This is a genomic window from Gordonia jinghuaiqii, from assembly GCF_014041935.1.
GTDB classification, from domain to species: Bacteria; Actinomycetota; Actinomycetes; order Mycobacteriales; family Mycobacteriaceae; genus Gordonia; species Gordonia jinghuaiqii.
This window is the reverse complement of the sequence record NZ_CP059491.1, coordinates 3,225,200-3,282,870: the sequence shown is the minus strand read 5'-3', so window position 1 is coordinate 3,282,870 and position 57,671 is coordinate 3,225,200. Positions and strand designations below refer to the sequence as shown.

Below are 57,671 nucleotides of genomic sequence, written 5' to 3'. Positions count from 1 at the left end.
ACCCGCGAGGGAATCGCCTTCGTCGACGACTCCAAGGCCACCAATCCGCACGCCGCGCAGGCCGCGATCTCGGCGTTCGGCCGGGTGGTGCTCATCGCGGGAGGCCTGCTCAAGGGCGCCTCGCTCGACGACATGCTCGTGGCGGTGGGCGACCGGCTCGCCGGCGTGGTCGCCATCGGCCGAGATCGATCGCTGGTTGTCGAGGCGATCGCGCGACACGCCCCAGAAGTCCCAACAGTCACAGTATTCACAGGGGACGATGGCACGGTGAACGCGCATCGCCCGGGACTGCCCGCTCCCGACTCCCCGCTCGCAAGCCCTGACCGGCTCCCCGACACCTACCGCACCTCCGACACCTCGGAGTCGCCGACCGCCGTCCCGGACAAGCAGGCCGGCGTCGCGGAAACGGAACGGGCGACTGCCGTCGCGGTCATGGACCGGGCCGTCGAGGAGGCCTGGGCGCTCGCCACGACCTCAGACCCGACGCCCGACGCGGTACTCCTCGCGCCCGCCGCGGCGTCGCTGGACATGTTCGCCGGATACGGCAGGCGAGGCGACGCCTTCGCCGACGCCGCGCACCGGATCGCCGGTTCGACCACCGCCGGACGTTGAGCCGCGTGGGCAGCGACAGCGCGGCCGGCGAGACCGCGGTGCAGGACGGCACCGCAGTGCAGGACGACACCGCGGCGCAGGACGAGGCCGCGGCGCAGGACGAGGCCGCCGGGGCGGTCCCCGACGCCGACCGGGCACGGTCCCGCGGTGAACGTGGCACCGGGGCCCGGTCCGGATCGAAGAACGCCGGGTCGAAGAACACCGGGTCGAAGCAGGCGGGATCGGGTACAGCGGGGAAGGGCAGGGCAGCCACGGGCGGCCGGTCTGCGAGCGCCACGGCGACCGCATCGATCCCGGCCATGGTCATCGACGCGGTCCGGGGACTGCTCGCCCGACCCCTGGCGTCCTACCAGCTGATCCTCACGATGTCGTTCCTGCTCACCGCGTTCGGCCTGGTGATGGTGCTGTCGGCGTCGTCGGTGGAGGGATATTCCAAGGAGGGGTCGGCCTACGGTCTCTTCGCGACGCAGGTGATCTTCGCGCTGCTCGGCCTGGTGGTCTTCTATCTGATGCTGCGCGTGCCGGTGCGGCTGCTGAGGCGGTTCGCCGCACCGTCGATGGTCGTCGCGGTGATCCTGCTGGCACTGGTCCTGATCCCCGGCGTCGGCACGCTCAGCCAGGGTGCGCGCCGCTGGTTCGTCATCTACGGACTGTCGGTGCAGCCGTCGGAGCTGGTGAAGGTGGCGTTGTGTATCTGGGGTGCGCATCTGCTGGCGTCGCGACGCCGTGACCACGCCTCCCTGCGCGAACTACTGGTCCCGCTCGTCCCGGTCGCGATGCTGGTGTGCCTGCTCATCATCCTCGAACCGAACCTGTCGACCACGATCACGATCGCGATCATCGTCGGCGCGGTGCTGTGGTTCGCGGGGCTGCCGATCAAGGTCTTCCTGGCCTTCGCGGTGTCGGGTATCGTCCTCGCGGTCATCCTCGCGCTCGCGGAGGGCTACCGCTCACAGCGCGTGATGAGCTTCCTCGGCAACGTCGACGACCCGCAGGGAGCGGGTTATCAGGCGCGGCAGGCAACCTTCGCGCTGGCCAACGGCGGGGTGTTCGGTGTGGGACTCGGGCAGTCGAGCGCCAAATGGAACTACCTGCCCAACGCCCACAACGACTTCATCTTCGCGATCATCGGCGAGGAACTCGGCCTGCTCGGCGGGCTGATGGTGGTGTTCCTGTTCGTCATCCTGGCCTACATCGGCTTCAGGATCGCGCACCGGTCCAGCGACCCGTTCCTGCGCCTCATGTCCGCCACCATCACCGTCCTCATCACCGCGCAGGCCTTCATCAATATCGGCTATGTGATCGGCCTGCTGCCCGTTACCGGTATCCAGCTGCCGCTGATCTCCGCGGGCGGCACATCGACGCTGACCGTCCTGGCGATGCTGGGCCTGCTGGCCAACGCCGCCAGACACGAACCGGAGGCCGTCGCCGCGCTCACGGCCGGCTCACCGACCCGGGTCGCGCGGTGGCTGCGCCTCCCGACGCCGGTCGGCTACCGGCAGTCACGTGCGGAGTCGTTGCGCGACCGTCTCCACCAGAAGCGCTCATCGGGTGTTCGCGGCGCGGGCCGTGCTGTCGGCCGGCCGGGGCCGGGCGGCCGCCGGCCCGCCACCGGACGACGCCAGCCGAGTGGGCCGGCACCGTCGGCCGCCGCCGGTCGCAGCCGAGGACGTTTCTCGATGCCGTGGAAGCGCGCGAAGCGCGGTCCCGAACCGGTTCGTGACGAACGACGCACCACCGACCGCGGTCGTGCCCGACCTGCGCCGTCGGCGCGTTCCGGCGTCGACTACCGTGGCGGGTATCCAGGGCAGGCCGGTGCCCGGCGTTCGGCGTCGCCGGGATGGCGGGCGGGCACACATCAACCGCGGAACGCGCCGCGTACCGACCCCGCGCGCGGGCGGCCGGCGCCGCGCCGTTCGGGACGCCGGTGAGGCGACAGACGTGGACACGGGTTGGAAATGGAGTGACGACACCGGTGAGTTCGGCTGCAGCACAATCTGATACGACCGGGCGCCCGAACGGGCGCCCGTTGTCGGTGGTCGTGGCCGGGGGCGGTACGGCCGGGCACATCGAACCCGCGCTCGCCGTGGCCGACGCCGTCAGCCGCATCGACCCGACCGCCCGCATCACCGCGCTCGGCACCACACGCGGACTCGAGGTCACCCTCGTCCCCGAACGTGGCTACGACCTCCGCCTGATTCCTCCGGTCCCGCTCCCACGCAAACCAGGAGCCGACCTGGCCAAGACACCGGGCCGGCTGATCGGCTCGGTGCTCGCGACCCGCAAGGTGCTCGACGAGGTCGGCGCCGACGTGGTGATCGGGTTCGGCGGTTACGTCTCCGTGCCCGCGTACCTGGCCTCCCAGATGCATCTGCGCGGACGCAGGCGGGTGCCCATCGTGATCCACGAGGCCAATGCCTCCGCCGGTATCGCCAACAAGGTCGGTGCCCGTTTCGCCAATCGCGTGCTGGCCGCCGTCGAGGGTTCCGGACTCGACGCGACGGTCGTGGGCATCCCCGTCCGCGGCGTGCTCGCCGAACTCGACCGCCCGGCGCTGCGGGCCAAGGCGCGACACTACTTCGGCCTCGACGACGACGCCCCGACCCTGCTCGTCTTCGGGGGATCGCAAGGCGCCCAACGGCTCAACGATGCCGTCTCGGGTGCGGCGGAGGCATTGGGCAAGGCCGGGATCGGTGTCCTGCATGCGTACGGACCCAAGAACTCGATCGACCCCGCCGTCGTCGACGGTGCTCCGCCCTACCGTGCCGTCGGCTACCTCAAGCGGATGGACCTGGCCTACGCGGCCGCCGATCTGGTGATGTGCCGCTCGGGTGCGATGACCGTCGCCGAGGTGTCGGCGACGGGACTGCCCGCGATCTACGTGCCGTTACCGCACGGCAACGGTGAGCAGCGCCTCAACGCACTGCCCGTCGTCGAGGCCGGCGGGGGACTGCTCGTCGACGATGCGACTGTCAGCGCCGAGTGGGTGGCACGTGAGGTCCCCGCGCTCCTGGGAGACGCGGAGCGGTTGAACCAGATGTCCGCGGCCGCCGCGGGAACCGGTCACCGTGACGCGGCCGCGGCCGTGGCGACCGCGGCCCTCGACCTCGCGCGGGACTTCCGGGCCGGGCGTCGGCGCCGTCGGGGGCGCAAGGCGCAGCATGCGGCGACCGCGGCCCCGGATCAGGAACAATGAGCATGGACATGTCCGGAATTCGACATCGTTGCGGGAGGTGACGGCATGAGTGAGGACACCGCATCCCAACCAGTCGTCGACGGGCTGCCCCCGGAACTGCGCCGCGTCCACATGGTCGGCATCGGCGGTGCCGGGATGTCGGGCCTCGCTCGGATCCTGCTGGCCCGCGGTGGCCAGGTGTCGGGTTCGGACGCCAAGAACAGTCGCGCCATCCTCGAACTCCGCACGCGGGGCGCGCGGGTCCAGGTCGGTCACGACCCGTCGGCGCTCGACCAGATCCCCGGCGGACCGTCGGTGGTCGTGACCACCCACGCCGCGATCCCGAAGACCAACCCCGAACTCGTCGCCGCCCGCTCGCGAGGGATTCCGGTGCTGCTGCGCCCGCGGGTCCTCGCGCAGCTGATGGTCGGCCAGCGCAGTCTGCTCATCGCCGGCACGCACGGCAAGACCTCGACGACGTCGATGGCCGTCGTCGCCCTGCAACACGCAGGCTCCGATCCGTCGTTCGCGATCGGCGGGGAACTGAACGAGTCGGGAACCAACGCCCATCACGGCGGTGATCCGCTCTTCGTCGCCGAGGCCGACGAGAGCGACGGCTCGCTGCTCGAATACACCCCCGATGTGGTCGTGGTGACCAACATCGACGCCGACCATCTCGATTTCTTCGGGTCCATCGAGGCCTACGTCGAGGTCTTCGACAGGTTCACCGCCCGCATCACCGCCGGCGGGTCACTGATCGTGTGCCTCGACGACCCCGGCTCGGCAGCCCTGGCCGGGCGCGTCGCCGGTCCGCTCGCCGAGCGCGGGGTCACCGTCCTCGGCTACGGCCGGGGGACACACGCCGGCCTCGCACCGACCGTGCCCAATGTCGCGACACTGTCGTCCTGGGAGCCACGCGGAGCCGGGGGAGTCGCCGCCGTCCGTTTCGACGCGCCCATCCGTCCCGGCCCCGCCGATCGTCAACTCGTCCTGCCGTTGCCGGGAGAACACATGGCGCTCAACGCCATCGCCGCGGTGATCGGCGCCGTCCGGGTCAGCGGGCCCACCGAACCGAGCGCCGCCGAGTTCGACGGTGTCCTCGCAGGCATCGGCGCGTTCGGGGGAGTGCACCGGCGCTTCGAGTTCCGCGGGCATCGAGGCGGGGTGGAGGTCATCGACGACTACGCCCATCACCCGACCGAGGTGCGCGCGGTCCTGTCCGCGGCCCAGGAGATGATGTCGGCACGTGGCCCCCGGCGCGGTCGCGTCATCGCCGTGTTCCAGCCCCACCTGTATTCGCGCACCGCGGAGTTCGCCGACGAGTTCGCCGCGGCCCTCGACCTCGCCGACGCCGTCGTCGTCGCCGATGTCTACGGCGCCAGGGAGGCGCCGATCCCCGGGGTGAGCGGACGGACCATCGCCGACAAGCTGACCGTGCCGTCGCTGTTCGCCCCGGACCTGTCCCGCCTGGCAGGCCAGGTCGCCGGACTCGCCCGGTCCGGCGACATCGTGCTGACCCTCGGCGCGGGTGACATCACGATGCAGGGACCCGAGATCCTCGAGGCGCTCGCCGACGGACGGTCGACCGACGAACCCGACGGCCGGGACGCCGCGGCGTCCGGTGAGCCGGGTGACGTGACGGGGCGGGTGTCGTGATCCGGTGGCCGGCACGGCGCCGGTCCCGGCTGGTCCTCGGCACCGTGATGGTCGTCGCCGCCGGTGTGGGTCTGGTCCTCATCGCCTATCTGACGCCGCTGATGTCGGTGCGCAGCACCGATGTTCGCGACAACGGGGCGGTCGCGGCCGACGAGATCCGGCGGGTCGCCGGCGTGGCCTCGGGTACGCCGCTGCTCCAGGTGGACACCCGCGCGGTGGCGCAGCGGGTGGCGGGCATCCCGTCGATCGAGTCGGCTCGGGTCCAGCGGTCCTATCCGTCCTCGCTCACCATCACCGTCGTCGAGCGGGTGCCGGTGGTGATCGTCAACAGCGGCGACAAGGTCCACGTCCTCGACCGTTCCGGCGTCGCATTCCTCGACTACGACCGCGCCCAGGGCGTCCCGCCGGAGGTGCTCGAGCTGCCCGTGCTCGACACCCCCAATCCCGGTCCGGCCGACCCCACCACCAAGGAGACCATCACCGCGGTCGCGGGTCTGCCCGAATCGCTGGCGCGACAGGTCATCCGGGTGACGGCGACCTCGCCGGTCGACATCGAGTTCACCCTGTCGGGAAAGCGCACGGTGGTCTGGGGCGACAGTGACCACGGCGCGGAGAAGGCCCGGACGTTGACGCACCTGCTCACCCGCAAGGCCACGATGTACAACGTCTCGAGCCCCGAGTTCCCCGCCTACCGCTGACGCGGCCTACCGGTGCCGGGGCCTACCGCTGACGCGGCCCACCGGTGACGAGCGGACCGTATCGGAACCCCGATCGGCGTCCAGAACCCTTGAAAAGCTGAGAAATCCACCCGAATTCGAGGCGACTTGCCGACACGCCGAGGGCGGATCTGGATACCTGGGCCCTCGATGCCTAGCGTCATGTCCACAACCAACTACTTGACATAACTCTAAATCTATGGTTCAGGTTTAGGGTTTTGGCACCCGACACATCGGAACGACCATCACCAGATCGACCCACACAAGGAAGGCGAGCGCATGACGCCACCGCACAACTACCTGGCCGTCATCAAGGTCGTCGGCATCGGCGGTGGCGGCGTGAATGCCGTCAACCGGATGATCGAGCAGGGACTCAAGGGAGTCGAGTTCATCGCGATCAACACCGACGCGCAGGCGTTGCTGATGAGCGACGCCGACGTCAAGCTCGACGTCGGCCGTGACTCGACTCGTGGTCTCGGTGCGGGCGCCGATCCAGAGGTCGGCCGCCGGGCCGCCGAGGATGCCCGCGACGAGATCGAGGAACTCCTCAAGGGCGCCGACATGGTGTTCGTGACCGCCGGTGAGGGTGGTGGCACCGGTACCGGTGGCGCTCCCGTCGTCGCGCAGATCGCGCGCAAGCTCGGCGCACTGACCGTCGGGGTCGTGACCCGGCCCTTCTCCTTCGAGGGCAGACGCCGCGGCGGACAGGCCGAGGCGGGCATCTCCGCGCTGCGCGAGTCCTGCGACACCCTGATCGTCATCCCCAACGACCGGCTCCTGCAGCTCGGCGACGCCCAGGTGACCCTCATGGACGCGTTCCGCAGCGCCGACGAGGTGCTCCTCAACGGTGTTCAGGGCATCACCGACCTGATCACCACCCCCGGTCTGATCAATGTCGACTTCGCCGACGTCAAGGGCGTCATGAGCGACGCGGGCAGCGCCCTGATGGGCATCGGTTCGGCCCGCGGCGAGGAGCGCGCCCGCAAGGCCGCCGAGTCCGCGATCAACTCGCCGCTGCTCGAGGCGTCGATGGAAGGCGCACGAGGTGTGCTGATCTCGATCGCCGGTGGCAGTGACCTCGGTCTGTTCGAGATCCACAACGCGGCCACGCAGGTCCAGGAGGCCGCGCACGAGGACGCCAACATCATCTTCGGCACGGTGATCGACGACAACCTCGGCGACGAGGTCCGGGTCACGGTCATCGCGGCCGGATTCGACGGTGGCACACCCAAGAAGCGTTCCGAGCAGCCCGCCGCGGCGGCGGGCGGTCGTGCCGCTGTCGGACAGGGCCGGGCCGGTGCGGTCTCGTCGCCGTCGAAGAACGATCCGCTCTTCGGTGACATGCCCAAGGGTGCAGGCGATCCGTTCGAGGGCGAGCGGGAGCCGGAGCCCCCCCGCCGCAACTCGGTTCGTCTCGATGACGACGACGTGGACGTGCCGTCGTTCATGAAGCGCTGAGCCCGCACATGCGGGTGCGTCGTGTGATCACCACCCGTGCCGGCGGGGTCTCCGTGCCGCCGTATGACTCGTTCAATCTCGGCGACCATGTCGGCGACGACCCGGACGCGGTGGCCGCGAACAGAATTCGGCTGGCCGAGCAGATCGGCCTCGATGCGGGCGCGGTGGTGTGGATGGAACAGATCCACGGCCGTACGGTCACCGTCGTCGACGGCCCGGTCACCGAGCTGGTGCAGGCCACCGACGCCCTGGTGACGACCACGCCGGGGCTCGCGCTGGCCGTGCTGTCCGCCGACTGTGTGCCGGTCCTCCTGAGCGACGACGAGGCCGGGGTCATCGCCGGTGTCCACGCCGGCCGAGTGGGTGCGCGCATCGGTATCGTGCCCGCGACGCTGCGCGTGATGGTGGAACTCGGGGCGCGGATCGAGTCGATCGGCGCCTTCCTGGGGCCGGCCGCGAGCGGCGACCGCTACGAGGTGCCGCTGGCGATGCAGGCCGACGTCGAGAAGCATCTGCCGGGCAGTGCCGTCCGCACCAAGAAGGGCACCGCAGGCCTGGATCTGCGCGCCGGTCTGCGGCGTCAGCTGCTCGACGCGGGCGTTGCAGGCGTCGCGGTGGACCCGCGCTGCACGATCTCGGATCTGAGTCTCTTCAGCCACCGCCGGGGCGCGCCCACGGGACGCCTGGCGTCGGTCATCTGGATGGAACCCATCGACGACGATGCGGATCGGGCCGACGACCCTCCGCACGGGAAGTGACCTCCGCACGGTGAAGGATGGGGGCATGACCGAGTTCTCTGGTGACCCACGCACCGCCGAACTGGCCGAACGGCTCGAGGCGGTGCGTCGTCGGCTCGACGCGGCGGTCGCGGCCGCGAACCGGCCCGCGGGGTCGTGTGAGCTGCTGGTGGTGACCAAGTTCTTTCCCGCCGACGACGTGTGCCGGTTACTGGGGTTGGGGGAGCGGGCGTTCGGGGAGTCGCGCGAGCCCGAGGCGGGCCGCAAGGTCGCCGAGGTGCGCGCGGAATGGACCCCGGCCGATCCCGCCGACGCCCCGGTCTTCGACATGATCGGCAGCGTGCAGTCCAAGAAGGCCGGTTCGGTCGCCCGCTGGGCGCGGGCCGTGCACTCGGTGGACCGCCCCAAGGTCGTCGACGCCCTCGGCCGCGCCGCTGCATCAGCGCTCGACGAGGGCCACCGCACCGACCCGCTGGGGGTGCTGCTGCAGGTGAGCCTCGACGGCGACCCGCTACGGGGCGGCGTCGTGGAGGAGGACCTCCTCGCTCTCGCCGAGCGGGTGTCGGCAGCCGACGCACTGCGTCTTCGCGGACTGATGGTGATCGCACCGCTGGAAGGCGAGCGGGAGCACTGGATGGCCGAGGCCGCCCGTATCCACCGCGCGTTCGTCGAACGGTTCGCCGACGCCGTCGAACTGTCCGCGGGCATGTCCGGCGACATGGAGGTCGCCGTCGCGGCCGGGTCGACATGCGTGCGTGTCGGAACCGCGATCATGGGAGATCGGCCGCTAGTCTCGCAGTAGTCACATGGGTAACACCAGAACCAAGTGACCCAACAAACGCAAATAGCTCAGTGACATCAGATGCACCATCCGGCACGGCTGCACACCGGCGTCGCACGACAGAGAGGCCGCTCATGACCACGATGCAGAAGTTCAAGGCTTACTTCGGCATGGTGCCGCCCAGCGAGTACGAGGACGACTACCTCGAGGAGTCGGTCCCGCCGCTGCGTGCGCAGTCGCGTGAGCGGGCCTACCGCGACGACTACTACGGCGACGCCTCCTACGATCCCGGCTACGAGCCCTCGTTCCGCGACACCGGGTACCGCGACGAGATGGCCTACGACGACCGTCATTTCGACGGTGGATACGAACTGGCCCCCGAGTACGCCTACGCGGGTCCCCGTCCGTCGCAGGAGGCGCCGATGCGCGCCGCCGCACGTCTCGAGCCGCTGCAGCGTGCGTCCTCGGCGGGCCTGCGGGCAGCGTCCGCGCCCCGCCCGATGGGTGCCGACCCCCGCGTCGAACTCGAGCGCGTCTTCGCCGACAGCCCGCTGCAGAAGATCACCACACTGCGCCCGTCGGATTACGGCGAGGCGCGCACGATCGGTGAGCGCTTCCGTGACGGCAACCCGGTCATCATGGACCTCGTCGACATGAGCAACGACGACGCCAAGCGTCTCGTCGACTTCGCCGCGGGGCTCGCCTTCGCGCTGCGCGGTTCCTTCGACAAGGTCGCCACCAAGGTGTTCCTGCTGTCGCCCGCCGACGTCGACGTGTCGCCGGAGGATCGTCGCAAGATCGCCGAGACCGGCTTCTACAACCACGCCTGACACGCGGTGGGATACCTCGGTTCGCCCTCGGCTGCGATGTTCAGGCACTCTTGACTCGTGGCTGCGATTCTGTTGGGCGTCTTGTATTACGTCTTGTTGATTTTCTGGTTGCTTCTCCTCGGGCGGCTCGTCGTCGAACTGGTGCGGACCTTCGCCCGTGAGTGGCGGCCCACCGGGGTCGCGGTGGTCGTGATCGAGACCGTGTTCACGGTGACCGATCCGCCGATCAAGTTGCTGCGGCGCATCCTCCCGCCGATCCCGCTCGGCCCGGTCCGGCTCGATCTGTCCCTGATGATCGTGATGCTCGTCGTCATCATCGGCATGAACGTGGTCGGCGGACTCCGCGCCGATGCGCTGGCCGATTCGGTGGCCGTCGCCCGGCTGGCCCTCTGATCCCGACTCCTCGACACCCGGCCCCGGGTATCCGGCGGCCCCCGGCCTCGCGACCACGTCTGTGGGTCGCGAGGCCTTCTGCGTGTGCGGGTACCTTGCGGTACCGCGATGGTCTACCGTTGGATGTCATCTTCGGATGACCGTTCCATTGCAACAGCGCATCGGCGAGATGCGACCAACGGTTCGCGTGTGACAGGATTGGACGCCAGTTACAATTTTTGACTGGTATGAATAGTTAGTGACAACCTGGATCGGTCGAACGACTCACCGTCGGGAGATGCGGGTTGGACGGCCCGCCAACTGAACACCCGCCAACTGAACACAAAGCTCACCACAGACACGAGGGGAACCGACATGCGGCTGACTCCAGCTGATGTGCACAACGTCGCGTTCAGCAAACCGCCTATCGGTAAGCGCGGTTACAACGAGGATGAGGTCGATCAGTTCCTCGACTTCGTCGAGGCTGAGCTCGCGCGTTTGATCGAAGAAAACTCCGACCTCAAGCAGCGCGTCGAGGAGCTCGAATCCGAGCTCGCCGACGCCCGCTCCGGCGCAGGCTCTGCCGCGCCCGACGAGCGCACCCAGATGTTCGCCAAGCCCGCAGCCCAGGAGCACGTCGCACCCACTCCTGCGCCCGCCCCGCAGGCCGGCAACGACGATTCGAACGTTCGTGCCGCACGCGTCCTCGCGCTCGCACAGGACACCGCCGACCGCCTCACCGGCAGCGCCCGCGCCGACGCCGACGCGATGCTGTCCGACGCGCAGCACCGTGCCGACAGCCTCGTCTCGGATGCCCAGACCAAGTCCGACGCCATGCTCGCCGACGCCCGTCAGCGTTCGGAAGCCATCCTGGCCGACGCGCAGACCCGGTCGGAAGCCCAGCTCCGCCAGGCGCAGGAGCGTGCGGATGCGCTCCAGAGCGATGCCGAGCGCAAGCACAGCGAGATCATGGGCACGATCAACCAGCAGCGCGGTGTCCTCGAAGGCCGGATCGAACAGCTCAAGACGTTCGAACGTGAGTACCGCACCCGCCTGAAGACCTACCTGGAATCTCAGCTCGAAGAGCTCCAGCAGCGTGGTAGCGCGGCACCTGTCGAAGGCGGCCGGCCCGACCAGTCGTTCTCGACCGATCCGGGCAGTGGCGGGTTCAGCAGCTACTCGCCGAGCTGACCCGGGCAGATCCTTGCACACTAGGCTGGTGATGTGCTGACCTTGGCCCTGGCCGCGACCCTCATCGGGTTCGTGCTGCTCATCCTCGGTCTGATCACCGGGACCGTCTGGCTGGCCGTCGCCTGTATCGTCATCTGTCTGATCGGCCTCGCCTTTCTCCTGGTGGACGTGTTCTCCGGACGTCGCAACGACGCGGGCCGATCGCTCGAGGACATGGTCCCCGGCGCCGGGCGGGACGACGAGTCCGGTGCCGAGCCCGACGACCACGCCGCCGACTCCGTCCGCGGTGACCGGTCGCAGCAGGAGGCCGACGAGACCCGTCGGCACTCCGTGGCGGGTGAACCGGCCGTCGAACCCCGGCGGGATGGGTCACGCGACGCCGAGGCGACCTACGAGCCCCCGTCGTTCGAGCCCGGGATGGCCGCGCCGACCGGTTCGGACACCCCGAGTCGTCCCGCGCCCGAGCGGCGCGAGGGCAACCTCGAGGACTATCTGCGCTCCGTCGGCGCCGACGACGTGCCGCGCCCTTCCACGCCAGGGCCCCGCGCACCCTATGGTGCGCCTGGCCCCCAACCGCCCGGCGCACAGCAATTCGGGGCCCAGCAGTTCGGAACCCAGCAGTTCGGTACGCAGCCGCAAGATCCCCGACAATCAGGCGCCCGGCATGGCGGTCCGCAACCGCCGCGACCGGTGCAGCCACGCCCGCAGCAGTGGTCCCCCCCGCAGTCCGGGCCGCAGCAGTCCGGGCCGCAGCAGTCCGCACCGCAACTGCCGTCCCCCCAGCAATCGGGCCAGGACTGGGGACAACCGCCGCTCACCGAACGGCCGCGGAACTCCCGGCCCGGCGATCCGCCGTCGGCGCCTCGCGACCCGGAGGGCACACCCGCCGACACCGACGCTGCCGGCCGACCGGAGAACCCCTCGTCCGGCAGGCGTCGCGCGGCGAAGTTCGATCCTCTCGACCCGAACTGGCATCCGCCGGCCGACTGACCGACTGACCGACCTGCGATCGGGGGCACTCCGGGACAACCCGTTGGCTTGTCCGGGAGTGCGCTCGCTACACTGGTCCTCGCGTAGATCCGGCCATCACCGGGGAGCACCCGGAAGAACAGAGCACCCGCCACGTCCGCTCCTCTCAGAGCCGACACCCGCCGGTGCTCTCAGTAGAACCGGGCGGGCGCGGCCCGTCACAGCCGCAGGATCGAACGGCGCAGGCCGTCGCGATTCGATGAGTGGCGTCGGATTCTTCCGGCGCAAGCGGGGTGGTACCGCGCAGACCTCCGGTGTGCGTCCCCGTGCCGAGGAGAGACATCACCAGGCACGAGGAGACGAGCCGTGAGCGACGCGACCGACACCGGACGGGTGTATCCGAAGGTCGACATGACCGGGGGCACCGGGCGTAGCGCCCCTGACTTCCCGTCTGTCGAGCAACATGTCCTGCAGTACTGGGAGTCCGATTCGACTTTCGCCGCGTCGATCGCCAATCGCGCCGACGCCGAGGAGTTCGTCTTCTACGACGGTCCTCCCTTCGCCAACGGCCTCCCGCACTACGGCCATCTGCTGACCGGGTACGTCAAGGATGTGGTACCGCGGTACCAGACCATGCTGGGCAAGAAGGTCGATCGTCGATTCGGCTGGGACACACACGGTCTGCCCGCCGAACTCGAGGCCGAACGCCAGCTCGGGATCACCGACAAGTCGGAGATCGAGAAGATGGGCATGGAGAAGTTCAACGAGTACTGCCGCGACTCGGTGCTCCGCTACACCGGTGAGTGGCGCGAGTACGTGACCCGCCAGGCGCGCTGGGTCGACTTCGACAACGACTACAAGACGCTCGACCTCGACTTCATGGAGTCGGTGATGTGGGCGTTCAAGGCGCTCTACGACAAAGGCCTGATCTACCAGGGCTACCGCGTGCTGCCCTACAGCTGGTACGAGCAGACGCCGTTGTCGAACCAGGAGTCCAAGCTCGACGACGCCTACCGCATGCGGCAGGACCCGGCGGTCACCGTCACGATGCCGCTGAAGGTGCCCGACGGCCCGCTCGCCTCGCTCGACGGTGTCAACGCCCTGATCTGGACGACGACGCCGTGGACGCTGCCGTCGAACCTCGCGATCGCGGTGAACCCCGACGTCACCTACGTTCACGTCAAGGCCGCCGACGGCCAGGAGTACCTCCTCGCCGAGGCTCTCCTCGGCGCCTACTCCAAGGAGATCGCCGACCCAGAGGTTGTCGGCACGTACCGCGGTGCGGACCTGGCCGATCTGTCCTACTCACCGCCGTTCGACTTCTTCGCCGGACATCCGAATTCGCATCGGGTACTGTTGGGCGACTACGTGACCACCGACAGCGGCACCGGAATCGTCCACCTCGCACCGGCTTTCGGCGAAGAGGACATGGATCTCGCGACGGCCAACGGCATCGAGGTGGTCCAGCCGCTCGACCCCGGCGGCCGTTTCACCTCGCAGGTGCCGCCGTACGAGGGGCAGATGGTCTTCGACGCCAACCCGGTGATCATCAAGGACCTCAAGGCAACCGGCCGGATCCTGCGTCACGAGACCATCGAGCACTCCTACCCGCACTCGTGGCGATCGGGACAGCCGCTGATCTACATGGCCGTGCCGTCGTGGTTCGTCGCCGTGACCCAGTTCCGTGACCGCATGGTGGAGCTCAACAAGCAGATCACCTGGGTGCCCGAACACATCCGCGACGGACAGTTCGGCAAGTGGCTGGAGGGTGCCCGCGACTGGAACATCAGCCGTAACCGCTATTGGGGTGCGCCGCTTCCGGTCTGGATCTCCGACGATCCGGAACATCCGCGCATCGACGTCTACGGTTCGCTCGACGAGCTCGAGCGTGACTTCGGGGTACGCCCGGACAATCTGCACCGCCCGTACATCGACGAACTCACCCGCCCCAATCCCGATGACCCGAGCGGGAATTCGACAATGCGCCGGGTTCCCGAGGTGCTCGACTGCTGGTTCGAGTCGGGATCGATGCCCTACGCGCAGGTGCATTACCCGTTCGAGAACCAGGACTGGTTCGACGGCAGTGACCCGGCCGGCGGCGACTCGGCGGGCGAACCGGCGCACAATCCGGGTGACTTCATCGTCGAGTACAACGGTCAGACGCGCGGCTGGTTCTACACCATGCATGTGCTGGCCACGGCCCTCTTCGATCGTCCGGCGTTCAAAACCGTTGCCGCGCACGGCATCGTTCTGGGCGACGATGGTCAGAAGATGTCGAAGTCCAAGCGCAACTACCCCGATGTCAACGAGGTCTTCGACCGCGACGGGTCCGACGCCATGCGATGGTTCCTGATGGCGTCGCCGATCCTGCGTGGCGGAAACCTCGTGGTCACCGAACGCGGCATCCGCGAAGGTGTCCGGCAGGCGCTGCTGCCGCTGTGGAACGCATACAGCTTCCTGCAGCTCTACGCCGAGCGTCCGGCGACCTGGCGGACCGATTCCACCAACGTGCTGGACCGCTACATCCTGGCCAAGCTGGCGACCACCCGCGACTCGATGACCGAGTCGCTCGACGTCTACGACATCGCCGGCGCCTGTGATGCGTTCCGTGAGTTCGTCGAATCGCTGACCAACTGGTACGTGCGGCGTTCGCGAGCACGGTTCTGGGCGGGGCAGGACGATGACTCCGACGCCTTCGACACCCTGTACACGGTCCTCGAGGTCGCGTGCCGTCTGGCGTCCCCGCTGCTGCCGCTGGCGACCGAGGCCATCTGGCGCGGTCTCACCGGCGAGCGTTCGGTGCATCTGACGGACTGGCCGACCGCGGACGAGCTGCCCGCCGACGCCGACCTGGTGAGCGCGATGGATCAGGTCCAGGCGGTGTGCTCGACGGCGTCGAGCGTCCGCAAGGCCAACAAGCTGCGCGTCCGTCTGCCATTGCAGGGCCTCACCGTCGCGTCGGCGACGGCCGCGGACCTCGAGCCGTTCGTCGACCTGGTGAAAGACGAGATGAACGTCAAGTCGGTCACCCTGGCGACCGACGCCAGCCAGTACGGGCGCTACGAGATCGTCGTCAACGCGCGTGCGGCCGGGCCGCGCCTCGGCAAGGACGTGCAGCGGGCGATCAAGGCAGTGAAGTCGGGCAACTGGTCGGTGCAGACCGGCGCCGACGGCACCGAGGTCGTCGTGGCCGACGGCATCGAGCTGCACGACGGCGAGTTCACCCGCCGCCTGGTCGCCGTCGAGCCGGATTCCACCGCCGAGCTGCCCGGCGGCGCCGGACTCGTGGTGCTCGACACCACCGTCACTCCCGAGCTCGAGGCGGAGGGCTGGGCGAAGGACCGCGTGCGTGAGCTGCAGGATGCGCGACGCAACCTGGGGCTCGACGTGTCCGACCGGATCACGGTGCGCCTGGTGGTTCCCGCCGAACGCCTCGACTGGGCGCAGACACACGCCGGGTTGATCGCCGGTGAGGTGCTCGCGGTGCAGTTCGACGTCACCGCCGACGGGGGCCCGGCCGCCATCGAGCTCGGTGACGGCGTGACCGCCGACGTCGCGAAGGCGGGCTAGCACCGGAATCGGGGGCGTTGTCACACCTGCGCGTCCGCCGGTGTCTTGAGGTAGACCCTCGAGACACCGGCGGAAGGACCAGTGATGACCACCCGAGACACCACAACCCCAGACACCACAACACCAGACACCACCCCCCGACACACGACTTCTCAGAACACGACACACCGCGACCCGCGGAGCGTCCACGTGATCGTCCTCGGCGCCGGATATGCCGGTGCGATGGCAGCCAACCGGCTCCGGAGCAACCCGCACATCCACGTGACCGTGGTCAACCCGCAGCCGTTCTTCGTCCAACGCATCCGGCTGCACCAGTGGGCGGCGCGGACCGGGCAGCCGCAGGTGGGATTCGATCATCTGCTCGCCGACGGGATCCGCATCGTCGTCGACTCCGCGACCCGGATCGACGCGCCGGCCCGTCGCGTGCACCTGGCGGCGGGGACCTCTCTCGACTACGACCATCTGATCGTCGCGGTCGGAACCAGGCATGCGGTGTCGGTGATCCCCGGCGCTGCGGACCACGGCTTTCCGGTCGCGGACTGGGATGCGGCGCAACGTCTGCGCCGACACCTCGGGAGAACACCGGCCGGTGAGTCGGTCACGGTGGTCGGCGGCGGGCTCACCGGCGTCGAACTCGCCGCCGAGCTGGCCGAACGGGGCCGCCCGGTCCGCCTGGTCTGCGGCGGCACCATCGCCGGGTCGGTCGGGAACCGCGCACGACGCGCCACCCTGGCCCAGCTCGGCCGGGTCGGGGTCGAGGTGTTCGAACACGGCCGGGTCGTCGACATCACCTCGGCGACGGTGACCGTGGCCGACGCCGGGGAGTCCCGGGTGCTGCCCAGCGCGATCACCATCCTCGCCACCGGGTTCGAGGCGCCCGCGCTCGCGGCCGACAGCGGCCTGACCACCGACGCCATCGGCAGGTTGCGCACCGACCGCATGCTGACCAGCGTCGACGACGACCGGATCGTCGGTGCGGGTGATGCAATCGCGGTCGACGGTCTGCCCGTGCGGATGAGTTGCCAAGCGGCGCAACCGCTGGGCGCGCAGGCTGCCGACGTGGTCCTCGCACGTGTCGCCGGGGAACCGGTGGCGCAGGCCGACCAGGCATTCGTCGCCCAGTGCACGTCGATCGGTCGCCGGGCGGCGACGCTGCAGTTCACCCGCCGCGACGATTCGCCTGCCCCCGTCGTGGTGACCGGCCGTCTCGCGGCTCTGGCCAAGGAGGTGGTGTGCCGCGGTACGGTGTGGAACATCCGCCGCGAGTCGAAGAAGCCCGGTGCCTTCCGGTGGATGCGGGGTGGCGGGCCAGCCGCGGCGCAGGGTTCTGCGCCAGATGTGGCGACCTCCCCTCCCGCAAGTGCCGACCGGGACCTGACCCGCCGATGAGAGGCCGCACAGCGATGACCGGCGCCGAGCCCGACCGGCAAGCCGCACGCTTTGCCGAGCTCCGGCCGCTGCTGTTCACCGTCGCCTACGAGATCCTCGGCTCGGCGGCAGACGCCGACGACGTCCTCCAGGACAGCTACCTGCGATGGGCCGAGGTGGCGGCCGACGACGTCGCCGACACCAAGTCCTACCTCGCCAAAGTGGTCACCCGGCAGGCGCTCAATGCGCTGCGGTCCAGGTCGCGGCGGCGGGAGGACTATGTGGGCCCGTGGCTGCCCGAACCGATCCTCCTCGACGTGCGCGAGCCCGTCGACGATCTGGTTCTGGCCGAATCGGTCTCGATGGCGATGCTGATCGTGCTGGAATCACTCGGCCCCGATGAGCGAGCCGTGTTCGTCCTGCGTGAGGTGTTCGGGTTCTCCCACGACGAGATCGGCGACATGGTGTCGAAACCGGCGGCGACGGTGCGGCAGATCGCCCACCGCGCGCGGTCCCACGTCGAGTCGCGCCGCTGTCGTTTCGAGCCGGCGGACCACGCACGCGCCACCGCGGTGGCCGACGCGTTTCTCGCCGCTGCGCGATCTGGCGAGGTGGAGCCGCTGATGGCGATGCTGTCGCCCGATGTCGTGTTCACCGCGGACAGCGGCGGCAAGGCGACTGCCGTGCGCCGACCGGTCAGCGGTGCGCTCAAGGTGGCCCGGCTGCTGATGGGTTTCGGACGCCTCGGGGGCACGCTCGAGGATTACCGCGCGGAGATCGCCGTGTTCAACAACGAACCCGGACTGGCGGTCTACTTCGACGGGCGGCTGCAGGGCGCCTTCACCTTCCACATCGTCGACGGCACCATCGGGCACATCTACGCGATGCGCAATCCCGACAAGCTGACCGCCGTGGAACGGTCGCGGTCCATCACACGCTGAGTGCGATCGGATCGCGCGCTGATCGCCGCGGTGAGTCGACCCGTGGGGATCGGACCCGGGTACGTGTTCAGGCGAACAGGGTGCCGAGCGTCAGGTTGATCTGGAAGTCGAACAGGGCGTCGGTGTGCTCGAAGGTGTCCACTCCGTACTGGCCGAAGGTCTCCAGGCTGATCGCGCCGATCAGTACCGCCCACAGGGTGGTGGCCGCGGCCAGTACGGCGGCCGGTGTGTCGAGGCCGAACTCGTCGCGGATCGCGGCCATGTCGGCACTGACTTCGGTTGTGGGCGTGGGGAGATCGGTGCGGAGGAGGCCGTCGTCGTACGCGGCGCCGCACTCGCGCAGGAGCAGCGCGGGAATGCGGGTTCCGGGTTCGATGGTCTGGTCGCCGGGTGCGGTGTACCCGGGGACGGGGCTGCCGAACAGGAGCGCCCACCTCGCGCGATCGGCCAGTGCCCAGGACCTCGCGGCTGCGGCTGCGGCGCGGAGGCGCTCCCGCCGGCGCGAGGGTTCGATCGTGTCGACGGCCGCGTCGATCGCGTCGGAGATGTCGGTGTAGGCCTCGACCACGAGCAGGGTCAGCAGGTCGTCCCGGCTGGGCACGTACCGATAGACGGCCGAGGAGACGACGCCCAGGTCGCGGGCGATGGCACGCAGTGAGAGCCCGGCCGCGCCGTAGGTCGTGAGGTGTTCGCGGCCGAGTCGCCGGATCTCGTCGGTCATCATCGCGCGGTTCTCGGCGCGACTTCGCGGAGGGGCCATGCGCCGATCCTCTCACATTCGAGAGCGGTGCTCTTGATTTAGTCGGGCAAGCGGCGCACACTGGGTTTCGAGAGCGCCGCTCTCGAAAAATCCGACTCGAGAGAGCGCAGCGAATCATGGCCACCACCCACTATCGGGCCCCACGGGGCATCGACAACGTCTTCAACCGCGCCGTCCGCCGGCTCGCAGATTCCGGGGTGAACCTGGCGGGGGCCCAGACCCTCACCGTCGCCGGGCGACGCACCGGCGAGCCGCAGCGTGTGCCGGTGAACGTGCTGCGAACCGACAGCGGGGAGTATCTGGTCTCGCCGCGCGGCAACACGCAGTGGGTCCGCAATGCACGGGTGGCCGACACGGTCGAACTCCGGCGCGGCCGACGCCGCAGTGTCGTCGCCCTGACCGAGGTCGATCCCGCTCTGCGGCCGCCGATCATCCGGCAGTACCTGCGCTCATGGGGCTGGGAGGTCGGCCGGTTCCTGCCCGAGGGGATGGGCACCGCGGCCTCGGACGCCGAGATCGCCGCCCATGCGAGTCAGATCCCGGTCTTCGCCGTCACCCCGGCTCGGTAGGATCGGCCGCTCACTAGACTCGGACGGGTGCTGCGCCCCGAGTCCGAACCGACACCCGTAAACGGTTCGTCGGCACCGGGGGAGGCCGAGCGCGGATCGCGCTGGGTGATGCACCTGGACATGGACGCCTTCTTCGCCTCCGTCGAACAACTCACGCGACCCACGTTGCGTGGGCGGCCTGTTCTCGTCGGCGGTTCGGGTGGCCGCGGCGTGGTGGCCGGTGCGAGCTATGAGGCGCGGGTGTTCGGCGCCGGGTCGGCGATGCCCATGCATCAGGCCCGCCGGTTGATCGGCCCCAGCGGCGTCGTCGTCCCGCCGCGCGGATCGGTCTACAGCAAAGTAAGCAAGAGGGTGTTCACCCTTGTGCGAGAAGCGGTCCCGGTCATCGAGACGTTGTCCTTCGACGAGGCCTTCGCCGAACCGGCCGAACTGGCCGGCGCGACCGTGGCGCAGGCCCGTGAGTTCGCCGAGACGTTGCGCGCGCGAATCCGGTCCGAGGTGGGCCTCGCCGCCTCCGTGGGGCTGGGCAGCGGCAAACAGCTCGCCAAGATCGCCTCGGGCATGGCCAAACCCGATGGCGTAATGGTGATCCCGCCGTCGGGTGAACTCGAGTTCCTCCATGCGCTGCCGGTCCGGAAGCTGTGGGGTATCGGCCCGGTGTCGGGAGATCGGTTGGCGCGCCTGGGAATCGTGACGATCGGCGACCTCGCCGCGATGTCACCGATCGAGGTGGCCTCGGTCCTCGGTGCCACGGTCGGACCGGCCCTGCACCGGCTCGCACACGGCATCGACGACCGGCCGGTCGCCGAACGGGCCTCGGCCAAGCAGATCAGCGCCGAGTCGACCTTCGCCGAGGACATCGTCGAGCTCGACGAACTGCGCCGCGCCATCCGGAAGGCCGCGACGGATGCGCATCGTCGCCTTCTCTCCGACGGCCGCGGCGCGCGGACCGTCGTGCTGAAACTCAAACGATCCGACATGTCGATCCTGACGCGGTCGGCGACCACCGCCGCCGCGACGACCGACTTCGACGACCTCGAACGCGCCGCTCAGAGACTTGCGCTCGATCCACGCACGGTCGGAGCCATTCGTCTTGTGGGCGTGGGTTATTCGGGACTCACCGCCGTGCAGCAGTACGCCCTGTTCGACGACCTCGACGCGGCAGGCCGCGATCCGGGGGAGCAGACCACACACCACGACACCGCGGCCAGGGACACCGCGGCCGGGGACACCGCGGCCGGGGACACCGCGACAGGGACCGCCTCGACCGGGACCATCACGACCGGCACGGACGTCGTCGAGGTGTCCGAGACGGTCGAGGACTCCGCCGCCGACGCCGCGACCGGTGAACCCCCGCGCTTCTCTCCCGGGGGGAGCGCGCTGCCCGCGGGCCGTTTCGGGCCCGGCGCGGACGTCACCCATCCCGAGCACGGTCACGGCTGGGTCCAGGGCAGCGGGCACGGTGTGGTGACCGTCCGGTTCGAGACCCGCACCACCGGACCGGGCCGCACCCGCACCTTCGCCGTCGACGATCCCGCCCTGCGGCCGGCCGACCCGCTCGACAGCCTGGACTGGGACCTCGCCGCCGACGACTGACTGTCTGCCGAACGTCGAACGGTCGAAAGACGCTCAGTCCGTTCGTGTGCCGGGCTGTGCGAAGAAGCCGGCGATCTCGGCGCAGTCGCATCCGGCCGTCAGCAGGGCGATCAACGCCATCCGGGCCTGAGGTGCGCGCAGCCACGGCGACACGATCGCACCCGCACGATGCAGATCGACGGCGCCACCGCCGCCACCGTAAGTGGTCGACACCTCGCCGTAGGGCACGCGACTCGTGACCACCACTGTGACACCGTGCTGTACGGCGAGGGCGACCTCGGCGGTGATGTCCGGGTGGGTGTTGCCCGAACCGGTCGCGGCCAGCACCAGACCGGCCGCGTTCTGCGCGACAGCCGCGGCGATCAGCCCCGGCGACACACCCGGATACAGGGCGAAGGTGTCGACCCGGGCGGTGCGGCCCACCGGGATCGGTTCGGCCAGGACGCGTCGTGGCAGATCGGGCGAGACACAGTCGAATGCCGCCGGATCGGTCGTCGAGACCTTGAACAACCCACGCGCGGACAACACCCGCCCGCCCGCCACCACGAGCACCCCGCGCCCGCGCGACGCGGGATCGGCGATCGTCGCGAGTGCCGCCGCGAGGTTTGCCGGGCCGTCGCTGTCGGGTGCGTCGGCGGGTCGTTGGGCGCCGGTGAACACCACCGGCCGGTCGTCGACGGCGTAGAGGTCGGCCAGGAACGAGGTCTCCTCCATCGTGTCGGTGCCATGGGTGACCACCACTCCGGCGACGGTCGGATCGGTGAGCGCGTCGGCGATCGCCCGCACGACGGCGAACTGATCGGCCACCGTCATCGCCGAGGAGTCCACCGACATCAGGTCGACGCTGCGGATCACCGCGTCCGACCGCGGTGTGGTCGACAACAGTTGCGCGGCTCCGAGTGCGGGTACGGCGCCGTCATCGGTCGTCTGCGCGGCGATCGTGCCACCGGTGCTGATCAGGACGGTGGTCGGCGGCCCGCCGATAGGGGTGTCGGCCATGATGTCCAAGACTCACCGGAACCGGCGGGCCTCGTCAAGCGTTGGGGGATTGGTCCAGCGGTGGGGGACTGGTCAAGCGTGTGGGGAGGCGCGCGGTGCCACGGCCGGGAGCGTGCCGATCGGTGCCAGGGCCGGAGCCCCCGTCGTTTGGCATAGTGGTGGAGGCTGTCGCCGGTTTACCGGCGGCCAGGTTCGTCATCGAGGTGGGAGAGCGCTGACCGCGCGCCCCACCGCCCATGAACACAGTGAGGGAGATCGTTGAAGTATCGGAAGTTTCTAGGCGCGACCATGATCGCGGCGGCATTGATGACCACGGTTGCCGCCTGCGGCGGTGACGACAGCGACGCGCCGCCTGCGCCCACCCTGACCAGCGCCGACACCGCAGCCGGTGGCGGCGACGGCACCGAGATCACCAACGGCAGCAAGCCGCCGTCGATCAAGGTGCTCAACGACATGGTCGACCAGGCCGTCGACCCGGACATCCCGCGCGCGGAGAAGATCCAGTTCGTGCAGGGTTCGGAGAAGGATCCGGCCATCTTCGACGAGCTCGTCAAGGCGCGCGCGGAGAACGCCGATGTCGACTGGGTCCTGGTCAACCCGGTGATCAGCGCCGGCCCCAACAAGGCCCGCGTCAAGGTCCGGATCGAGACCGCCGGTAACCCGCCGACCAACGCCGAGTCGACGATCGTCTACGACAAGGGCCGCTGGAAGCTGTCCAACGAGACCGTGTGCAACCTGCTCGGGCTGTACCAGGTCGACAGCAAGATGTGCGCCCCCGCGAGCTGAGCCTCCACGTCGGGTGAAGCGACAGCTCAACGCCAGGTGACGGACAACCCGGTCCGCTGCAACAGCGGGCGGGCCGGGTCCGCGCCGACCAATTCGCGGGCTCCCCGGTAGGTCGCCTCGCCGGCCACCGGGAGCCCGCGTCTCAGATCCACCGTGACCCGGCCCTCGCCGGTATTGCTGTACCGGCTGATCGTGAGGGTGTCGGCGCTCCCGGGGATCGCGAACACCGAGTTGACCGGTGATTCCTCCGCGGTGAACTCGATCGTGAGCCGGTCGCCCTCCCACGCGGTGAGTCGCGCCTCGATGGACTGCGTGACCGTGGCCGCGGCGGCGATCACACGCTCGCTGCGCCAGGAGGCACCCACCGCGATCGGTTCGGTGGGCAGCACGATCGCGGTGTTCAGCGCGGCCACCAGAGACTGCTCGAGCGCCAGTCGCGCCTCCTCGCCCGCGTCCGCCGCCGGCGCGAGCCGCAGCGACACCGGCGCCAGTCCCGGTCCCAGCGTGATGCCGGCCTTGGTGCCGCCCATCGCCGCGAGCTGCTCGGTCAAACCCGTGTCCGGTGAGGTCACGGTGCCGAGGTCGAGTTCGAGATCGGACTTCTCGGTGCACCCGAACCGCGCCGTCAGCGGTGTCTCGACCGTCTGCGCATCCGAACTTCCCGGCGACGCCACCTGCGATGTCGTCACGAGGGTCACCGACTGCGCGGATGCGACATCAGGCGCCGCGGTGGCCACGCGGCGCTCGCCGTCGCCGGCCCCGAGGACCGTCACCGTCGCCGGTGCGATCGGTACCGGCGTCGCCCCGGCGGCACGGGACGGCGACTCGGCGGCACACCCGCCGGCGGACGCCGTATTCGGCGCACCGGCGTCGTCGGATTCCGACGAGCAGCCCGCGACCAGCGCGGACACCGCGGCGGCCACCGCGAACGAGGAGACAAGGGACCGGATCACACGGGCACGCGGGGACACGGGTAGCCAGGGTATTCCACGGGTCGTGGACAATGACCGGTGTGGACGACCAACCCCAGCCGGATCCGGAGCACGAGGATCCGCGCGGCACCGCCTCCCGGCCTGCCGACTCAGACAGCACCGCCGACTCCCAGGAGTCCCGCGTCCCGACGACCCGTCGCCGGATCTCGCAGGTGACCGTGGCGGTACTGGGCATCGCGCTGGTGGTGCTCGCGCTCGATCTGCTGACCAAGACGATCGCGGTGGCCACGCTCGTCCCCGGACGTCCGGTCGAGATCATCGGCGACGTGGTCACGCTTCGCCTCGTCCGCAACAGCGGTGCCGCCTTCTCGATGGCCTCCGGCTACACCTGGGTGCTCTCGATCATCGCGCTGGTGGTCGTGGGCGTCATCATCCGGTACAGCAGCCGCCTCAAGTCGTGGTGGTGGGCCGTCGGTCTGGCGCTGGTCCTCGGCGGTGCCGTCGGCAACCTGGTCGACCGGATCTTCCGTGCTCCCCAGCCGCTGCAGGGCCACGTCGTCGACTTCGTCTCGGTGGGGTGGTGGCCGGTGTTCAACGTGGCCGACTCGGCCGTGGTGTGCGGTGCGGTCCTGCTGGTCGTGTTGTCGGCGCTCGGCTACGACTACGACGGCACTCGCACCGGCTGGGCAGCCCGTCGAGACCCCGACAACCCACACCCTGACCAGGATCGCCGCACGAACGGCGTAGACACCACCGAAGGCGGCGCGCATGCGTGAATCACGTTCCCTCCCAGTGCCCGACGGGCTCGACGGGATGCGCGTGGACGCCGGGGTGTCGCGCATGCTCGGTCTGTCCCGCACTGTCGTCGCCACCCTCGCCGAGGACGGCGACGTGATGGTCGACGGGGTCGTGGTCGGCAAGTCGCACAAACTGGCCGCCGGCACCTTCCTGCACGTCACCCTGCCCGAGCCGGACCAGCCGCTGCGCGTCGAGCCGACACCGGTCGAAGACCTCGAGGTGATCTACCACGACTCCGACATCGTCGTGGTCGACAAACCCGTCGGCGTCGCCGCCCACCCGTCGGTGGGCTGGAGCGGCCCGACCGTCATCGGCGCGCTCGCCGCCGCCGGTTTCCGGATCTCGACCTCCGGCGCCCACGAGCGGCAGGGCATCGTTCACCGGCTCGACGTCGGGACCTCGGGCGTCATGGTCGTGGCGGTCTCCGAGCGCGCCTACACCCTGCTCAAACGCGCGTTCAAGCAGCGGACCGTCGACAAGGGCTATCACGCACTCGTCCAGGGCCACCTCGATCCGTCGTCGGGAACGATCGACGCCCCGATCGGTCGCTCGCGCAGCAACGACTGGAAGTTCGCGGTCACCTCGAACGGCAAGCCGAGCATCACCCATTACGACACCCTCGAGATGTTCGCGGCGGCGTCGCTGCTCGACGTCCACCTCGAAACCGGTCGCACACATCAGATCCGCGTGCACTTCTCGGCGCTGCACCACCCGTGCTGCGGTGACCCGACCTACGGCGCCGACCCGGTCCTCGCGAAGAAACTGGGTCTCGAGCGGCAGTGGCTGCACGCGCGGTCGCTGGGCTTCGCCCACCCGGCCGACGGCCGCCAGGTGGAGTTCACCACCGAGTACCCCGCGGATCTCCAGCACGCCCTCGACCTTCTGCGCGAGACCTGAGCCGACACCGCCGGACCAGGGCATTCGTTCGGCCCCTTGTGGGCGACATACTCGCCGAACTCGCCTAGATTGAGGGGGTGCTCGAGCCGGGAACTCTCGTCGCCGGGTACCGCGTCGAACGGGTACTCGGCAGTGGCGGTATGGGCGCGGTGTTCCTCGCCCGCCACCCGGAGCTACCGCGCTACGACGCCCTCAAGGTCCTCAAGGCCTCGGCGGGCCTGACCGACAGCAACTTCCGGCGCCGGTTCCTGCGCGAGGCCGAGGTCGCCGCGACGCTCGACCATCCGAACATCGTCACCGTCTTCAACCGCGGCCGCGCGAGCGTCCCGACCGCTTCGGGGGGCGGGGAGGCGGACATGCTGTGGATCGCGATGCAGTATGTGCCGGGTACCGATTGTGCACGTGAACTGGCCGCTCAGGGCCCGCTCGCGCCGCACCGCGTGGCCCATATCGTCTCCGGGGTGGCCCGCGGAATCGACCACGCCAACCGGCGCGGACTGCTCCACCGGGACATCAAACCGGCCAACATCCTCCTCGCCGAGGTCGACGACGAGTCGTCCGACGAGGAACAGCGGGTCCTGCTGACCGACTTCGGCGTCGCGAAGATCTCCGACGAGACCGAGGCGTTGACATCGGTCGGCACGGTCCTGGCGACCCTGTCCTACGCCTCACCCGAACAGCTCATGGGCAGGCGCCTGGACGGCAGGACCGACCAGTACTCGCTGGCGGCGTCCACCTTTCACCTGCTCACCGGACGCGTGCCCTTCGACGACCGGGACAACGGCGCGGTGATCGGTGCGCACCTCAAGGAGCCGGTGCCGCGCGCATCGGGCCTCGTGCCCGGTCTGCCGCCGGGCGTCGACGAGGTGATCGCGCAGGCGATGGCCAAGTCGCCCGAGGAACGGTTCGCCAACTGCCGGGCGTTCGCCGACGCGCTCGCGACGAGCCTGCGACGCGTCCGGCCCCGGTCGGCCGTCGACCCAGGCGCCGAGTCGACCTTCGATCCAGGCACCGAGTCGACTTTCGGCCCCGACGCCGAGACGGTCCGCGGTCTCACGCCCCCGACGGGCGGGCGACGGCAACCTTCCCGTGCCCAGCCACCCGGCGCTGAACCTTTTCGGGCCGAACCTTCCCGTGCCGAACCCCTGCGGGCCGACCCTCATGCCCCGACCCATCGGGCCACGCCCAGGCCGGCGGCATCCCGCGCGGCGCCGCCCCTGCCCGCGCCACCCGAGTCCGCGCCATCCAAGTCCGCGCCATCCAGACCCGCGCCATCCAAGTCCGCGCCACCCAGACCCGCGCGACCCCGACCGGCCGGTCCGGCACACGACGTCACGCAGCAGGCGACACCGAAGCGTCCGAGTTCACGGCCCGCCACGGGTGCCGACCCCATGGTGTGGCAGCACCCGCCGCCGAATACGCGCCGACAGACCAACGACCACCTGCGGGCCGCCGGGCAGGTCTCCCCAGAGCGGGCCGCCGGCGGTGCAAGGCCGCCCGGCCCGGGGGTGCCCGGTGCCGATCGCTTCGGGTTTCCTCCCGCCGGTCCGAATCCCGCGGGGCGGGGCGGCCGACCGGCCGGCGGGTCGAATCGGTTGCCGGTGGTGCTGGCGATCGTCGCGGTGGCGCTGCTGATCCTGATCGGCATCGTGTTCGCGGTGGCGCTGTAACACCGGCACGGCATCGAACACCGGCACGGCATCGAACACCGGCGCCGGAGGGCACCGTGAGCGAGGGGGCATCCTGTCACAGCTGTCCCATTCGTCACGGCCCGGAGTGGCTCGCCTGACGTGTCGGTGCGCGCGCCTAGAGTGGACCCCGACTCGTCCGCCGGATGGCCGCCTCCGGCGGGCCGGCGCACCCGATCCAGACACCCGATCCAGACACCCCGAACCAGACATCTTCGCACCCGAACCGGCCACCCGACATCCACAGAAGAGGCACAGTGACGGACTCGTTTGTACACCTGCACAACCACACCGAGTACTCCATGCTCGACGGTGCGGCCAAGGTGTCACCGTTGTTCGCCGAGGCCAAGCGCCTGGGGATGACCGCGATCGGCATGACCGACCACGGAAACATGTTCGGCGCCAGCGAGTTCTACAACACCGCGATCAAGAACGACATCAAGCCGATCATCGGGATCGAGGCCTACATCGCGCCCGGTTCGCGATTCGACACCAAACGGATCCAGTGGGGCACCCGCGACCAGAAGAGCGACGACGTCTCCGGCTCGGGTGCGTACACCCATATGACGATGGTCGCCGAGAACGCGACCGGTCTGCGCAATCTCTTCAAGCTGTCGTCGCTGGCGTCGATCGAGGGGCAGCTCGGCAAGTGGTCGCGGATGGACGTCGACCTGATCGCCGAACACGCCGAGGGCATCATCGCCACCACCGGCTGCCCGTCGGGTGAGGTGCAGACCCGCCTGCGTCTCGGTCACGACCGTGAAGCGCTCGAGGCGGCCGCGAAGTGGCAGGAGATCTTCGGTCCGGAGAACTTCTACCTCGAGCTGATGGAGCACGGCCTCGAGATCGAGCGCCGGGTGCGCGACGGCCTGCTCGACATCGGCCGCAAGCTCGGCATCAAGCCGATCGTCACCAACGACTGCCACTACGTCACCAAGGAACATGCGGCCGCCCACGAGGCGCTGCTGTGCGTGCAGACCGGCAAGACCCTCTCGGACCCGACACGCTTCAAGTTCGACGGTGACGGTTACTACCTCAAGTCCGCCGCCGAGATGCGCGAGCAGTGGGATTCGCTGGTCCCCGGTGCGTGCGACAACACCCTGGAGATCGGGGAGCGGGTCCAGTCGTACGAGGACGTCTTCACCCACCGCGATCGCATGCCGGTCTTCCCGGTGCCCGAGGGCGACACCCAGCAGACGTTCTTGCGCAAGGAGGTCGCGAAAGGCCTCAAGGAGCGCCGGTTCCCGGGCGCCGAGGTGCCGCAGGAGTACCTGGACCGGGCCAACTACGAGCTCGACGTCATCATCCAGATGGGTTTCCCGGCCTACTTCCTCGTCGTCGGCGACCTGATCCGCCATGCCCTCGAGGTCGGCATCCGCGTGGGTCCGGGCCGTGGTTCGGCTGCCGGTTCGCTGGTCGCCTGGGCGCTGGGCATCACCAACATCGACCCGATCCCGCACGGACTGCTCTTCGAGCGATTCCTCAACCCCGAGCGTGTGTCGATGCCCGATATCGACATCGACTTCGACGATCGTCGTCGCGGCGAGATGGTGCGTTACGCGACCGAGCGGTGGGGCAGCGACAAGGTCGCCCAGGTCATCACCTTCGGCACCATCAAGACCAAGGCCGCGATCAAGGACTCGGCACGTGTCCAGTTCGGTCAGCCAGGCTTCGCGATCGCCGACCGCATCACCAAGGCCCTGCCGCCGCCCATCATGGCCAAGGACATCCCGGTCTGGGGTATCACCAACCCCGAGCACGAGCGCTACGGCGAGGCCACCGAGGTCCGCACGCTCATCGAGACCGATCCCGACGTCAAGAAGATCTACGACACCGCCCTCGGACTCGAGGGTCTGATCCGCAACGCGGGCGTGCACGCCTGTGCGGTGATCATGTCCTCGGAGCCGCTGACCGACGCGATCCCGGTGTGGAAGCGCGCGCAGGACGGCGCCATCATCACCGGCTGGGACTACCCGTCGTGTGAGGCCATCGGGCTGCTCAAGATGGACTTCCTGGGTCTGCGCAACCTCACCGTCATCGGTGACGCGCTGGAGAACATCAAGCTCAACCGGGGCATCGACCTCGATCTCGACGCGTTGCCGCTAGAGGACGAGAAGACCTACGAACTGCTCGCCCGCGGCGACACGCTCGGCGTGTTCCAGCTCGACGGCGCGGCCATGCGTGAACTCCTGAAGATGATGCAGCCCACCGGATTCGAGGACATCGTCGCCGTCCTCGCGCTGTACCGGCCGGGTCCCATGGGTGTGAACGCGCACACCGACTACGCCAAGCGCAAGAACGGTCTGCAGGACATCCGGCCGATCCACCCGGAGCTCGAGGAACCGCTCAAGGAGATCCTGTCCGAGACCTACGGCCTGATCGTCTACCAAGAGCAGATCATGCAGATCGCGCAGAAGGTCGCCGGCTACTCCCTCGGACAGGCCGACCTGCTGCGTCGCGCGATGGGCAAGAAGAAGAAAGAGATCCTCGACGACGCGTACGAGGGCTTCGCGCAGGGCATGCGCGACAACGGCTTCTCCCAGGCGGCCATCACCGCGCTGTGGGACACGGTCCTGCCCTTCGCCGGGTACGCGTTCAACAAGTCGCACGCCGCAGGCTACGGCCTCGTCTCCTTCTGGACCGCCTACCTCAAGGCGAACTACCCGGCCGAGTACATGGCAGGCCTGCTCACCTCGGTCGGTGACGACAAGGACAAGGCGGCGATCTACCTCGCCGACTGTCGCAAGCTCGGCATCACGGTGCTCCCACCCGACGTCAACGAGTCGCAGCGCAACTTCGCCGCCGTCGGCAAAGACATCCGTTTCGGCCTCGCGGCCATCCGTAACGTCGGGTCCGGCGTCGTCGGCTCGATCATCGCCGCGCGCGAGGAGAAGGGGAAGTTCACCAACTTCTCCGACTACCTCGGCAAGATCGACGTCACCGCCTGCAACAAGAAGGTCACCGAATCGCTGATCAAGGCGGGGGCGTTCGACTCGCTCGGCCACCCGCGCAAGGGACTGTTCCTCGTCCATGCCGAGGCCGTCGAATCGGTGATCGGCACCAAGAAGGCCGAAGCAATCGGCCAGTTCGACCTCTTCGGCGACGCCGGAGGCGCCGACGAGTCGATGGCCGAGGTCTTCGCGGTCAGGGTTCCCGAGGAGGAATGGGACACCAAACACAAGCTCGCCATCGAGCGAGAGATGTTGGGCCTCTACGTCTCCGGGCATCCACTCAGCGGCGTCGAGCACGCGATCGCCGCCCACACCGACACCTCGATCACCACCCTGCTCGAGGGCAATGTCGCCGACGGTGCACAGATCACCATCGGCGGCATCATCTCCTCGGTGACCCGCCGCGTGAACAAGAAGGGCGAGCCCTGGGCCGCGGTCACGCTCGAGGACATGGTCGGCGGTGTCGAGGTCTATTTCTTCCCGCGCGCCTACACCGCGTACGGGATGGACATCGTCGCCGACAACATCGTCCTCATCAAGGCGCGGGTGAACCTGCGCGAGGACAGCATGATGATCAGCGCGAACGACCTCGCCGTGCCCGATCTGGAAACGGCCGGAGCCACCAAGCCGGTCGCGCTGACCTTGTCGGCGAGGTTGTGCACACCCGATCGCGTCCAGGCGCTCAAGCAGGTGCTGACCCGCCACCCGGGTATGGCCGACGTGCACGTCACCCTCGTCAGCGACAAGCGGCAGACGCAGCTCAAGCTGACCGAGTCGCTACGCGTCGCACCGAGCTCGGCGCTGATGGGCGACCTCAAGGCGCTGCTGGGCCCCAGCTGCCTGAGCTGAGCTGTTCAGTTCGCCGTCACCACAAGTTCGGCGCACCGAACATTTTCCTTCGCCGGCCGCTATACTCGACGACACGTCCAGTACATGCGACCGGCGAAGGAGTGTTCGAGATGACGACAGTGTTCGATGTCGACCCGTATCGCCCCGCGCACCGGCCCGCACGCACGGTCGACGTCTTCGGAGTTCGCTGGCCCGCACGCAAGGCTCACGCGGTGGTCGCCGGGCTGGCGGTCGCACTCCTGAGCCTGCTGGCTTTCGGATCGCCGCAGTTCACCGCCTGGGTGACGGCCGTGACCGTGCTCGCCGTCTGGTGGGGCGAGCGCTACCTGCCCGGGAAGGCCGCGACCGCGCCTGCGTCGAACCCACCCGGGATCTCATAGATCCGGCCGTCGAATCCGGCCCGGAACAGTCGCCCGGTGGAGAAGCCACGATCGCCTCGGCCGTAGGACAGCACGCTCGACGTCGGGAGCCCGGAGCCGAGCACGCAGTAGCTTCCCGGTGAGGTGATACGCACGATCTCGCCGGTCGCGTTGAACGGCACGACCGGCCGGTCGCGGGAGTCCAGTGTCAGCCCGTCCGGAGTCGACGGCGCACCCACGCTGAGCAGGCTCTGGACCACCCGTGGGTTGGTCGTCGAGATGCGGCTGACGCCCGGGTTCACGAACGTTCGCGACACGTAGAGCCAGCCGTCGCCCCGACCGAGGACCGCGCCGTTGGCGCTCGGCAACGAGCCCCAGGCCGCCTGCACCGCGCCGTTCGGGGACACGCGCCCGATGAGGTTTCCGAAGTCGTTGGTGGCGTACACATTTCCGCGGGCCGAGACATCCATGCCGTTGGCTGCGGACAACCCGGTGACCCAGGGCCGCAGGGCACGGGTGTTCACGTCGAGGCGCGCGATCGATGCGTGGCGCAAGGCGTCACCGACGAACACCCGCGGATCGGCGCCGTAACCCACCAGCAGGGTGCCGCCGGGGGTCCACGCGAGCCCACCGGCGCCGTTTCCGCCGGGCACGGTGGCGATCGGCACGGCCGGAGCGCCCGGCCTGGTCAGCCGATACACCCGGCCCGAGATCAGGTCGGTGGTGTACAGACGTCCCGCGGCGTCGACCGTCAGCCCTTCCAGTGCCGCACCGGGCACGACGCCGACGAGGCGCGCCGGTTGTCCGGCCCCCGGACATGTCGGCGCCGCATTCGCGGGTGCGGGCTCGACGGCAGCCGCGAGGCCGACTGCCAGGGCCGCGGCCGCGGCGACGGCCGCGAGCCGGGAAATCCGCCGACCGCGCCGAGAAGAAGGACCAGGGTGGGAAATGCGGCGAGATGTCATGGCTGCTCCCGAGTGAGGTGGCTGTGGTGCTGCCGCAAGTTCGTCTGGGGCGGCGGCGCGGGTGTTCTACCCGATTCCGAGGCTTTTCGGTCTCACGCCCTTCCAGTGATACGCCTTCGCCCGCGCCGACGGGCGGCTTCGCCGTATCGCGATGACGGCGGGCAACGCAACCCGGGCCGACGCAACCGGCGTCCGCAGTGAGACCATGGCAGGCGTGAACACGCACCACGCTTCGGTTGACCAGCACGATCCCGCCCAGGAGACGGCCCTGTCCGTCGAGGCGATCGACGCCGCGTCCATCCGTATCGCCGAGGCTGTGGCGCGCACCCCACTCGAAGCCTGTCCGCGACTGTCGGCCGTGGCCGGCGCCGAGATCTACCTCAAGCGCGAGGATCTGCAGGCCGTGCGCTCGTACAAGCTGCGCGGCGCGTACAACGTGATGGCGCAGCTGTCGGAGCAGGAGCTGGCACGCGGTGTGGTGGCGGCGAGCGCCGGCAATCACGCCCAGGGCGTCGCGTTCGCGTGCAAGAGCATGAAGGTGCCCGGGCGGATCTACGTCCCGACCACCACGCCCAAACAGAAGCGGGACCGGATCGCCTGGCACGGCGGCGATTACGTCGAACTGAAAGCGGTCGGGGAGACCTACGACGCGGCTGCTGCCGCGGCCCAGGAAGACGTGATGCGCACCGGCTCGGCGTGGATTCATGCCTTCGACGACCCGCGGACCGCCGCCGGGCAGGGAACCATCGCGCGCGAGATCGTCGAACAGCTCGGCGGCGTGCCGGACGTCATCATCGCTCCGGTGGGCGGCGGCGGGTGCCTGGCCGGCATGGCGACGTACTTCCGTGGACTGTCCGCGGAGACCACCATCATCGGCGTCGAGCCGACCGGAGCGGTGTCGCTGGGTGCTGCTCTCGTCAACGGGGGGCCGGTGACCCTGGCCGAGATCGACCCGTTCGTCGACGGTGCGGCGGTCAAGCGGATCGGGAGCATCGGCCACCAGGTGATGTCGGAGATCGGCGCGTCGGTGACCGACCATCCGGTCTTCGCCGAGATCAGCCGGAACCCGGCGGTCCGGGTGCTGCCCGATGAGCCGACCGCACCGGTACCGGGATCCGCGCTCGTCACACACGTCGACGAAGGTGCCATCTGCTCGGCGATGCTGGAGCTGTACCAGAACGAGGGAATCATCGCCGAACCCGCCGGTGCCCTGGCGGTGGCCGCCCTGGACAAACTCCGTCTGCCGGCCGGTTCGACCGTGGTGTGCCTGGTGTCCGGCGGCAACAATGACGTCTCTCGGTACGGCGAGATCATCGAACGATCGCTGGTTCACCGGGGGCTCAAGCACTACTTCCTCGTCGACTTCCCCCAGGAACCGGGCGCGCTGCGCCGGTTCCTCGACGAGGTTCTGGGCCCCGACGACGACATCACCCTCTTCGAGTACGTCAAACGCAACAACCGCGAGACCGGTGCCGCACTCGTGGGTGTCGAACTGGGTCATCGCGACGGACTCGGCGGCCTGATGGAACGCATGTCGCGCTCACGTCTGGATTGCGAACGCCTCGAGCCGGGTTCGCCGGCGTACGCCTACCTGACCTGACCTGACCTGACCTGACCGACCTGACCTGACCTGACCTGACGTCAGCTCTCCGGGGGTACCCGAGCGCAGCGATCGAGGCCAGGCGAGGCACCGTCACCCCGCCGCGCGCACCCCGACGACCACGTTGTGACCCGGTGAGATCAGGCCGCCCGTGCCGGCGGATTCGACCGGCTCCCAGGACAATCGGACGTCCAATCCGAACGGGATGGTGACCGGTGTCTCGCCGGGCACGCACACCGCCGACCAGTCACCGCGATGCATCGCGAACCAGCCTGCCGTCTCGTCGAATTCGACGCGTACCGACACGAACGCCGGATCTACAAGCGCGGGTACGGCTTTCCGCAATGTGATCAGCGCCCGATAGAACTCGAGAACCCGGGCGTGGTCGGGCCGGTCGAGCTCCGACCAGTCCAGCTTGGATCGTTCGAACGTCCCGGGATCCTGCGGATCGGGCACATCGTCGCTGTCCCAGCCGTGTTCGGCGAACTCGGACTTGCGACCCTCGGCGGTGGCGCGGCCGAGCTCCGGTTCGGGGTGGGAGGTGAAGAACTGGAAAGGTGTTGCCGCAGCCCACTCCTCGCCCATGAACAGCATCGGGGTGAAGGGGGACAACAGGACCAGGGCGGCCTTGATGGCGAGCTGACCACCGTCGAGGTAGGCGCTCGGCCGGTCGCCGATCGCGCGGTTGCCCACCTGGTCGTGGTTGCAGGTGTAGGCCAGTAGTGCCGCCGCGGGCACGGTGTCGGTCGGGATCGGGCGGCCGTGACACCGGCGACGGAACGACGAGTACGTGCCGTCGTGGAAGAACCCGCCGGTCAGGACCTTCGCGAGGCAGTCGTAGCTGCCGAAGTCGCTGTAGTAGCCCTGTCGTTCACCGGAGACCAGGGTGTGGATGGCGTGATGGATGTCGTCGTCCCACTGGGCGGCCAGCCCCAGCCCGCAGACGCTGCGCGGCAGGATCATCCGCGGATCGTTGAGGTCGCTCTCGGCGATCAGCGACAACGGGCGCCCGAGCTCCGCCGACAGCGCGTCGGTCGCGGCCGCGAGTTCTTCGAGGATGTGAACGGCCCGATGGTCGGCGAGCGCGTGCACCGCGTCGAGGCGCAGGGCGTCGATGTGGAACTCGGTGAACCAGCGCAGCGCGGTGCCCGCGATGAAGGCGCGGACCTCGTCGGAGTCCGGTCCGGAGAGATTGACCGACGCTCCCCACGACGTCGCGCCCTCGCTGAGGTAGGGCCCGAATTCGGGCAGATAGTTGCCCGACGGGCCGAGGTGGTTGTAGACGACGTCGAGCACGACCCCGAGTCCCTTGCCGTGGCAGGCGTCGACGAAGCGGGCCAGGGCCGCCGGTCCGCCGTAACTCTCCTGCACCGCATACCAGGCGACGCCGTCGTATCCCCAGTTGTGCGGGCCGTTGAAGGCGTTGACCGGCATCAGTTCCACGAGGTCGATCCCGAGGTCGACGAGATGATCGAGCCGGTCGATGGCCGAGTCGAGCGTCCCTTCGGGGGTGAAGGTGCCCAGGTGCAACTCGTAGACGACGGCACCGTGGACATCACGGCCGGCCCACTCGGCGTCGGTCCACAGCGTCTCGTCGACGGTGAACAGTGCCGACATCGCGTGGACGCCGTCGGGCTGCCGTACGGAACGGGGGTCCGGACGGACAGGCCCGCCGTCGATGGAGAACCCGTAACGCAGATCGGCACTCGCCCCGGCGCGTTCGGTGCCGGCGGGCGCTTGACCGACCTGCCACCACCCGCCGTCCGCGCGATCCATCGCGATGGAGTCAGTGTGCGAATCGGTCCCGGCGGGCCGCACGACCAGCGCCACGGTCTCGGCGCCGGGTGCCCACACGCGTACCTCGCCGATCGATCGTGGCGGACGAAACGCCATCACATTGGAACGAAGTGGTAGGTTTCGTCTCCGTTGGTCTGCTGACCAAGTTATGGTGCTCTGGGCATCGGTCGGAGCGGCCGGTCGATTCGTCACATCAAGCAAGGTATGTCGACACCGGGGAAGCTGCAGTCGCGCGATAGTGTGAGGCCGCACACAATCGGAATCGAGAGCGGGGTATATTACGGCGACACTCCTGCCCATGGGGGGCACGCGAAGTAGATCCGCGGAGACGGTGAGAGTGAGTCGCTACGGCTCACGGGCATCGAAACCTGACGGTCGGTGAACGGGTAAGCCGAGACGCAAGGGTAGGGATTGAGCACAAACGCAGTCACCTCGGATGACGAGGAGGCCGGTCGCAAGAGGCCGGGTGCGGTGCGGTCGTGGTTCGACGGCCACGTCGTGGCCTCGTTCGACACCTTCGGGCGCCAGCTGGGCATGTTCCTCGAGGTGTTCCGCACGCTGTTCGTCGACATCGCCAAGCGACGCTTCCCGTTCGGGGAGTTCATCCGGCAGTGCGCCTTCATGGCCAGCACATCGGTGTTCCCGACGCTGCTCGTCGCCATCCCGATCGGCGTGATCGTCTCGATCCAGGTGTCCAACATCGCCGGTCAGGTCGGAGCCACCTCGTTCTCCGGTGCGGCCACCGGCCTCGGCGTGATCAGGCAGGGTGCGCCGCTGGTCACCTCGCTCCTCCTCGCCGGAGCGGTCGGGTCGGCGATCGCCGCGGACCTCGGATCGCGGACCATCCGCGACGAGATCGACGCCATGAAGGTCATGGGCGTCAACCCCATCGAGCGACTCATCTCCCCGCGCCTGCTCGCCACCATGGTGGTCAGTTTTCTGCTCTGCGGGTTCGTCTGCTTCGTCGGTTTCATCACCGGCTATGTCTTCAACGTCTACTTTCAGGGAGGGACGCCGGGTAGTTACACCGGCACCTTTGCGTCCTTCGCGACCACCGCGGACCTGATGTTCGCGTTGGCCAAAGCCGTCATATTCGGCGCGATCGTGGCGATTGTCGCCTGCGATCGCGGCCTCTCGACCAAGGGCGGCCCCTCCGGCGTGGCCAATTCCGTGAACGCGGCGGTCGTCAACTCGGTCCTGCTGCTGTTCACGGTGAACGTCATCCTGACCCAGCTGTTCGCGATCCTCTTCCCGGCGAAGGTGGTGTGAGATGACCGCGTCACGGTATGTGCCCGCAGCACTGAAACCGGTCGAGGCGGCCAAGGGGCTGTACCGCGGTCCGCGCAACGCACTCGCGGGGATGGGCCACCTCATCACCTTCCTGGTCCGGTCCATCGTTGCGGTCCCACTCGCGTTCCGGCACTACAGCAAAGAGGTCTGGCGCCTGCTGGCCGACGTGGCGTGGGGCAATGGCGCCATCGTCGTGGGCGGCGGGACTGTCGGCGTCATGGTGATCCTCGGGATCATGGGCGGCGCGACGGTGGGCATCGAGGGATACACCGCACTCAACCTTCTCGGCATGTCACCGGTGACCGGTGGCCTGTCGGCCTTCGCGACCACACGCGAGATCGCGCCGCTGCTCGCGGCGACCGCATTCACCGCACAGTCCGGCTGCCGGTTCACCGCCCAGCTCGGTTCGATGCGGATCGCCGAGGAGATCGACGCCCTCGAAGCCATCGCGATCCGGCCACTGCCGTATCTCGTCACCACCCGCATGAGCGCCGCGGTCCTGGCGATCGTGCCGCTGTACTCGGTGTCGCTGGCCGCCAACTACCTCGCGTGCCAGTTCATGTTCATGGTGCAGAGCGGGCAGGGCGAGGGCACCTACCTGTACTACTTCAACCAGTTCCTCGTCTCCTGGGACATGGTGTTCTCGTTCATCAAGGTGATCGTCTTCGTCCTGCTGACGACGTTCATCCAGTGCTACTACGGCTACTTCGCCTCAGGCGGACCCGAAGGAGTGGGAGTTGCTGCCGGACATGCCATCCGACTCGCGATCATCGTCATCGTGTTCGCGAACCTGGTCATGACCCTCGTGTTCTGGGGCACCTCGCCCGGGATCAAGATCTCGGGATGAGGGGGACACCGTGAACATCGCGACCGACGGACGTAATCCCTCGATGCTGCAATACGTCCTGCGGGGTGTGGCCTTCCTGCTCGTCCTCCTGGTCATCTTCGTGCTGCTGTTCATGCGCTACCAGGGCACGTTCAGCAAGACCGTGCCCGTCAGCGCCGACCTGGTCGATGTCGGTGACGGTCTCACCTCGGGCGCCGATGTCCGCTACAACGGGCTCATCGTCGGCACGGTGAAGTCGATCGCCGTCGACGACGCGGGTCAGGCCGATGCGACCAAGCTGATCAAGAAGGTGGGCATCGACATCGAGCCCACACAGGCCGAGGGCATCCCGGCGTCGGTGACCGCTCGGACGGTGCCGTCGAACCTGTTCGGCGTCAACTCCGTCGAGCTGGTCAAGCCTGCCGAGGTGGGCGCGGACCGGCTCGCCGCCGGGGCGGTGATCCCGGCCGACACATCCCTCGCAACCATCAAGCTGCAGGACGCGCAGAACGAGCTGCGCGAGATCCTCGACGCGGTGCCGCCGGAGGACCTCGCCGAGGTGCTCGCGACCATCGCCGACGCACTCAAGGGCGGCGGCGCGGTGTTCGGGTCGTTCGTCGGTGTGCTGCGGAACTACTTCGACTCGATCAACAACCAGTTCCCCGCGGGTGACCCGCCCGGGTTCGACAACTTCGACAACGCCATCACCGGTCTGTCACAGTCCGCGCCGCAGCTGCTCGACGCGCTGGGCCGCAGCGTGATCCCGGCGGTCACCATCGCCGAGAAGCAACGTGACCTGTCGGCTCTGCTGTCGGGTGGACAGGCGCTGCTCGATCAGACCCAGCTGCTGTTCGCCCGCAACGGAAACGGCGGTCAGCGACTCGTCTCCGACCTCAACCGGATGCTCGGCGCGACGGTGCTCGAACCCGATTCGCTGCCGCAGGCGGTGATCGCGCTGAACAACCTGGCGGCGCGGGTGCTGACCGTCTTCACCGGCACCAACGGCCGCCCGCAGCTCAACATCGGTGTCAGCTTCGGCGCCTTCGTCCGCTACACCCGGCAGAACTGCCCGGTGTACGACGGTGGGCCCTACGGCACCCTCCGCGGTCCGGGGTGCGTCGGACCGGGAACCGGCACCGGGCCGACGATGTCGGGCCCGCTGCAGATCTATCCCTCCGACGGCATGCGCAAGAACCGGCCGGTGGGCATGGTGACGACCGACGCGGACAACAAGACCCTCGGTGCGGTCCTGCGCCGGACACCGTCCGCGGCCGACACGATCATGCTCGGACCACTGATCCAATCACTCGACGCGCGTGAAGCAGGCGCGCCTGCCGGCCAGGGAGGGGGACGATGAGCGCGGCCTCAGGCTCGATCCGCAAACCGCTGATCGGATTCACCATCTTCGGCATCGCCGCGATGCTGGTCACCTATGTCATCTTCTCGACGCTGGAGCGTTCGGTGTCGGGTACGACGAACACCTACGCGACCTACTTCGGCGACGTGTCCGGGCTCAACACCGGCGACGACGTGCGCATGGCCGGTGTCCGAGTGGGCCGCGTTCAGGAGATCGAACTCGACAACGGCCGCGCGCGCGTGGTTTTCGAGGTGCAGAACGATCAGCAGGTCCTCACCAACACGCAGGCCGCGATCCGTTATCAGAACCTCATCGGCCAGCGATACCTCAACCTGACGCTGGCCGAGGGCAAGGACAGCAAGCCGCTGAAGCCCGGATCGACGCTGGAGTTGCCGTCGGAGGATTCGTTCGACGTCACCAAACTCCTCGCCGGATTCCAGCCGGTGTTCGAGACCCTCAGTCCCGACCAGGTGAACGCACTCTCGGAGGGCCTCCTCGAGGCATTCCAGGGCAATTCGGTGTCGTTGAGCTACACCGTCGCCGAGGTCGGGCGTCTCGCCGAGGACACCGCCAACCGCGACGTCGTGCTGGGCGCGATCATCGGCAATCTGAGCACGGTGATGCGTGATCTGTCCCGTCAGGGCGGCCAGCTCGGCACGGTCATCGAGTCCATGTCCGCGCTGATCGCGAACCTCAATTCCAACTCCGCCGCGTTCGGCGGGGCGGTCGCCGACATCGGGCGTACCGCAAGCGGATTCGCCGACGTGCTGAGCCAGAGCCGGGACAGCCTGGCCGACGCGGCAACCGACGGCCGGATCGCGACCAACACGCTCATCCAGAACGGGACCAGACTCGATCGGATGGCCGTCGACGCCCCGATCTTCCTCGGCCACTTCCCGCTCGTTCTCGGCGAGGGTGCCTACCTGAACATCTACGCGTGCGATCTCGACGTCGCGATCGGCGACGTCCTGCTCCCGCCGGGGATCTTCAACAAGATCGGCGGCACGAATCACTCGGTGGTGTGTCGATGAGCTGGTTCCGCAAGAGTTTCCGGAAGAACAGACGAATCTGGACCGGTGTGATCGGTGCCGTCGTCATCGTCGCGCTCCTGCTCGGGGTCACGACGCTGGCGGGCGCCCACCTCGGCAAGCAGACCCTCACCGGGGACTTCGCCCAGGCGGGCGGTGTCCGGCCGGGGGACAAGGTCCGCGTCGCCGGTATCGACGTCGGTGAGGTCACCGACACCCGACTCGCGGGCAATCATGTGGCGATCACCATGAAGGTCGACCGGGAGGTGAAGGTCACCGCCAACGGTGCGGCCGAGATCAAGATGTCGACGCTGCTCGGTCAGCGCTACATCGATCTGTCGCTGGGTGATTCGCCCGACGAGGCACCCGACGGTCACATCGAACGCACCGCGGTGCCCTACGACCTGCAACGCACCATCGAGGAGGGGGCGCCGATCCTGACGGGGATCGACGATCAGACCCTCTCGCAGAGCATCCGGACACTGAACCGTCAGCTCGCCGGGGTTCCCGCGATCACCCGGCCGACGTTCGAGGCGCTCACGCAGATGTCGGAGGTCATCACCAACCGCAAGGACCAGATCAACCAGTTGATCGCCGACACCAAGACGATCACCTCGATCGTCGACGACAACCAGGCGCAGCTCGCGGTGATCGTCGGACAGGGACGAGACCTGACCCAGAAGATCACCGCCCGCGAGGATCTGGTGACCCGGATGCTCGACGGGATCGCCGAGCTCACCGAGCAGGCCAGCGCCGTCGCCGGTGAGAACGCGGACCAGTTCGCGCCGCTGATGGCCAACCTGAACACGATCACGCAGGGTCTGGAGAAGAACCGGAACAACCTGCGCAAACTACTGGAGATCCTGCCGGTGACAGCGCGCATGACCAACAACATCCTCGGCGACGGTCCCTATGCGAACGGTTACCTACCGTGGGGCATCTTCCCCGACAACTGGCTGTGCCTGGCGCGGGTGGTGGACGGATGCTGAACTCGCGGAAGAACACTGACCGGCTGCGTCGCTCGGTCCTGCTCGCGGGTGTGGCGCTGCTCGGCGTCGTCGGCCTGTCCGGCTGCTCGATGATCCCGGGCAGCTGGAAGGCGGCGTTCGGCCAGGCCATCGAGGTCACCGCCTACTTCGATAGTGTCGCGGGCCTCTACGTGAGCAACGACGTCGCAGTACTGGGCATGCCGGTCGGTCAGGTGACCTCCGTCGAGCCGCAGGGCGAGCGGGTCAAGGTGACGATGACCATCGACGACGGAGTCCCCGTGCCCGCCAACGCGACGGCGGCGATCGTGAACACCTCGATCGTCACCACCCGGCACGTCGAGTTGTCGCCCGCCTACGAGGGCGGTCCGAAACTCGAGGACGGCTCGGTCATCAAGGAGACCAAGAGTCCGGTGTCGGTCGGTGAGCTGTTCGACGCGATCGACGGGCTCGTCGTATCGCTGAAGGGCGAAGGGCCCGGACCCGGCCCGCTGGCCGACATGATCGACATCACCTCGGGCATCGCCACCGGCAACGGTGAGGAGATCAGGGCGGCGCTCGAAGAACTCGGCTCGGCGTCGGATGTGGTGGCGGGCAACAGCGACGCACTCGTCGACATCATCGAGACCATCGAGGGTCTGACCACGACGCTGGTGCGGAACTACCCCAAGATGACCGAGTTCTCGAACTCGCTGAACCAGGTCTCGGAGTTGCTGGGGGCGCAGTCGCCCGGTCTGGTCGCCACGCTGCGCAACCTCAATGCGACGCTGCAGAACACCACCGAGTTCCTGCGGAACAACACCAACACCATCTCGGTCTCGTTCGACCGGCTCGCCGCGCTGACCGCCAACCTCGGCGACTATTCGCGGCAGGTCGTGGAGACCATCGACGTGGCACCGCTTCTGTTCCAGAACCTGAGCAACTCCGTCTCGGCCGAGCAGGGTGCGTGGCGTGCGCAGGTGCTGTTGGACAAGTCCCTCGTCGACAACGAGCTGCTCGCCAAGTTCTGTGAAGCGATCAACCTGCAGAAGGACGGCTGCCGTACCGGAAAGCTCAAGGACATGGGTCCAGACCTCGGCATCTACTCGGGCATGTTGGAGCTGACGAAATGAGAGCGGCGACAAGCGCATCCCTGCGCCGGCCCGGCCGGCCGGGCTCGGTCGGCGCCGAGACCCAGCGCGGTGGGGGCTTTCGCCGCGGGGGTGTCCTCGCGGTGCTGCTGGCCGCGCTGATGGGACTCACCGGCTGTGGACTCCTGCCGGGGCTCACCGTCGAACAGATCCCGTTGCCCGCACCCGGTGGTCTCGGGGAGTCGATCCGGCTGAACGCGGACTTCGACAATGCCCTCAACCTGCCCACCCGGGCCAAGGTGAAGCTCAACGGCACCGACGTCGGTCAGGTCACCGACATCGTCGCCAAGGACTACGCCGCCATCGTCACGATGGACGTCAGCAAGGCCGTCCGGCTGCCTGTCGGTACGGGAGCCGAACTGCGCCAGGCGACTCCACTCGGCGACGTGTTCGTCGCATTGCTCCCGCCGCCGGGCGCCCAGGAGAGCTTCATGGTCGACGGGGACACCCTGACCGGCCCGACGTCGGCGGCGGCGACCGTCGAAGATCTGCTCATCAGCATGAGTGGCGTCGTCGACAGCGGTTCGCTGAACTCGCTGACGATCATCCTGACCGAGCTGAGCAGCGCGGTCGCCACCAATCCCGACGACCTCGCGGGAGCCATCCGGGGACTCACGACCGGCATCCGTAAGCTCAATTCCAGTTCGGCACAGGTCGACCGGTCGCTGGCCAACACCCGGGTCCTGACCGGTCAGCTCGCCGACGGGCGGGCGCAGATCATGGCGTCGATCAACAAACTCGGTCCGGCGCTCGCGTCGCTGAACGGGCAGATCGGGCAGATCCTCACCACCCTGAGCAAGACCCAACAGGTCACCGCGGCCACCAACGACTTCCTCGACACCGATCAGGACAACCTGGTGGAAATGCTGGGGCACCTGTCGACGGTGATGGCGGGGCTGCGTCAGGCCGCCGGACCGCTCGGCTCGCTGGCCGACAACCTGCACACACTGACACCCAAGTGGATCAAGGCGACGCCGGGCAGTGCCGCGGCGGTCTCGGCCAAGGTGTACTGGCTCAACCCGGGCGTCGGATTCGACTCGGCGAGCAGGCTTCCCGAGGTCGAGGACATCGACGAGGGTTCTGCCGCACTACAACAGACGCTCGCCCGGTTGCTGGCCAGACTCACCGGAACGAGGGGGTGTTGCGGATGAGCGGCATATTCGGCGTACTGCGCAGGAATTCGGTACTCGTCGGCAACATCGGACTCGTGCTGGTCATGGTCGTCGGACTCGGCTACCTGTCCCTGGGCGTCCTCCGATGGGAGCCGTTCGCGGACAAGTACTCCCTGACCATCCAGTTCCCGATCTCCGGTGGCCTGCAGGAGACCTCGGGGGTGACCCTGCGCGGTGCCCGCATCGGTGATGTCGACACGGTTCGGGTGCAACCGGATTCGGTCGAGGTGACGGTGACGGTCGACGACCGGTACAAGATCAACCGCAACACCGTGGTCGCAGCCCTCGGACTCTCGGCTGCGGGTGAGCAGTACGTCGACTTCCAACCGTCGACCTCGGAGGGTCCGTACCTGGAGAACGGCGACGTGATCAAGGCCAGTCAGACCGAGGTCACCGTTCCGTTCTCCCAGCTGCTCGAGTCCTCACTCGAGCTGATCGATCAGATCGACCCCGCGAAACTCCGCTCGGCCGTGGACAATCTGAACATCGCGCTCAACACCGAGAACGGCACCAACGATCTCGAGGTGATCTTCGACGCCGGCGGCACGATCTTCGCCGATCTGTACACCGCGCTTCCCGAGACCACCAAGCTGATCCAGAACGCCGGCACCGTCTTCAAGACCACCGCACAGATCCAGCCGGACTTCGGCGGCACCGTGTCGTCGCTGAGTGCGCTGATCAATTCTGCGGCGGCCTCCGACACCGAGCTCCGCACGCTGCTCGATCGTGGCCCGGCGCAGTTCACCAGCCTCGCCGGGTCCATCAACCAGCTCACCGACCCGGTGACCGACGTGATGAAGCAGTTCCTCGACATCGCCCAGCAGGGTGCGTTGCGCGCCCCGGCACTGGCGACGCTTCTGCCGGCGATCCGCGACGCGAGTGTCAAGAGCCTCGCCATGTTCCACGACGGTGCGTGGTGGGCATTCGGTTCGGTCTATCCGCGCCCGAGCTGCAACTACCCGGTCACCCCGCGTCGGCCCACCCAGATCCTGGAGCTGACCATCCCGACCAATCTGTACTGTGTGACCGAGGATCCGCGCCAGCAGATCCGCGGTTCGGCGAATGCCCCACGACCGCCGGGCGACGACACCGCCGGGCCGCCACCGGGTTACGACCCGAACGCCCGCACGGTGCCGCTGGACAAATGACGGCCGCTGGACAAATGACGGCCGCTCGACAGACCGCGGCCGCCAGAAGAACAACGACAGACAAGTTGCGTGACCTGTAGATGACTGACCGTGAGAAAACCGACGCCACACCGGACACGAACGACGCGCCGGGCGTGACCGAGACATCCGTCGACACGCCGGCAGCGCCGCGTGGGAAGTCGGCCCGCCGCACCGGTTCCGGATCGTCGGTGAGCATGTCGAAGACGAGTGACATCGACGACCAGGCGAGTGCCGCCGACGACAAGGCCGGTGTGGGCGACGAGAAGTCCGGTGCCGCAGGCTCCTCGGTCGGTACCGCCGATGACAAGGCCGGTGGTAAGGAGTTCTCGCTCACCGTGACCGGGCGCGGGATCAAGCGGGTGCTCGTCGGCGTGGTGGCGGTCGTGCTCGTCGCGCTCGTCGCCTTCCTCGGGTGGCGGACGTACACGCTGGACCGCGAGGCCACCGCGTTCGCCGACGCCAAGACGGCCTCCTCGGAGTTCGTGACCAAGCTGGTCACCACGCTGAACGAGGAGAACGCGGGCAGCTCGAAGGAACTGCTCGGTCCGTTGTCCACCGGTGAACTGCGCACGCGTCTCGAGCAGGAACGTGTCGACACCGAGCAGAACGTGGAGTCGCTCAAGATCCAGGTGTCCTCGAAGATCAGCGTCGTCGCCGTCGAAGAGGTCGACAAGGATTCCGCGAAGACCGTCGTGATGGCCGAGGTGACCGGTCGCAGCGTCAAACTGCCGACCGGCGGCACCAGTCTGATGGTGTTCCGGCTGGACCTGAGCAAGGTCGACGGCAAGTGGCTGGTGTCCAACGTCGACGGCCCGCCGGGCAGCCCGAGCGGTCAGATCGATCCGACGCAGTCGTTGCCCGGTGCGGGCGGCGCGCCGGTACCCCAGACCCAGGCACCCGCACCGGCGCCGGCAGGCTGAGGAACGCCGACGGCCGGTGGGGGTCACTCGTCGCGGACGAGGACTGCCACCGGGTTGTCGCGCCGGGCGGTACCGAGGTCGACGGTGTCGTCGTACACGGCACCGCTTCGGACATCTCGCCACCGGACACCTGCAGGCAACCGGATCACGGTCGCCTCCGCAGCCGAGGGGTCGAGGCTGTGGGTGAACCGTGCCGTGATCACCGCCACCGAGGCCGCTTCCGCGGTACCCCGGGTGAAGGCGACGACGTGATCGGATGCGGGGCCGTCGGAGTGCAGTCGGGTGTAGGTGCTCGGCGCCCTGAAGGCCTCGGGCCGATCGGCACGCACTCCCAGTGCGGTACGCACGAGCTCGGTCTTCGGGTGGTCGAGGGACCGCCCGAAATCCACCGGGCGGCGGTTGTCGGGATCGACGAGCGAGTCCTCCCACCATTCGGTGCCCTGATAGATGTCGGGAACTCCGGGCCCCAGGAGGGCGAGTGCCTTGCGCGCCAAGGCCTCCTGCTCCCACGCCGGCCGGACTCGTTCGACGAGTTCGGTGATCGCCGCGGCGACCGGACCGGTGGTGACCTGCACGATCCAGGTGTCGACCGCCGCCTCGAACTGCTCGTCGACGTCGGTCCAGGTGGTACGCAGACCGGCCTCGCGGTTCGCCTTGCGGGCGTAGTCGACGAGCCTCGTGCGCAACTCGTCGGTGACCGTCCCGTCGGTCGGCCACACGCCGAAGATGTTCTGCAGCAGGAAGTAACCGGACAGGTCGTCGGGGACGTCGGTGTCCTGCCACACGCGCTCGACGAGTAGCGCCCACCGCTCGGGTACCTGGGACAGCAGTGCGATGCGGGCGCGGACATCTTCGCCGCGTTTGGTGTCGTGGGTCGACGTCCCGGTCATCGCCAGCGGCCACAGGCGGGCTCGTCCGGTGTTGTGCTCGTGGAAGGCGTTGAGCGACAGGGTCGGGTTGGCCGGGTCACCGCCGACCTCCTGCGCGGAGACGAGTCGGGCGGTCCGGTAGAAGAGACTGTCCTCGACACTTTTCGCGGTCACCGCACCGCACGTCTGGGCGAGACGGGACGTGGCCGCGCCGGGACTGGCCGTCGCACGGACGACGGTGTCGAGAGCCGTTGCGAGAGAGGGGTGTTCGCGGCTGATCCGCTCGGCGACGGCGACGAGACGTGGTCGCAGTGACGGATAATCTGCGCGGTACACGCCCAGCGTCGCGATGAGTTCGGCGCACGCCTGGGCAGTCGCATCGGCATCGGCGGACGGGTCGGAGCGGGTGACGGCGCGGACCAGGCGACGGAGTTCGGTGGGGAAGGCGTCGCGGAGGGTGGTCAGTTTGCGTTGGTGCTCGGCGGCCTCGATCCAGCGCGCGTCGCCGGTCTCCCCGGTGATCCGCTCATGGAGCTCGGTCAGCTGCACGATCCCTGAGGGCGCGACGAACAGCGCGTCGATGACCCGCATCTGGTCGTAGCCCGTCGTTCCCTCCACCGGGAGTGTCGGTTCGAGTGGCTCGTCGGGCGCCAGGATCTTCTCGATGTAGATCAGTCGGTCCTCACCCACGTCGGCGCGGAGCCGCTGCAGGTAGGCCTGCGGATCCCACAGTCCGTCCGGATGATCCACACGCACACCGTCGATCAGCTCGGCGGCGAGAAGTTCTCGGAGCCAGGCGTGGGTCGCGTCGTAGACCTGCGGGTCTTCCTGGCGGAGTCCGGCGAGCTCGTTGACGGTGAAGAATCGCCGGTACCCGATGAGTCCGCTGTCCCACGGCACGAGGCGATAGTGCTGGCGCGCATGGACATCGGCCGCCGTGCCGCCCTCGGTGCCGGGCGCGATCGGGAACGCGTGGTCGTAGTAGCGCAGATTTCCGTCGTCGTCGATCCGCAGCGGGCTCAGATCACCGTCGGCGGCCACGACCGGCAACGCGATCTTCCCGTCGACGCCGTTGTCGTCGCTGAAGTCGACGTCGAAGTAGGCGGCGTAGGCCGAACGAGGGCCGTGGCGCAGCAGATCGGCAAACCACGGGTTGGCCAGGACGTCGGCCACACCGGTGTGGTTGGGCACGATGTCGATGATCAGGCCCAGCCCGCGCTCCTTTGCCGCGGAGCGCAATTCGCGGAGACCGTCGATGCCTCCGAGCGCCGGAGCCACCGCCGGTGGTGGTAGCCAGTCGTAGCCGTGCGTCGAACCCGCCGACGCCGTGCCGATGGGGGACAGGTAGACGTGACTGATCCCCAGGTCGACGAGGTGGTCGAGAACTGCTGCGGCATCGGCGAACCCGAAGTCGCCGTGGAGCTGGAGACGGTAGGTCGCACGCGGGGACTCGCGGACGCTCATCGGGTCAGGAGGTCTTCCGCAGGACGAGGACCGAGCGGCCCCCGACGGTCACCGCATCACCGGACCCGGCTCGCACGTCGGTGTCACCGGACGGATGTGTGGTGTCGAGCTCGCCGACCCACTCGTGCCCGTACCAGTTCGGCGGGAGGTGGAAGTCGATGTCCTCGTAGTGGGCGTTGAAGCAGATGATGAACGAGTCGTCGACGACGAGTTCGCCGCGTTCGTCCTTCTCCCCGAGACCGTTTCCGTTCAGGAACACCGCGAGGCTCTTGCCGAATCCGCTGTCCCAGTCCTCGGCCGTCATCTCCTCGCCCGCCGGGGTGAGCCAGGCGATGTCCAGGGTCTGGTCACCCCAGCGGATCGGCTTTCCGCCGAAGAACCGGCGTCGGCGGAACACCGGATGTTTGGTGCGCAACGCGATCGCCTTGCGGGTGAACGCCAACAGGTCGGAGTTCTCCTCGGCGAGAGACCAGTCCATCCAGGCCAGCTCGGAGTCCTGGCAGTACACGTTGTTGTTGCCCTGCTGGGTGCGGCCGATCTCGTCGCCGTGCGCGAGCATCGGGGTGCCCTGTGACAGGAACAGGGTCGCGAGGATGTTGCGTTGCTGGCGGGCGCGCAGCGCGTTGATCTCGGGGTCGTCGGTGGGACCTTCGACCCCGCAGTTCCAGGACCGGTTGTGGCTCTCGCCGTCGCGGTTGTCCTCGCCGTTGGCCTCGTTGTGCTTCTCGTTGTAGGACACCAGGTCCCGCAGGGTGAAGCCGTCATGCGCGATGACGAAGTTGATGCTGGCCAGTGGGCGGCGTCCGGTCGCCTCGTACAGGTCCGACGACCCGGTGAGCCGGGATGCGAACTCGCCCAGCGTCGACGGTTCGCCGCGCCAGTAGTCGCGGACGGTGTCGCGGTACTTGCCGTTCCACTCGGTCCACAGCGGCGGGAAGTTGCCGACCTGATATCCGCCCTCGCCGATGTCCCACGGCTCGGCGATGAGCTTGACCTGGCTGACCACCGGATCCTGTTGCACCAGATCGAAGAACGCCGACAACCGGTCGACGTCGTGCAGTTCGCGCGCCAGCGTGGAGGCGAGGTCGAAGCGGAACCCGTCGACATGCATCTCGAGAATCCAGTACCGCAGGGAATCCATGATGAGCTGCAGTGTGTGCGGATGCCGGCCGTTGAGGCTGTTCCCGGTGCCGGTGTAGTCCATGTACATCTCGGGATCGTCTTCGACGAGACGGTAGTACGCCGCGTTGTCGATCCCCCGGAAGCTCACCGTCGGCCCGAGGTGGTTGCCCTCGGCGGTGTGGTTGTAGACCACATCCAGGATGACCTCGATCCCGGCGTTGTGGAACTCGCGCACCATCGCCTTGAACTCGGTCACCGCGCTCGCGGGCTGATCGGGATTCGAGGAGTACTCGATGTGCGGCGCCAGGAATCCGAAGGTGTTGTAGCCCCAGTAATTCCGGAGTCCCTGATCGCGGAGTACGAAGTCCTGCATGAACTGGTGCACCGGCATCAGCTCGATCGCGGTGATGCCCAGCTCCTGCAGGTGTTCGATGATCACCGGATGGCACAGCCCCGCATAGGTGCCCCGAAGATGCTCGGGCACACCGGGATGCGTCGCGGTCATGCCCTTGACGTGCGCTTCGTAGATCACCGTCTGGTGGTACGGCCGGTTGGGTGCACGGTCGTTCTGCCAGTCGAAGTACGGGTTGATCACCACCGACAGCATGGTGTGACCGAGCGAGTCGAGCTGAGGCATCGGATTCTCGGGCATCGGATTCTCGGGCGCCGGCTCCGGAAGCGGTTCCGGCTCGGCAACTCCGGAGCCCGCGACCTCTACGTCGGAGGTGTCCGCCTCGTCAGGTGCGGCCTCGGCGCCGGCGTTGTCGCCGGGAGCGTCCGCGTCCGCATCGTCAGTGGTCTCGGCCCCGGGGGCCTCGGCACCCTCGGGAGCCGGATCGGAGGGGCCGACGGTCTCGGCGCCGGAATCCTCGTCCTGCCCAGGCGGTGTGGGCAGTGGGTAGGAGAAGAGGGAGGCGTCGCCGTCGAAGTCCCCGTGGAAGGCCTTGCCGTACGGGTCGAGCAACAGCTTGCTCGGATCGCACCGCAGGCCCTGGGCAGGATCGTAGGGGCCGTAGACGCGGAAGCCGTAGAACTGTCCGGGGACGACGTTGGGCAGGTAGCAGTGCCAGCAGTAGCCGTCGACCTCTTCGAGGCGGATGCGACGTTCCTTGCCGTCGCGGTCGATGAGGCACAGCTCGACGGACTCGGCGACCTCGGAGAACAGCGAGAAGTTCGTTCCGACACCGTCATAGGTGGCACCGAGCGGGTACGGCGTACCCGGCCACACCGGAATCGGCGCGGGCTCCGGTTCGACAAGTGCGTCGGCCTGGGCCGGATTCGACGGAAGCGAAACCGTCGCCGAGGCGCCCGTGCCGTTTCTCAGAGGCGCCGCCGTCGTCGGTCCGCCGCCCCCATCGGGGTCGGGTGCGCGACTGGTCCGGCTGTCGCCGGCTTCGGGATTGTCCGGACCGGGATCGTCCGAACCGGGATCGTCCGAAACGGGGTCCGGTTGTCCACCGGTGGTTGGCGGAACGGTCATGCCCACCTGCCTGACGTCATGGGTCGACCCTAGTCGCGTTGGGGCGACGGGTCATCTCGGAAGTGGTCGTCGGGTGCCCCGAGTGGGAAGTCCCACCCGACGACCCTCGGCGTGGCTCCCGGAGAGCAGGTCACGGCACGTCGGGGCCGGTCCACGGCAGCTGGGCGGCCATCTGGCGGCCCAACTCGTCGGCGAGGCTGCGGACGTAGGTCGCACTGAGATGATGCGGGTCCTTGTAGACGGTGATGTTGCCGACGATGGCGGGGCACCGATCGGGCGTGCAGATGCCGTCGGACATGTCCAGCGGGTGGAAGTCCGGGCGCGTGGCGGCGAGTTCTCGAGAAGGGTCCTCGGGCGCGAGCACGGCGGCGCGTCGCGACCCGCAACTCTCTGCGTCGCCGCCCTCGGCGAGGCAGATCGGGGTGTCGATGGTGCCTTGCGCATTCTTCGGCCACGGGGTGTCGCGCATGCCGAACACCGGAACGCCGGCATCCAGGAAGCGATCGATGATCGGGACGTAGTCCGGCGGGACCCAGTCCCCGGGCTGGTAGTCCCGGGGCCGTGTGGAGTTGGTGAACACCGCATCGGGTTTGTCGGCGATGACCCGGTCGATGACCCGCTGGCCCCAGTCGTAGCACTCCGGGTAGGGCACTCCGCGCTGCTTGGGTATGCGGTTGGTCGACAACGGGCAGCCCATCTTCACATAGGTCTTGACCTTGAAGCCGTTGCGCTTGCCGAGAATGTCGAGAGCCGAGATCCACATCTCGGCATGCGAACCGCCTGCCAGTGCGATCGTCCGGGTGGCGTCGGGATCCCCGTAGACACCGACATGGATCTCGTTGTCGGTGAAGTCGCTCATGTAGCCGTCGGTGGAGGTCTCCGGGAAGTCCTTGATCACCTCGAGGGCCGACGGCTGGGGGTCGACAGCGGGCACCGGCCAGTTCTCGAGAAGTGCACGCGCACCGGGATAGGAACGTGGGTCGAGGTTCTTGGTGTCGACCACGATGTTGGCGACGTGGTTCTCCCAGAGCTTGATGCCGACGCCGGTGACGAGTGTGCCGACCACGAGGATCGAGGTGACGACCGAGGTGTAGGACACCCAGCGGGAGCGGCCGTCGCGGGTACCGCGCGCGAGGGCCGACCGGTCGCCGCCGCGCAGCGGATCCTCGATGTAGCGCTTGGTGAGCCAGGCCAGGCCGACCGACGCCGCGAGGATCACCACGCCCTCGAGGAAATTGGCGTGGTTCTTGCCCCGCCAGGTGAGGTAGAAGATCAGCAGCGGCCAGTGCCACAGGTACAGCGAGTAGGCGATGGTGCCGAGCCAGACCGGCCAGTGACCCGCGAGCGCTCGGTTGACGGCAGGCATCTCCTGGACCCGCGCGGAGTGCGCGCCGCGCGGCGGCCTCTGCAGCGCGGTCGCGCCCGCCCAGATGATGAGCAGGGTCGCGCCGACCGGAACCAGCGCCATGGGACCGGGGTACGCGTTCACGCCGTCGATCCAGAACCCGCAGGAGATGATCAGCAACAGGGCGAACACGGTTGCGATGTTGCGCAGCCAGTTGGGGATGCGCAGGCTGGGCAACCAGATCGCCAGCAGGCCACCGGCCAGCGGCTCCCACAGACGGGACAATGTGTCGTAGTAGTTGTACGGCTGATTGATCGCCAGGCCGCGGTGCGCCCAGTAGAACGACGCCAACGCGACGAGCAGCACCGCACCGCCGACGAGGAACTTGATGACCCGCGGGTCGGCGAACGGCCGGGCGACGCGCGCGCCGAGCTTGAGCAACGCCGCGAATGTGAGCGCGACGAGCAGCGTCACCACGAAGAACTGGCCCTGGACCGACATCGACCAGATGTGCTGCAGCGGGCTGTTGGCAGAGCTGGCGGCCAGATAATCCTGGGAGTTCTGGGCGAGGTACCAGTTCTGGTAGTACAGCGCGCTCGCGATCACCTCGCGACCGACATTCGCCCAGCGGGTCTGCGGCAGGATGACCAGCGTCAGCACCGTCACCGCCAGGAGCACGGTCAACAGTGCGGGGAGCAGGCGTTTGAGGAGGCGTTTGAGACGTGGCCACGGGTTGAGCGTGTCCCGGAAGGTCACGTGCGCGGTCTGGCTGTGGATCGCGTGACGCAGCAGCGAGCCGACGAAGAAGTAGCCCGACAGCGTGAGGAACACGTCGACGCCGCCGGAGACCTTGCCGAACCACACGTGGAAGCAGGCGACGAGAGCGATGGCGATGCCGCGCAGGCCGTCGAGGTCGGTGCGGTAGGCAGGCGTTGCCGGCGTCGAGGGGGCCGACTCCGGCGCCACTACTCGAGTCGTCGATGCCACAGAGATGCGCTTTCCGGTTGAGGGCAGGTGGGTGGGCCCTGTGCGTGGTGGCGCTCGACGTGCCACCTCGATCTCGGAGCCGAGCCCGGGTTGACCGGCTAGCAATGTACCCGCCGAAGCTGTGAAAGTCCGATTCCGGCGAGTGCGACATACCCTCGACGGTGGCGTCGGCGATCAGGGCCGACGCCGGGTGCGCGCCCCGTCGAGGATGATCGACAGCCCGTCGCCGAACTCGCCGCCGAAATCACGTCCCGAGGGTCCGGTCACGCCGAGACGTTCCATCTGTGCGCGGGTCTGCTCCTCGATGGTCAGCCCGATGACGAGCTGGCACAGTGCGGTGCTGACCGCCTCGGCGTCCCGGAGAGTCAACCCGCCGGCGTGACCGGCGGCGATGATGTCGGCGGTGATCGCCTTGGTCGACAGTCCGCTGGCCCAGCTCGACGACACGACCTCGGCGCTGTCGGGGACCTCGAGCAGTGCGGCGCGCATCCCGGTCGCGAGCAGGCTCAGCCGTTCGTCCCAGGACAGATCCGTACCGGGGATGGCGACAGTACTGAGGATGTCGTCGGCGAGCGCGGCGAGCAATGTCTGCTTGTTGGGGAAGTGCCAGTACAGGGCGTTGGGTCGCACGCCCAGCTCGGTGGCGAGTCTGCGCATCGACAGGTCGGCCAGGCTGTGCTCGCGCAGGATGTCGCGGGCTGCGCGGAGGACGTCGGTGCGGCTGTTGCTCACCCGGTAAGCCTAGTGACCGGTCGCGGCGGCCCCCGGCGGGTGAGCCTGTACACCGTTCAGGATGAGCCTGTACGGTGTACAGGGTGAATGCCTGGACAGTGTCCAGGTCCGCCGGAGGTCGCAGCGAGAAAGGTGCACCGTGGACCACGACGCCGTCAGGCGCATCGACGCCGAGCACATCTGGCACCCGTACGGTGCGATGCCCGCGAGTACCGAGCCCCTGGTGGTCGAGTCCGCGTCGGGAGTCCGCCTCGAGCTGGCCGACGGTCGCTCGGTGGTCGACGGGATGAGCTCGTGGTGGGCGGCGATCCACGGCTACCGGCACCCACGTCTGGACGAAGCAGCCGCGGTTCAGCTCGGCCGGATGTCGCATGTCATGTTCGGCGGGCTCACCCACGAGCCGGCCGCACGGCTCGCGCAGCTTCTCGTCGAGCTCACCCCGGAGCCGCTGCAGAAGGTGTTCTTCTGCGACTCGGGATCGGTCTCGGTCGAGGTCGCGGTGAAGATGGCGGTGCAGTACTGGCGTGGTCGCGGCGAGCCCCGTCGTACCCGGCTGCTCACCTGGCGCGGGGGCTACCACGGCGACACCTTCGCCCCGATGAGCGTCTGCGATCCCGACGGCGGCATGCATTCGATGTGGTCGTCGGTACTGACCGAGCAGATCTTCGTCGATGCGCCACCGGCCGACTTCCGCCCCGAATACGTGAGCCGTCTCGAGGCGACCGTCCTCGCGCACCGGGACGAGCTGGCCGCGATCATCGTCGAGCCCATCGTCCAGGGTGCGGGCGGCATGCGTTTCCACGATGCCGCGTACCTGCGAGCCCTCCGCGACATCTGCGACCGGCACGACGTCCTGCTCATCTTCGACGAGATCGCCACCGGTTTCGGCCGGACCGGGACGCTGTTCGCCGCCGACGCGGCAGGTGTCGCCCCGGACATCATGTGTGTGGGCAAGGCGCTGACCGGGGGCTACCTGACGCTTGCCGCAACTCTGTGTACGTCGCATCTCGCCGAGGTCATCAGTGCGGGTGAGGCGGGGGGACTCGCGCACGGCCCCACCTTCATGGCCAACCCACTCGCGTGTGCGGTCGCCGTCGCGGCGATCGAACTGTTGCTGGAAACACCGTGGGCGGCACGGGTTTCGGAGATAGAACAGGGCCTCGAAGACGGGCTCTCGCCACTGGGAGGGCTCGACGGGGTGGTCGATGTACGCGTCCGCGGCGCGATCGGTGTCGTCGAACTCGACCGACCGGTCGACATGTCCGCGGCAACGGCCGCAGCGGTGGACGCGGGAGCGTGGCTGCGCCCGTTCCGCAATCTCGTCTACACGATGCCGCCGTTCATCTGCACGCCCGCGGACATCGGTGTGATCGTGCGGGGTGTCGGCGCGGCCGTGCACGCGAGCCTCGGCGACCACGTCCTGGCAGGAACCCGATCATGACGTCGACGCAGACCTCGGCAGCGGGGACACAGGCGACTGGGACACAGGCGACGGGGACACAGGCGGTGGACGGCACCGAGGTGGGACTGGCCTGGCTGGCTCAGGCCGCGCACGACCGGATCCAGGCCGGTCTCCATCGCGATCCCCACGTCCGACGAGCGCATGCGGGGGAGATCAACCTCGGCTCCAACGACTACCTGGGTCTGTCGACCCACCCGCTGGTCGTTGCCGGTGCGCAGGCCGCTGCCGAGCGCTGGGGCGGTGGTTCGACGGCGTCGCGACTCGTGGTCGGCACCACGCAGGAGCACATCGACCTCGAGGACGAAGTCGCCGGTTTCCTGGGATTCCCGGCCGCACTGACCTTCTCGTCGGGCTACCTCGCGAACGTCGGGGCGGTCACGGCGCTGGCAACCCGGGGCGATCTCATCGTGAGTGACACCGGTACGCACGCATCTCTGATCGACGGCTGCCGGTTGTCGCGGGCTCGCGTCGTGGTTGTCGAGCGCGGCGACCACGAGGCCGTCCGCGCCGCGCTGGCGCAGCGCACCGAGCGCCGCGCACTCGTCGTCACCGATTCCGTCTACAGCATCGACGGTGAACCCGCACCCGTTGCCGACCTCTATGCCGCGTCGCGCGCACACGGTGCGGTGCTGCTCGTGGACGAGGCACATGCATTCGGTGTGCGCGGTCCAGGGGGCCGGGGACTGGTTGCCGAACAAGGACTCTCGGGTGCTCCGGACCTGGTCGTCACGACGGTGCTGTCGAAATCACTGGGCGCGCAGGGTGGTGTGGTGCTCGGTACCGAGCCGTTGCGTTCGCACCTGATCGATTGCGCACGCACGTTCATCTTCGACACCGGGCTCAACCCGGCGGCCGTCGGTGCCGCGCGCGCGGCCCTGGGAATCCTGCGTTCCGATCCCGGACTCCCGGACCGGCTGCGCGACAACGCCCGGCGCCTGGCCCGGTCCTGTGGAGCAGAGGAGCCGGCGGCGGCGGTGATCTCGATCATCATCGGGGATCCGCAGCGTGCCGTCGCCGCCGCGGCAGCGTGCCGCGACCGTGGTGTGCTGGTCGGCTGTTTCCGACCGCCGTCGGTGCCCTCGGGCACGTCGCGGCTACGTCTCACGGTGCGTGCCGATCTCGATGATGCGACCCTCGACCATGTCGCCGGGGTCGTCGACGCCGCGTTGCGCGAGGTGGGTGCCCGGTGAGCGCACGAGCCCGCGGCACCGTTCTGGCGGTCACCGGCACCTCGACCGACGTCGGCAAGACGGTCGTGACCGCGGCTCTCGCCGCTGCGGGTGGGACGACGGCGCCTGCGGATGCGGTTCCCGATCCGCGGCCGACCACCGTCGCAGTCTGCAAACCCGTGCAAACCGGTGTCGGACCCGACGCGCCCGGCGACCTCGCCGAGATCGTCCGGCTGGCCGGCGACGTCACCACCGTCGAATCCTTCCGGTATCCCGAACCACTGGCACCCGACACGGCGGCACGCCGCGCCGGGATGCCGCCCGCCGATCCGGACGTGATCGTGCGTGAGGTCGAGCGCCTTGCCGCCACACACGATCTCACTCTCGTCGAAGGCGCAGGCGGTGTACTCGTGCGACTGGGGGAGACGGCCACGATCCTCGACGTCGCCGTCGCGACACTGCGTCGCGACACAGCCGACGGCGTGATCGTCGTCGTGGCGCCGGGACTCGGCGCACTCAATCACGCCGAGCTGACCGTGAACGCGGTGCGCGCACGCGGGCTCCGGCCCGCCGGACTCGTCATCGGCTCGTGGCCGGAGAACCCCGACCTCGCGATGCGCTGCAATCGGACCGACCTCCCGCGGGTGACCGGTGTGCCCGTCGTCGGTGTCCTGCCGGCCGGCGCAGCCGCCCTCGACCCCGCGGAATTCCGCCGCCTCGCACCGACCTGGTTCGACCACGACTGGCTCGCCGGCACACTGCCCAACCGCCCGGAACAACTCGTCCGGACCTCGTAAAGCCCTCCCGCCCAGCGCAACACCACAACCTGAGCGCAACACCACAACCTGAGCGCAACACCACAACCTGAGCGCAACACCACAACCTGAGCGCAACACCACAGCCCGATACACAAGGAGTTCACCCGTGACCCAGGCAACCGTCGACGCCACGCCCGCCCAGATGTCGGAGGACATCCTCGCCATCGCCCGAGCCCAGGTGCTCGAGCGCGGTGAGCCGTTGGACCGGGAGCAGGTCCTGGCTGTCCTGCGCCTGTCCGACGACCGTCTCACCGAGCTGCTGCAGCTCGCCCACGACGTGCGCATGCGCTGGTGTGGACCGGAGGTCGAGGTCGAGGGCATCATCTCGCTGAAGACCGGCGGCTGCCCGGAGGACTGCCACTTCTGCTCGCAGTCGGGTCTGTTCGCCTCCCCGGTGCGCAGTGCCTGGATCGACATCCCCTC

General features: G+C 68.5%; 46 protein-coding genes (2 of these 46 running past the window's edge). 37 read left to right on the top strand and 9 right to left on the bottom strand.

Annotated features, from left to right (window positions below; genetic code table 11):
- From murD to sigJ, 15 genes are all read left to right on the top strand, one after another.
- Window positions 1-612, top strand: the end of a protein-coding gene (murD, locus tag H1R19_RS14570; protein ID WP_244970996.1) for a UDP-N-acetylmuramoyl-L-alanine--D-glutamate ligase. 951 nt of this gene lie to the left of the window's left edge; the window shows 612 of its 1,563 coding nt (coding positions 952-1,563); the start codon falls outside the window, past its left edge; it ends in the stop codon at window positions 610-612.
- A 299-nt stretch (window positions 613-911) separates the two neighbouring features.
- Entirely contained in the window at window positions 912-2,543 is a 1,632-nt protein-coding gene (ftsW, locus tag H1R19_RS14565) for a putative lipid II flippase FtsW (protein WP_280527238.1), read from the top strand.
- A gap of 44 nt (window positions 2,544-2,587) precedes the next feature.
- A complete protein-coding gene (gene murG, locus H1R19_RS14560; RefSeq protein WP_244970717.1) occupies window positions 2,588-3,808 on the top strand; it encodes an undecaprenyldiphospho-muramoylpentapeptide beta-N-acetylglucosaminyltransferase in 1,221 nt (406 codons plus the stop codon).
- Between the two features lie 45 nt (window positions 3,809-3,853).
- Complete coding sequence (murC, locus tag H1R19_RS14555; RefSeq protein ID WP_188327841.1) at window positions 3,854-5,443, top strand: UDP-N-acetylmuramate--L-alanine ligase; 1,590 nt, start codon at window positions 3,854-3,856, stop codon at window positions 5,441-5,443.
- The gene (locus H1R19_RS14550; RefSeq protein ID WP_188327842.1) at window positions 5,440-6,141 is read left to right on the top strand and encodes a cell division protein FtsQ/DivIB; all 702 of its coding nucleotides are present in this window, start codon (window positions 5,440-5,442) and stop codon (window positions 6,139-6,141) included. Before murC ends, H1R19_RS14550 begins: the two co-directional genes overlap by 4 nt.
- Before the next feature lie 297 nt (window positions 6,142-6,438).
- Window positions 6,439-7,617, top strand: coding sequence for a cell division protein FtsZ (gene ftsZ, locus H1R19_RS14545; RefSeq protein WP_219849395.1), 1,179 nt, complete (start codon window positions 6,439-6,441; stop codon window positions 7,615-7,617).
- Window positions 7,618-7,625: 8 nt separating this feature from the next.
- Window positions 7,626-8,375, top strand: a complete 750-nt coding sequence (gene pgeF, locus H1R19_RS14540; RefSeq protein ID WP_219849394.1) for a peptidoglycan editing factor PgeF — start codon at window positions 7,626-7,628, stop codon at window positions 8,373-8,375.
- Between the two features lie 25 nt (window positions 8,376-8,400).
- Entirely contained in the window at window positions 8,401-9,156 is a 756-nt protein-coding gene (locus H1R19_RS14535; protein ID WP_219849393.1) for a YggS family pyridoxal phosphate-dependent enzyme, read from the top strand.
- 113 nt (window positions 9,157-9,269) lie between these two features.
- The gene (locus H1R19_RS14530; protein WP_188327846.1) at window positions 9,270-9,965 is read left to right on the top strand and encodes a cell division protein SepF; all 696 of its coding nucleotides are present in this window, start codon (window positions 9,270-9,272) and stop codon (window positions 9,963-9,965) included.
- 57 nt (window positions 9,966-10,022) lie between these two features.
- Entirely contained in the window at window positions 10,023-10,358 is a 336-nt protein-coding gene (locus H1R19_RS14525) for a YggT family protein (protein WP_188327847.1), read from the top strand.
- Between the two features lie 354 nt (window positions 10,359-10,712).
- Entirely contained in the window at window positions 10,713-11,528 is an 816-nt protein-coding gene (gene wag31 / locus H1R19_RS14520) for a DivIVA-like cell division protein Wag31 (protein WP_188327848.1), read from the top strand.
- Between the two features lie 33 nt (window positions 11,529-11,561).
- Window positions 11,562-12,518: a hypothetical protein gene (locus H1R19_RS14515; RefSeq protein ID WP_219849392.1), complete on the top strand. Its 957-nt coding sequence runs from the start codon at window positions 11,562-11,564 to the stop codon at window positions 12,516-12,518.
- Window positions 12,519-12,908: 390 nt separating this feature from the next.
- A complete protein-coding gene (gene ileS / locus H1R19_RS14510; RefSeq protein ID WP_280527237.1) occupies window positions 12,909-16,067 on the top strand; it encodes an isoleucine--tRNA ligase in 3,159 nt (1,052 codons plus the stop codon).
- An 84-nt stretch (window positions 16,068-16,151) separates the two neighbouring features.
- Entirely contained in the window at window positions 16,152-17,456 is a 1,305-nt protein-coding gene (locus H1R19_RS14505; RefSeq protein ID WP_188327851.1) for an NAD(P)/FAD-dependent oxidoreductase, read from the top strand.
- Complete coding sequence (gene sigJ, locus H1R19_RS14500) at window positions 17,453-18,376, top strand: RNA polymerase sigma factor SigJ (protein WP_244970716.1); 924 nt, start codon at window positions 17,453-17,455, stop codon at window positions 18,374-18,376. Before H1R19_RS14505 ends, sigJ begins: the two co-directional genes overlap by 4 nt.
- Window positions 18,377-18,443: 67 nt before the next feature.
- On the opposite strand, the gene H1R19_RS14495 is transcribed toward sigJ, so the two are convergent.
- Window positions 18,444-19,136 (bottom strand): TetR/AcrR family transcriptional regulator, encoded by a 693-nt coding sequence (locus H1R19_RS14495; protein WP_219849390.1) that lies wholly within the window; start codon window positions 19,134-19,136, stop codon window positions 18,444-18,446.
- A gap of 113 nt (window positions 19,137-19,249) precedes the next feature.
- On the opposite strand from H1R19_RS14495, the gene H1R19_RS14490 reads away from it, so the two are divergent.
- Together H1R19_RS14490 and H1R19_RS14485 are read left to right on the top strand one after the other, a co-directional pair.
- Entirely contained in the window at window positions 19,250-19,705 is a 456-nt protein-coding gene (locus tag H1R19_RS14490; protein WP_219851691.1) for a nitroreductase/quinone reductase family protein, read from the top strand.
- A gap of 27 nt (window positions 19,706-19,732) precedes the next feature.
- Window positions 19,733-21,301 carry a DNA polymerase IV gene (locus H1R19_RS14485; protein ID WP_244970715.1) on the top strand — a complete coding sequence of 523 codons (1,569 nt, stop codon included), beginning with the start codon at window positions 19,733-19,735 and terminating at the stop codon, window positions 21,299-21,301.
- Between the two features lie 33 nt (window positions 21,302-21,334).
- On the opposite strand, the gene H1R19_RS14480 is transcribed toward H1R19_RS14485, so the two are convergent.
- Window positions 21,335-22,300: an asparaginase gene (locus tag H1R19_RS14480; protein ID WP_219849389.1), complete on the bottom strand. Its 966-nt coding sequence runs from the start codon at window positions 22,298-22,300 to the stop codon at window positions 21,335-21,337.
- A 258-nt stretch (window positions 22,301-22,558) separates the two neighbouring features.
- Here H1R19_RS14480 and H1R19_RS14475 point away from each other — a divergent pair, with 258 nt between their 5' ends.
- Entirely contained in the window at window positions 22,559-23,086 is a 528-nt protein-coding gene (locus H1R19_RS14475; protein WP_483401425.1) for a WKL family lipoprotein, read from the top strand.
- Between the two features lie 26 nt (window positions 23,087-23,112).
- Here H1R19_RS14475 and H1R19_RS14470 read toward each other — a convergent pair whose 3' ends face one another.
- Window positions 23,113-24,057 (bottom strand): hypothetical protein, encoded by a 945-nt coding sequence (locus H1R19_RS14470; protein ID WP_219849388.1) that lies wholly within the window; start codon window positions 24,055-24,057, stop codon window positions 23,113-23,115.
- 41 nt (window positions 24,058-24,098) lie between these two features.
- Here H1R19_RS14470 and lspA point away from each other — a divergent pair, with 41 nt between their 5' ends.
- From lspA to H1R19_RS14445, 5 genes are all read left to right on the top strand, one after another.
- The gene (lspA, locus tag H1R19_RS14465; protein ID WP_244970714.1) at window positions 24,099-24,794 is read left to right on the top strand and encodes a signal peptidase II; all 696 of its coding nucleotides are present in this window, start codon (window positions 24,099-24,101) and stop codon (window positions 24,792-24,794) included.
- The gene (locus H1R19_RS14460) at window positions 24,787-25,713 is read left to right on the top strand and encodes an RluA family pseudouridine synthase (RefSeq protein WP_219849386.1); all 927 of its coding nucleotides are present in this window, start codon (window positions 24,787-24,789) and stop codon (window positions 25,711-25,713) included. The genes lspA and H1R19_RS14460 overlap by 8 nt, the downstream gene beginning before the upstream one ends.
- A 77-nt stretch (window positions 25,714-25,790) precedes the next feature.
- Complete coding sequence (locus tag H1R19_RS14455) at window positions 25,791-27,383, top strand: serine/threonine-protein kinase (RefSeq protein WP_219849385.1); 1,593 nt, start codon at window positions 25,791-25,793, stop codon at window positions 27,381-27,383.
- Between the two features lie 275 nt (window positions 27,384-27,658).
- On the top strand, window positions 27,659-31,201 hold the full coding sequence (gene dnaE / locus H1R19_RS14450) for a DNA polymerase III subunit alpha (protein ID WP_219849384.1): 3,543 nt from the start codon (window positions 27,659-27,661) through the stop codon (window positions 31,199-31,201).
- A gap of 110 nt (window positions 31,202-31,311) precedes the next feature.
- Complete coding sequence (locus tag H1R19_RS14445) at window positions 31,312-31,581, top strand: hypothetical protein (protein WP_219849383.1); 270 nt, start codon at window positions 31,312-31,314, stop codon at window positions 31,579-31,581.
- Here H1R19_RS14445 and H1R19_RS14440 read toward each other — a convergent pair.
- Window positions 31,524-32,525, bottom strand: coding sequence for an SMP-30/gluconolactonase/LRE family protein (locus tag H1R19_RS14440; RefSeq protein ID WP_219849382.1), 1,002 nt, complete (start codon window positions 32,523-32,525; stop codon window positions 31,524-31,526). The two genes, H1R19_RS14445 and H1R19_RS14440, sit on opposite strands and share 58 nt — an antisense overlap.
- 205 nt (window positions 32,526-32,730) lie before the next feature.
- On the opposite strand from H1R19_RS14440, the gene ilvA reads away from it, so the two are divergent.
- On the top strand, window positions 32,731-34,125 hold the full coding sequence (gene ilvA, locus H1R19_RS14435; RefSeq protein WP_188328048.1) for a threonine ammonia-lyase IlvA: 1,395 nt from the start codon (window positions 32,731-32,733) through the stop codon (window positions 34,123-34,125).
- A 93-nt stretch (window positions 34,126-34,218) separates the two neighbouring features.
- Here ilvA and treZ read toward each other — a convergent pair whose 3' ends face one another.
- Window positions 34,219-36,018: a malto-oligosyltrehalose trehalohydrolase gene (gene treZ / locus H1R19_RS14430; protein WP_219849381.1), complete on the bottom strand. Its 1,800-nt coding sequence runs from the start codon at window positions 36,016-36,018 to the stop codon at window positions 34,219-34,221.
- Between the two features lie 315 nt (window positions 36,019-36,333).
- Here treZ and H1R19_RS14425 point away from each other — a divergent pair, with 315 nt between their 5' ends.
- The 9 genes from H1R19_RS14425 (at window position 36,334) to H1R19_RS14385 (ending at window position 45,800) form a co-directional block, all read left to right on the top strand.
- Window positions 36,334-37,191, top strand: a complete 858-nt coding sequence (locus H1R19_RS14425) for an MlaE family ABC transporter permease (RefSeq protein WP_188327862.1) — start codon at window positions 36,334-36,336, stop codon at window positions 37,189-37,191.
- A gap of 1 nt (window position 37,192) precedes the next feature.
- Window positions 37,193-38,059 (top strand): MlaE family ABC transporter permease, encoded by an 867-nt coding sequence (locus H1R19_RS14420; protein WP_188327863.1) that lies wholly within the window; start codon window positions 37,193-37,195, stop codon window positions 38,057-38,059.
- 10 nt (window positions 38,060-38,069) lie between these two features.
- A complete protein-coding gene (locus H1R19_RS14415; protein ID WP_188327864.1) occupies window positions 38,070-39,395 on the top strand; it encodes an MlaD family protein in 1,326 nt (441 codons plus the stop codon).
- Entirely contained in the window at window positions 39,392-40,426 is a 1,035-nt protein-coding gene (locus H1R19_RS14410; RefSeq protein WP_188327865.1) for an MCE family protein, read from the top strand. Before H1R19_RS14415 ends, H1R19_RS14410 begins: the two co-directional genes overlap by 4 nt.
- Entirely contained in the window at window positions 40,423-41,412 is a 990-nt protein-coding gene (locus tag H1R19_RS14405) for an MCE family protein (protein WP_188327866.1), read from the top strand. Before H1R19_RS14410 ends, H1R19_RS14405 begins: the two co-directional genes overlap by 4 nt.
- A complete protein-coding gene (locus H1R19_RS14400; RefSeq protein WP_188327867.1) occupies window positions 41,406-42,521 on the top strand; it encodes an MCE family protein in 1,116 nt (371 codons plus the stop codon). Before H1R19_RS14405 ends, H1R19_RS14400 begins: the two co-directional genes overlap by 7 nt.
- On the top strand, window positions 42,518-43,690 hold the full coding sequence (locus H1R19_RS14395; RefSeq protein ID WP_188327868.1) for an MlaD family protein: 1,173 nt from the start codon (window positions 42,518-42,520) through the stop codon (window positions 43,688-43,690). The genes H1R19_RS14400 and H1R19_RS14395 overlap by 4 nt, the downstream gene beginning before the upstream one ends.
- A complete protein-coding gene (locus H1R19_RS14390; RefSeq protein WP_188327869.1) occupies window positions 43,687-44,859 on the top strand; it encodes an MlaD family protein in 1,173 nt (390 codons plus the stop codon). Before H1R19_RS14395 ends, H1R19_RS14390 begins: the two co-directional genes overlap by 4 nt.
- 80 nt (window positions 44,860-44,939) lie before the next feature.
- Entirely contained in the window at window positions 44,940-45,800 is an 861-nt protein-coding gene (locus tag H1R19_RS14385) for a hypothetical protein (protein WP_219849380.1), read from the top strand.
- A gap of 23 nt (window positions 45,801-45,823) precedes the next feature.
- On the opposite strand, the gene treY is transcribed toward H1R19_RS14385, so the two are convergent.
- From treY to H1R19_RS14365, 4 genes are all read right to left on the bottom strand, one after another.
- On the bottom strand, window positions 45,824-48,133 hold the full coding sequence (gene treY, locus H1R19_RS14380; RefSeq protein WP_219849379.1) for a malto-oligosyltrehalose synthase: 2,310 nt from the start codon (window positions 48,131-48,133) through the stop codon (window positions 45,824-45,826).
- A 4-nt stretch (window positions 48,134-48,137) separates the two neighbouring features.
- Window positions 48,138-50,735, bottom strand: coding sequence for a glycogen debranching protein GlgX (glgX, locus tag H1R19_RS14375; protein ID WP_223204589.1), 2,598 nt, complete (start codon window positions 50,733-50,735; stop codon window positions 48,138-48,140).
- 130 nt (window positions 50,736-50,865) lie between these two features.
- A complete protein-coding gene (locus tag H1R19_RS14370) occupies window positions 50,866-53,046 on the bottom strand; it encodes an acyltransferase family protein (RefSeq protein ID WP_188327872.1) in 2,181 nt (726 codons plus the stop codon).
- 195 nt (window positions 53,047-53,241) lie between these two features.
- Window positions 53,242-53,799 (bottom strand): TetR family transcriptional regulator, encoded by a 558-nt coding sequence (locus tag H1R19_RS14365; protein WP_219849378.1) that lies wholly within the window; start codon window positions 53,797-53,799, stop codon window positions 53,242-53,244.
- Window positions 53,800-53,938: 139 nt separating this feature from the next.
- Here H1R19_RS14365 and H1R19_RS14360 point away from each other — a divergent pair, with 139 nt between their 5' ends.
- The 4 genes from H1R19_RS14360 to bioB form a co-directional block, all read left to right on the top strand.
- Entirely contained in the window at window positions 53,939-55,240 is a 1,302-nt protein-coding gene (locus H1R19_RS14360; protein ID WP_219849377.1) for an adenosylmethionine--8-amino-7-oxononanoate transaminase, read from the top strand.
- Complete coding sequence (locus H1R19_RS14355) at window positions 55,237-56,451, top strand: 8-amino-7-oxononanoate synthase (protein ID WP_219849376.1); 1,215 nt, start codon at window positions 55,237-55,239, stop codon at window positions 56,449-56,451. Before H1R19_RS14360 ends, H1R19_RS14355 begins: the two co-directional genes overlap by 4 nt.
- Window positions 56,448-57,227 (top strand): dethiobiotin synthase, encoded by a 780-nt coding sequence (bioD, locus tag H1R19_RS14350; protein WP_219849375.1) that lies wholly within the window; start codon window positions 56,448-56,450, stop codon window positions 57,225-57,227. Before H1R19_RS14355 ends, bioD begins: the two co-directional genes overlap by 4 nt.
- A gap of 127 nt (window positions 57,228-57,354) precedes the next feature.
- Window positions 57,355-57,671: the start of a biotin synthase BioB gene (gene bioB / locus H1R19_RS14345; RefSeq protein ID WP_219849374.1), read on the top strand. The gene runs 718 nt beyond the window's last position; only the first 317 of its 1,035 coding nucleotides appear in the window; the start codon lies at window positions 57,355-57,357; its stop codon lies beyond the right edge, outside the window.

Bases quoted from the DNA above. Each gene is read 5' to 3' on its own strand.
- pgeF (WP_219849394.1), top strand. From the start codon at position 7,626: ATGCGGGTGCGTCGTGTGATCACCACCCGTGCCGGCGGGGTCTCCGTG.
- H1R19_RS14390 (WP_188327869.1), top strand. From the start codon at position 43,687: ATGAGCGGCATATTCGGCGTACTGCGCAGGAATTCGGTACTCGTCGGC.
- ftsZ (WP_219849395.1), top strand. From the start codon at position 6,439: ATGACGCCACCGCACAACTACCTGGCCGTCATCAAGGTCGTCGGCATC.
- H1R19_RS14495 (WP_219849390.1), bottom strand. From the start codon at position 19,136: ATGGCCCCTCCGCGAAGTCGCGCCGAGAACCGCGCGATGATGACCGAC.
- ileS (WP_280527237.1), top strand. From the start codon at position 12,909: ATGACCGGGGGCACCGGGCGTAGCGCCCCTGACTTCCCGTCTGTCGAG.
- H1R19_RS14405 (WP_188327866.1), top strand. From the start codon at position 40,423: ATGAGCTGGTTCCGCAAGAGTTTCCGGAAGAACAGACGAATCTGGACC.
- H1R19_RS14530 (WP_188327846.1), top strand. From the start codon at position 9,270: ATGACCACGATGCAGAAGTTCAAGGCTTACTTCGGCATGGTGCCGCCC.
- H1R19_RS14460 (WP_219849386.1), top strand. From the start codon at position 24,787: ATGCGTGAATCACGTTCCCTCCCAGTGCCCGACGGGCTCGACGGGATG.
- sigJ (WP_244970716.1), top strand. From the start codon at position 17,453: ATGAGAGGCCGCACAGCGATGACCGGCGCCGAGCCCGACCGGCAAGCC.
- murC (WP_188327841.1), top strand. From the start codon at position 3,854: ATGAGTGAGGACACCGCATCCCAACCAGTCGTCGACGGGCTGCCCCCG.
- ilvA (WP_188328048.1), top strand. From the start codon at position 32,731: ATGGCAGGCGTGAACACGCACCACGCTTCGGTTGACCAGCACGATCCC.
- ftsW (WP_280527238.1), top strand. From the start codon at position 912: ATGGTCATCGACGCGGTCCGGGGACTGCTCGCCCGACCCCTGGCGTCC.
- H1R19_RS14420 (WP_188327863.1), top strand. From the start codon at position 37,193: ATGACCGCGTCACGGTATGTGCCCGCAGCACTGAAACCGGTCGAGGCG.
- H1R19_RS14505 (WP_188327851.1), top strand. From the start codon at position 16,152: ATGACCACCCGAGACACCACAACCCCAGACACCACAACACCAGACACC.
- treZ (WP_219849381.1), bottom strand. From the start codon at position 36,018: ATGGCGTTTCGTCCGCCACGATCGATCGGCGAGGTACGCGTGTGGGCA.
- H1R19_RS14385 (WP_219849380.1), top strand. From the start codon at position 44,940: ATGACTGACCGTGAGAAAACCGACGCCACACCGGACACGAACGACGCG.
- H1R19_RS14535 (WP_219849393.1), top strand. From the start codon at position 8,401: ATGACCGAGTTCTCTGGTGACCCACGCACCGCCGAACTGGCCGAACGG.
- H1R19_RS14400 (WP_188327867.1), top strand. From the start codon at position 41,406: ATGCTGAACTCGCGGAAGAACACTGACCGGCTGCGTCGCTCGGTCCTG.
- H1R19_RS14440 (WP_219849382.1), bottom strand. From the start codon at position 32,525: ATGACATCTCGCCGCATTTCCCACCCTGGTCCTTCTTCTCGGCGCGGT.
- H1R19_RS14355 (WP_219849376.1), top strand. From the start codon at position 55,237: ATGACGTCGACGCAGACCTCGGCAGCGGGGACACAGGCGACTGGGACA.
- H1R19_RS14395 (WP_188327868.1), top strand. From the start codon at position 42,518: ATGAGAGCGGCGACAAGCGCATCCCTGCGCCGGCCCGGCCGGCCGGGC.
- H1R19_RS14410 (WP_188327865.1), top strand. From the start codon at position 39,392: ATGAGCGCGGCCTCAGGCTCGATCCGCAAACCGCTGATCGGATTCACC.
- H1R19_RS14480 (WP_219849389.1), bottom strand. From the start codon at position 22,300: ATGGCCGACACCCCTATCGGCGGGCCGCCGACCACCGTCCTGATCAGC.
- glgX (WP_223204589.1), bottom strand. From the start codon at position 50,735: ATGACCGTTCCGCCAACCACCGGTGGACAACCGGACCCCGTTTCGGAC.
- H1R19_RS14445 (WP_219849383.1), top strand. From the start codon at position 31,312: ATGACGACAGTGTTCGATGTCGACCCGTATCGCCCCGCGCACCGGCCC.
- wag31 (WP_188327848.1), top strand. From the start codon at position 10,713: ATGCGGCTGACTCCAGCTGATGTGCACAACGTCGCGTTCAGCAAACCG.
- treY (WP_219849379.1), bottom strand. From the start codon at position 48,133: ATGAGCGTCCGCGAGTCCCCGCGTGCGACCTACCGTCTCCAGCTCCAC.